Annotated in this window: 48 protein-coding genes, 4 tRNA genes and 2 rRNA genes (1 of these 54 cut by a window edge); 28 read left to right on the forward strand and 26 right to left on the reverse strand. The window is 38.7% G+C overall.

The window, feature by feature from the left end; all coding sequences use genetic code 11:
* The 3 genes from D9V35_RS00850 to D9V35_RS00860 form a co-directional block, all read left to right on the forward strand.
* Window positions 1-1,785 (forward strand): 23S ribosomal RNA (locus D9V35_RS00850); it begins 955 nt to the left of the window's first position.
* A 120-nt stretch (window positions 1,786-1,905) separates the two neighbouring features.
* Window positions 1,906-2,021: ribosomal RNA gene (rrf, locus tag D9V35_RS00855) — 5S ribosomal RNA — on the forward strand.
* A gap of 185 nt (window positions 2,022-2,206) precedes the next feature.
* Window positions 2,207-2,283 (forward strand) — tRNA-Met (locus D9V35_RS00860).
* Between the two features lie 218 nt (window positions 2,284-2,501).
* Here D9V35_RS00860 and D9V35_RS09230 read toward each other — a convergent pair.
* Together D9V35_RS09230 and D9V35_RS00865 are read right to left on the reverse strand one after the other, a co-directional pair.
* On the reverse strand, window positions 2,502-2,654 hold the full coding sequence (locus D9V35_RS09230; RefSeq protein WP_162988510.1) for a hypothetical protein: 153 nt from the start codon (window positions 2,652-2,654) through the stop codon (window positions 2,502-2,504).
* Window positions 2,655-2,924: 270 nt separating this feature from the next.
* Entirely contained in the window at window positions 2,925-3,593 is a 669-nt protein-coding gene (locus D9V35_RS00865; RefSeq protein WP_122122914.1) for a GntR family transcriptional regulator, read from the reverse strand.
* A 92-nt stretch (window positions 3,594-3,685) separates the two neighbouring features.
* Between D9V35_RS00865 and D9V35_RS00870 the strand changes: the two genes are divergently transcribed.
* The 3 genes from D9V35_RS00870 to D9V35_RS00880 all read left to right on the forward strand — a co-directional run bounded on the left by D9V35_RS00870 (window position 3,686) and on the right by D9V35_RS00880 (window position 8,399).
* On the forward strand, window positions 3,686-4,903 hold the full coding sequence (locus D9V35_RS00870) for an MFS transporter (RefSeq protein WP_122122915.1): 1,218 nt from the start codon (window positions 3,686-3,688) through the stop codon (window positions 4,901-4,903).
* Window positions 4,904-5,569: 666 nt separating this feature from the next.
* A complete protein-coding gene (locus D9V35_RS00875) occupies window positions 5,570-6,946 on the forward strand; it encodes an APC family permease (RefSeq protein ID WP_122122916.1) in 1,377 nt (458 codons plus the stop codon).
* A 16-nt stretch (window positions 6,947-6,962) separates the two neighbouring features.
* Complete coding sequence (locus D9V35_RS00880; RefSeq protein WP_240993385.1) at window positions 6,963-8,399, forward strand: NAD(P)/FAD-dependent oxidoreductase; 1,437 nt, start codon at window positions 6,963-6,965, stop codon at window positions 8,397-8,399.
* A 68-nt stretch (window positions 8,400-8,467) separates the two neighbouring features.
* Here the strand turns inward: D9V35_RS00880 and D9V35_RS00885 are convergent, their stop codons facing one another.
* Entirely contained in the window at window positions 8,468-10,774 is a 2,307-nt protein-coding gene (locus tag D9V35_RS00885) for a nitric-oxide reductase large subunit (RefSeq protein ID WP_122122918.1), read from the reverse strand.
* A 290-nt stretch (window positions 10,775-11,064) separates the two neighbouring features.
* The gene (locus tag D9V35_RS00890) at window positions 11,065-11,601 is read right to left on the reverse strand and encodes a D-glycero-alpha-D-manno-heptose-1,7-bisphosphate 7-phosphatase (protein WP_198185532.1); all 537 of its coding nucleotides are present in this window, start codon (window positions 11,599-11,601) and stop codon (window positions 11,065-11,067) included.
* 271 nt (window positions 11,602-11,872) lie between these two features.
* Here D9V35_RS00890 and ilvD point away from each other — a divergent pair, with 271 nt between their 5' ends.
* Entirely contained in the window at window positions 11,873-13,708 is a 1,836-nt protein-coding gene (gene ilvD, locus D9V35_RS00895) for a dihydroxy-acid dehydratase (protein WP_122122919.1), read from the forward strand.
* Window positions 13,709-13,811: 103 nt separating this feature from the next.
* Here ilvD and D9V35_RS00900 read toward each other — a convergent pair whose 3' ends face one another.
* From D9V35_RS00900 to D9V35_RS00930, 7 genes are all read right to left on the reverse strand, one after another.
* Window positions 13,812-14,702: a glycosyltransferase gene (locus tag D9V35_RS00900; RefSeq protein ID WP_122122920.1), complete on the reverse strand. Its 891-nt coding sequence runs from the start codon at window positions 14,700-14,702 to the stop codon at window positions 13,812-13,814.
* Between the two features lie 140 nt (window positions 14,703-14,842).
* A tRNA-Glu gene (locus D9V35_RS00905) sits at window positions 14,843-14,918 on the reverse strand.
* A 55-nt stretch (window positions 14,919-14,973) separates the two neighbouring features.
* Complete coding sequence (gene recJ / locus D9V35_RS00910; RefSeq protein ID WP_122122921.1) at window positions 14,974-16,779, reverse strand: single-stranded-DNA-specific exonuclease RecJ; 1,806 nt, start codon at window positions 16,777-16,779, stop codon at window positions 14,974-14,976.
* 15 nt (window positions 16,780-16,794) lie between these two features.
* Window positions 16,795-17,790 (reverse strand): class II fructose-bisphosphatase, encoded by a 996-nt coding sequence (gene glpX, locus D9V35_RS00915; RefSeq protein ID WP_110439552.1) that lies wholly within the window; start codon window positions 17,788-17,790, stop codon window positions 16,795-16,797.
* A 27-nt stretch (window positions 17,791-17,817) separates the two neighbouring features.
* A complete protein-coding gene (locus tag D9V35_RS00920; RefSeq protein ID WP_122122922.1) occupies window positions 17,818-19,140 on the reverse strand; it encodes a homoserine dehydrogenase in 1,323 nt (440 codons plus the stop codon).
* Window positions 19,141-19,191: 51 nt separating this feature from the next.
* Window positions 19,192-20,376: an LL-diaminopimelate aminotransferase gene (locus D9V35_RS00925; protein ID WP_122122923.1), complete on the reverse strand. Its 1,185-nt coding sequence runs from the start codon at window positions 20,374-20,376 to the stop codon at window positions 19,192-19,194.
* A 48-nt stretch (window positions 20,377-20,424) separates the two neighbouring features.
* Window positions 20,425-21,438, reverse strand: a complete 1,014-nt coding sequence (locus tag D9V35_RS00930; RefSeq protein ID WP_122122924.1) for an OmpA family protein — start codon at window positions 21,436-21,438, stop codon at window positions 20,425-20,427.
* Window positions 21,439-21,754: 316 nt separating this feature from the next.
* On the opposite strand from D9V35_RS00930, the gene D9V35_RS00935 reads away from it, so the two are divergent.
* Window positions 21,755-22,399, forward strand: coding sequence for an ATP-dependent Clp protease proteolytic subunit (locus tag D9V35_RS00935; RefSeq protein WP_110439590.1), 645 nt, complete (start codon window positions 21,755-21,757; stop codon window positions 22,397-22,399).
* Window positions 22,400-22,442: 43 nt separating this feature from the next.
* On the forward strand, window positions 22,443-23,435 hold the full coding sequence (locus D9V35_RS00940; protein WP_122122925.1) for a ferritin-like domain-containing protein: 993 nt from the start codon (window positions 22,443-22,445) through the stop codon (window positions 23,433-23,435).
* A 40-nt stretch (window positions 23,436-23,475) separates the two neighbouring features.
* Here D9V35_RS00940 and D9V35_RS00945 read toward each other — a convergent pair whose 3' ends face one another.
* Window positions 23,476-24,519 (reverse strand): ABC transporter substrate-binding protein, encoded by a 1,044-nt coding sequence (locus tag D9V35_RS00945; RefSeq protein ID WP_122122926.1) that lies wholly within the window; start codon window positions 24,517-24,519, stop codon window positions 23,476-23,478.
* A gap of 94 nt (window positions 24,520-24,613) precedes the next feature.
* On the opposite strand from D9V35_RS00945, the gene D9V35_RS00950 reads away from it, so the two are divergent.
* Window positions 24,614-24,689: transfer RNA gene (locus D9V35_RS00950), tRNA-Asn, on the forward strand.
* A 288-nt stretch (window positions 24,690-24,977) separates the two neighbouring features.
* On the opposite strand, the gene D9V35_RS00955 is transcribed toward D9V35_RS00950, so the two are convergent.
* Entirely contained in the window at window positions 24,978-25,877 is a 900-nt protein-coding gene (locus D9V35_RS00955) for a D-hexose-6-phosphate mutarotase (RefSeq protein ID WP_122122927.1), read from the reverse strand.
* 149 nt (window positions 25,878-26,026) lie between these two features.
* Between D9V35_RS00955 and D9V35_RS00960 the strand changes: the two genes are divergently transcribed.
* Entirely contained in the window at window positions 26,027-26,584 is a 558-nt protein-coding gene (locus D9V35_RS00960) for a DUF4385 domain-containing protein (protein WP_122122928.1), read from the forward strand.
* Between the two features lie 94 nt (window positions 26,585-26,678).
* Here the strand turns inward: D9V35_RS00960 and D9V35_RS09530 are convergent, their stop codons facing one another.
* The 8 genes from D9V35_RS09530 to D9V35_RS01005 form a co-directional block, all read right to left on the reverse strand.
* Entirely contained in the window at window positions 26,679-26,798 is a 120-nt protein-coding gene (locus D9V35_RS09530; RefSeq protein ID WP_205910311.1) for a M48 metallopeptidase family protein, read from the reverse strand.
* A gap of 579 nt (window positions 26,799-27,377) precedes the next feature.
* Window positions 27,378-27,452, reverse strand: a tRNA-Gln gene (locus D9V35_RS00975).
* Between the two features lie 72 nt (window positions 27,453-27,524).
* Window positions 27,525-28,169 (reverse strand): TetR/AcrR family transcriptional regulator, encoded by a 645-nt coding sequence (locus D9V35_RS00980; RefSeq protein ID WP_155566284.1) that lies wholly within the window; start codon window positions 28,167-28,169, stop codon window positions 27,525-27,527.
* Between the two features lie 26 nt (window positions 28,170-28,195).
* On the reverse strand, window positions 28,196-28,993 hold the full coding sequence (gene proC, locus D9V35_RS00985; RefSeq protein WP_122122932.1) for a pyrroline-5-carboxylate reductase: 798 nt from the start codon (window positions 28,991-28,993) through the stop codon (window positions 28,196-28,198).
* 166 nt (window positions 28,994-29,159) lie between these two features.
* The gene (locus D9V35_RS00990; RefSeq protein WP_122122933.1) at window positions 29,160-29,513 is read right to left on the reverse strand and encodes an arginase family protein; all 354 of its coding nucleotides are present in this window, start codon (window positions 29,511-29,513) and stop codon (window positions 29,160-29,162) included.
* Entirely contained in the window at window positions 29,494-30,054 is a 561-nt protein-coding gene (locus tag D9V35_RS00995; protein WP_162988517.1) for an arginase family protein, read from the reverse strand. The genes D9V35_RS00990 and D9V35_RS00995 overlap by 20 nt, the downstream gene beginning before the upstream one ends.
* Before the next feature lie 82 nt (window positions 30,055-30,136).
* Window positions 30,137-30,469 carry a tRNA-binding protein gene (locus D9V35_RS01000; RefSeq protein WP_122122935.1) on the reverse strand — a complete coding sequence of 111 codons (333 nt, stop codon included), beginning with the start codon at window positions 30,467-30,469 and terminating at the stop codon, window positions 30,137-30,139.
* A gap of 69 nt (window positions 30,470-30,538) precedes the next feature.
* The gene (locus D9V35_RS01005) at window positions 30,539-30,808 is read right to left on the reverse strand and encodes an accessory factor UbiK family protein (protein WP_122122936.1); all 270 of its coding nucleotides are present in this window, start codon (window positions 30,806-30,808) and stop codon (window positions 30,539-30,541) included.
* Between the two features lie 118 nt (window positions 30,809-30,926).
* On the opposite strand from D9V35_RS01005, the gene rfaD reads away from it, so the two are divergent.
* From rfaD to D9V35_RS01040, 7 genes are all read left to right on the forward strand, one after another.
* The gene (gene rfaD / locus D9V35_RS01010) at window positions 30,927-31,910 is read left to right on the forward strand and encodes an ADP-glyceromanno-heptose 6-epimerase (protein ID WP_122122937.1); all 984 of its coding nucleotides are present in this window, start codon (window positions 30,927-30,929) and stop codon (window positions 31,908-31,910) included.
* Window positions 31,911-31,940: 30 nt separating this feature from the next.
* Window positions 31,941-32,768, forward strand: coding sequence for a prolipoprotein diacylglyceryl transferase (lgt, locus tag D9V35_RS01015; RefSeq protein ID WP_122122938.1), 828 nt, complete (start codon window positions 31,941-31,943; stop codon window positions 32,766-32,768).
* Between the two features lie 8 nt (window positions 32,769-32,776).
* Window positions 32,777-33,790 (forward strand): class I SAM-dependent methyltransferase, encoded by a 1,014-nt coding sequence (locus tag D9V35_RS01020; protein ID WP_122122939.1) that lies wholly within the window; start codon window positions 32,777-32,779, stop codon window positions 33,788-33,790.
* A 63-nt stretch (window positions 33,791-33,853) separates the two neighbouring features.
* Window positions 33,854-34,621 carry a peptidoglycan editing factor PgeF gene (gene pgeF / locus D9V35_RS01025; protein ID WP_122122940.1) on the forward strand — a complete coding sequence of 256 codons (768 nt, stop codon included), beginning with the start codon at window positions 33,854-33,856 and terminating at the stop codon, window positions 34,619-34,621.
* A gap of 23 nt (window positions 34,622-34,644) precedes the next feature.
* Entirely contained in the window at window positions 34,645-35,619 is a 975-nt protein-coding gene (locus tag D9V35_RS01030) for a hypothetical protein (RefSeq protein WP_122122941.1), read from the forward strand.
* A 55-nt stretch (window positions 35,620-35,674) separates the two neighbouring features.
* The gene (locus D9V35_RS01035; protein WP_110439573.1) at window positions 35,675-36,610 is read left to right on the forward strand and encodes a ribose-phosphate pyrophosphokinase; all 936 of its coding nucleotides are present in this window, start codon (window positions 35,675-35,677) and stop codon (window positions 36,608-36,610) included.
* Between the two features lie 21 nt (window positions 36,611-36,631).
* Window positions 36,632-37,246 (forward strand): histidine phosphatase family protein, encoded by a 615-nt coding sequence (locus tag D9V35_RS01040; protein WP_122122942.1) that lies wholly within the window; start codon window positions 36,632-36,634, stop codon window positions 37,244-37,246.
* 52 nt (window positions 37,247-37,298) lie between these two features.
* On the opposite strand, the gene D9V35_RS01045 is transcribed toward D9V35_RS01040, so the two are convergent.
* Together D9V35_RS01045 and D9V35_RS01050 are read right to left on the reverse strand one after the other, a co-directional pair.
* Window positions 37,299-38,243 carry an alpha/beta hydrolase gene (locus tag D9V35_RS01045; protein WP_122122943.1) on the reverse strand — a complete coding sequence of 315 codons (945 nt, stop codon included), beginning with the start codon at window positions 38,241-38,243 and terminating at the stop codon, window positions 37,299-37,301.
* Between the two features lie 42 nt (window positions 38,244-38,285).
* On the reverse strand, window positions 38,286-40,433 hold the full coding sequence (locus tag D9V35_RS01050) for a TonB-dependent siderophore receptor (protein WP_122122944.1): 2,148 nt from the start codon (window positions 40,431-40,433) through the stop codon (window positions 38,286-38,288).
* Between the two features lie 237 nt (window positions 40,434-40,670).
* Between D9V35_RS01050 and D9V35_RS01060 the strand changes: the two genes are divergently transcribed.
* From D9V35_RS01060 to D9V35_RS01090, 7 genes are read left to right on the forward strand one after another with little or no spacing between them, the layout of a single operon-like run.
* A complete protein-coding gene (locus D9V35_RS01060) occupies window positions 40,671-41,285 on the forward strand; it encodes a 50S ribosomal protein L25/general stress protein Ctc (RefSeq protein WP_110439591.1) in 615 nt (204 codons plus the stop codon).
* Between the two features lie 19 nt (window positions 41,286-41,304).
* Complete coding sequence (pth, locus tag D9V35_RS01065; RefSeq protein ID WP_122122945.1) at window positions 41,305-41,877, forward strand: aminoacyl-tRNA hydrolase; 573 nt, start codon at window positions 41,305-41,307, stop codon at window positions 41,875-41,877.
* 8 nt (window positions 41,878-41,885) lie between these two features.
* Window positions 41,886-42,980, forward strand: coding sequence for a redox-regulated ATPase YchF (ychF, locus tag D9V35_RS01070; RefSeq protein WP_110439579.1), 1,095 nt, complete (start codon window positions 41,886-41,888; stop codon window positions 42,978-42,980).
* A gap of 44 nt (window positions 42,981-43,024) precedes the next feature.
* Entirely contained in the window at window positions 43,025-44,293 is a 1,269-nt protein-coding gene (locus tag D9V35_RS01075; protein ID WP_122122946.1) for a glutamate-5-semialdehyde dehydrogenase, read from the forward strand.
* Window positions 44,290-44,898, forward strand: coding sequence for a nicotinate-nucleotide adenylyltransferase (locus tag D9V35_RS01080; RefSeq protein ID WP_122122947.1), 609 nt, complete (start codon window positions 44,290-44,292; stop codon window positions 44,896-44,898). The genes D9V35_RS01075 and D9V35_RS01080 overlap by 4 nt, the downstream gene beginning before the upstream one ends.
* 41 nt (window positions 44,899-44,939) lie before the next feature.
* Entirely contained in the window at window positions 44,940-45,368 is a 429-nt protein-coding gene (gene rsfS / locus D9V35_RS01085) for a ribosome silencing factor (RefSeq protein ID WP_110439582.1), read from the forward strand.
* Window positions 45,369-45,375: 7 nt separating this feature from the next.
* Entirely contained in the window at window positions 45,376-45,834 is a 459-nt protein-coding gene (locus D9V35_RS01090) for a 23S rRNA (pseudouridine(1915)-N(3))-methyltransferase RlmH (RefSeq protein ID WP_122122948.1), read from the forward strand.
* Window position 45,835: 1 nt separating this feature from the next.
* On the opposite strand, the gene D9V35_RS01095 is transcribed toward D9V35_RS01090, so the two are convergent.
* Window positions 45,836-46,597, reverse strand: coding sequence for a CHAP domain-containing protein (locus D9V35_RS01095; protein ID WP_122122949.1), 762 nt, complete (start codon window positions 46,595-46,597; stop codon window positions 45,836-45,838).
* Window positions 46,598-46,860: 263 nt separating this feature from the next.
* On the opposite strand from D9V35_RS01095, the gene D9V35_RS01100 reads away from it, so the two are divergent.
* The gene (locus tag D9V35_RS01100; RefSeq protein ID WP_122122950.1) at window positions 46,861-47,523 is read left to right on the forward strand and encodes an MBL fold metallo-hydrolase; all 663 of its coding nucleotides are present in this window, start codon (window positions 46,861-46,863) and stop codon (window positions 47,521-47,523) included.
* Between the two features lie 81 nt (window positions 47,524-47,604).
* Window positions 47,605-48,084 carry a DUF192 domain-containing protein gene (locus tag D9V35_RS01105; protein ID WP_122124230.1) on the forward strand — a complete coding sequence of 160 codons (480 nt, stop codon included), beginning with the start codon at window positions 47,605-47,607 and terminating at the stop codon, window positions 48,082-48,084.
* Between the two features lie 88 nt (window positions 48,085-48,172).
* Here D9V35_RS01105 and dps read toward each other — a convergent pair whose 3' ends face one another.
* Complete coding sequence (gene dps, locus D9V35_RS01110) at window positions 48,173-48,691, reverse strand: DNA starvation/stationary phase protection protein Dps (protein WP_110439586.1); 519 nt, start codon at window positions 48,689-48,691, stop codon at window positions 48,173-48,175.
* Window positions 48,692-48,925: 234 nt separating this feature from the next.
* On the opposite strand from dps, the gene D9V35_RS01115 reads away from it, so the two are divergent.
* A complete protein-coding gene (locus D9V35_RS01115; protein WP_122122951.1) occupies window positions 48,926-49,885 on the forward strand; it encodes an SDR family NAD(P)-dependent oxidoreductase in 960 nt (319 codons plus the stop codon).
* Window positions 49,886-49,937: 52 nt separating this feature from the next.
* Here D9V35_RS01115 and D9V35_RS01120 read toward each other — a convergent pair whose 3' ends face one another.
* Window positions 49,938-52,214: a Hint domain-containing protein gene (locus D9V35_RS01120; protein WP_122122952.1), complete on the reverse strand. Its 2,277-nt coding sequence runs from the start codon at window positions 52,212-52,214 to the stop codon at window positions 49,938-49,940.
* Window positions 52,215-52,500 lie beyond the last annotated feature (286 nt).

A 52,500-nucleotide genomic window follows, 5' to 3' on the forward strand; every position in this document is an offset into this window, starting at 1 on the left:
GGAAACAGCCCAGACCACCAGCTAAGGCCCCCAAATGATAACTAAGTGGGAAAGGATGTGGGGATTCCAAAACAACCAGGAGGTTGGCTTAGAAGCAGCCATCCTTTAAAGAAAGCGTAATAGCTCACTGGTCTAAACAAGAAACCCTGCGCCGAAGATGTAACGGGGCTCAAGTTATCTGCCGAAGCTGTGGATGTATATCACATGATATATGTGGTAGCGGAGCGTTCTGTAGGTCTGTGAAGGAGACGGGGCGACCCTCTCTGGAGATATCAGAAGTGCGAATGCTGACATGAGTAGCGACAAACAGTGCGAGAAACACTGTCGCCGAAAGTCCAAGGGTTCCTGCGCCAGGTTAATCCACGCAGGGTTAGTCGGCCCCTAAGGCGAGGGCGAAAGCCGTAGTCGATGGAAATCAGGTTAATATTCCTGAACCTGCTAGAAGTGACGAATATGATATGTTGTCAGGTCTTATTGGATTGGCCTGGCTTTTGGAGTATTCCGGGAAATAGCTCTAGCGAATAGACCGTACCCGAAACCGACACAGGTGGACTGGTAGAGAATACCAAGGCGCTTGAGAGAACGATGCTGAAGGAACTAGGCAAAATGCTTGCGTAACTTCGGAAGAAGCAAGACCGGATTTTGGGCAACCATGATCAGGTGGCACAGAGCAGGGGGTAGCGACTGTTTAGTAAAAACACAGGGCTCTGCAAAGTCGAAAGACGACGTATAGGGTCTGACGCCTGCCCGGTGCCGGAAGGTTAAGAGGAGGTGTGCAAGCACTGAATTGAAGCCCCGGTAAACGGCGGCCGTAACTATAACGGTCCTAAGGTAGCGAAATTCCTTGTCGGGTAAGTTCCGACCTGCACGAATGGCGTAACGACTTCCCCGCTGTCTCCAGCATCGGCTCAGCGAAATTGAACTCCCCGTGAAGATGCGGGGTATCCGCGGTCAGACGGAAAGACCCTATGAACCTTTACTGCAACTTTGTAGTGGCATCAGGAAAACGCTGTGTAGGATAGGTGGGAGGCTTTGAAGCATGGGCGCCAGTCTGTGTGGAGCCATCCTTGAAATACCACCCTGAGTTTTTTTGATGTCTAACCAGATCCAGTTAGCCTGGATTGGGACCCTGCATGGTGGGCAGTTTGACTGGGGCGGTCGCCTCCCAAAAAGTAACGGAGGCGCGCGATGGTGGGCTCAAGCCGGTCGGACATCGGCTGTTGAGTGCAATGGCATAAGCCCGCCTGACTGCGAGAGTGACAGCTCGAGCAGAGACGAAAGTCGGCCATAGTGATCCGGTGGTTCCACGTGGAAGGGCCATCGCTCAACGGATAAAAGGTACTCTAGGGATAACAGGCTGATCTCCCCCAAGAGTCCACATCGACGGGGAGGTTTGGCACCTCGATGTCGGCTCATCACATCCTGGGGCTGGAGCAGGTCCCAAGGGTTCGGCTGTTCGCCGATTAAAGTGGTACGTGAGCTGGGTTTAGAACGTCGTGAGACAGTTCGGTCCCTATCTGCCGTGGATGTCGAGACTTGAGAGGATTTGCCCCTAGTACGAGAGGACCGGGGTGAACATACCTCTGGTGTACCAGTTGTTGCGCCAGCAGCACCGCTGGGTAGCTAAGTATGGACAGGATAATCGCTGAAAGCATCTAAGCGAGAAACCCCCCTCAAAACCAGGTCTCATTACGGGCCGTGATAGACCATCACGTCAATAGGTCGGGTGTGGAAGTGCAGAAATGCATGCAGCTAACCGATACTAATAGCCCTTGCACTTACTTGATATAACACACATACACTCATATCGGTCATGTTATGCGATACTGTATGAAACAGGCCGAAATATCCGCTCTTAACCAACCAATCACATACCAATACAACCCTGCAGGGTATATTGGATGACCTGGTGGCAATGGCGGGGTATGAACCACCCGATCCCATCCCGAACTCGGCCGTGAAAAACCCCAGCGCCCATGATACTATGTCTTAAGGCATGGGAAAGTCGGTCGCCGCCAGGTCTTCCAATATACCCCCATGCAATCCCTTGCAATATTCGACAAAAAACTTTCAGTTCCCGCTGAAACATGCACCGCGAGGGAGCGTAGCCTCCAAGTCTGGTCACCACTTGTCATCCTGACATAAGTCCTGGCAGATCACCATACGCCTTGAATACCGTCAGAAAAAGGCATCCTTGTTATACTAGTGCGGGGTGGAGCAGCCCGGTAGCTCGTCAGGCTCATAACCTGAAGGTCAGAGGTTCAAATCCTCTCCCCGCTCCCAATAACTTCCACTCAAAATCGCTATATCATCACGGACAATATCCTGTCGATCCCGTGTTGAGACGCATCATCCTTGTTGCCGATCCTGCTTCCGCAGGCCAGTGGATGAACCCATGTGGTCTGTTGCCTTTGAAAGCAAAAAAAGCCTTTTATCCATGAAACCGTGAAAAAATGCGTCCTGTATGGCAATCTTGGCAAAACATGGCCACTGGGCAGTCTTTATTCCGAGGCTGGCGTATCACTTGAAAATATCATGAATTGTTGCAAACACAAACCTGCAAAACCAACATGAAATCCAGCGCCAAACCCCTCCCATCCCCTCATGCAAAAAATGAATAAACCACTTGTGAATATCGCATGCCCACCTCTCATATACCGTAAAAAACCAAATAAATATCATAACTTAATAAATATAAAAAATTTATACAAAATAATTAATACTGGAAACAAAATATAAGCAATATATTTGGTTCTGTATTTTTTTGTTTTTATATCAAAAATATTTTGTTTATTAAAAATTAAAAAAAAATTATTTAATATCATTTTTTGTAGAACAATTATTTTTTAAGAAATATTCTTATATTCTCACTTTAATATTTAAAGAAATTAGGTTGAATTAATTCTATTATTTGTAAAAGATATTTACTTAGATGTTAAAAAGGCGCCTTGAGCCCTAAGACTTAGCTGTTTTTTTTGAAGTGTACTTAGTAAGCTTTGACGTGTTCTTGAGATATGGTTTTCAATAAGTGATATCGTTTTTTGTATTTTTCCTTTTTTTAAGGCAATCACTATTTGACGATGTTCATCCCATCCCGTGTGATCATATTTATTTTCAAGCCAGCGGGCTCGTCTTAATCTCATCATTGCATTTTCAGTGCCTTGAATAATAAATTCATTTTCTGACAGTTTTGCAATCCATATGTGAAAATCATGGCCAATTTGATCAAGCTGTTCATGAGTTGAGGTTGGTGAAATTGAATTCAGTAGATTTTCAACTTTTGAAATATTTTTATCTATAACTATTTGTGTTGTTTCTTGAATAGCGGCAACTTCAAGTATTTTACGATAAATGCACACTTGAGAAATTTCTTCTAGATTAATCGGGGATACAATCCAACCGGATTTTTTGTGAATAACCAGTCCCTCACTAGCAAGTTTAAATAATGCGGTTCGAATGGAGGTTCTAGAAATCCCAATGAACCCTACAATATCACGTTCTGTTATACGTTCACCCGGTGCTATTTCCATATTCAGAATAAGATTTCTTAATTTTATTTCAGCATGCTGAGCTTGAGTAAGGGTTTTGTTCATAAATTTGTTTCCTATTATTGATTATATGATAGGATCATTTTGGTATACCAAATTGGTATACCAATAAAAGACAATTTTATGGTGGATTTATCATGTCCTCAACAATTGAAACAGATCAAGATGAGTCATATTGGGTTCGCAATCTTTTTGTTTGTTTATTTGGATCATTTACAACCTTTCTTGCAATGACATTAATGTTGCCTTTTTTACCGATCTATGTTCAGCAGTTGGGAGTCAAAGATCATGCAAGTATAGCTCAATGGTCAGGAATAGCCTATAGCGCAACATTTTTTATAGCAGGAATGATTGCGCCATTCTGGGGATATCTGGGGGATCGTTATGGTCGTAAACCAATGCTTCTTAGGGCGAGTCTAGGTATGGCCGTGATAATGGCATTGATGGGATGTGCGACAAATATTTGGCAATTGGTTGGATTACGATTGCTTGCTGGTTTTGCTGGAGGATATTCTTCAGGTGCAACAATCATGATTGCTGCCCAAACCCCCAAGGATCGTTCTGCTTGGGCACTTGGACTGCTTTCATCCGGTATCATGGCAGGAAATCTGATTGGCCCCCTGATTGGGGGGATATTGCCATCTTTAATAGGAATCCGTATTACGTTCATAGGGGCAGGATGTTTAATTTTCATTACGTTTCTTGTTACATTGGGTTTTATTCGAGAATCTTCAAGGTTGGTTATTCATGAAAAAACCGTTAAAGGAAATTGGTCCGATATTCCCAATAAAAGATTGATTTTCATAATGCTGGTTACGGGCATGTTACTAATGATTGCCAATATGTCTATTGAACCAATTATAACCTTATATGTTCATCAACTGGCTGTTGAGCAATCCAGAATAACTTTCTTTGCAGGTTTGATTATGTCGGCTGGTGCTTTTGGGAGTATCTTGTCTGCTTCATGGCTTGGTCATTTAGCGGATAAAATAGGTCATGCACGGATTATTATCTGGACCTTAATTATTGCCGGGATATTGCTTGTTCCTCAAGCCTATGTCACGTCAGTCTGGCAACTTATCGTATTACGTTTTTTTATGGGATTGGCCCTTGGTGGTTTAATGCCCTGCATTATAACAATCATTCGACATCAAGTTCCAAATCATTTAGTGGGAACTGTATTGGGTTATACTATTTCCGTACAATATGTTGGTCAGGTTATCGGTCCATTGGCTGGCGGGTTTGTCAGTGGTTATATGGGTATGTATTTCGTATTTCTCGCAACAAGTGTTCTATTGCTGATTGGTGCCATAGGCAATTGGTTTGTGCTAAAAATATTGGATTATAAATATTAATATTATATTAAAAAGGCTAATTTAATGGTTTATTTAAAAATGAATAAAGAAAAACAGCTTTTCTATTTATGGATTTTCAAGATTTTATATTAAATAATTTTATATCTTTTTCAGTCGCTGGACAGATTACGGCACTGGATTATAAATTAACTGTTTTAAAAGCTGCTTGTGTCAATAGTGATTCTGCAAACACATAATTTTCTGACAGATAATTTTTTTTCAAAAATTTGGTTCTGTTATATATAATGATGAATTACTAAGTCAGCTTTCATAATACTACTGATACGTCTTCCCGATAAATTAAATTAAAACATTTTTCTTTCATGGGTCTAGATAGTAGGTTCTATTTTTATTCATAAAATCTTCTGTTACTTTTGATTCCTTTGCAAAAAACATTCTTATAAACGAAATTCAGGTTTTGATCCTATATCTGTTTTTTTTGCAAATAAAAGGTTGATTAATTCAAAAATATGTCTCATTAACAGTATCCTTTGCATAAGGCAAAGTAAATCTGTTGATAACAATGATATGTGATATTAATTTGTAAAAAATATTTTCTTAATAAAAAAAATAGTTTTTTAATAAAAATGTTTTGTTACTATAAATTTTATAAATAATGTTCTCAAAATTGTTTGTAAAATTTATTTAGATAATAAAGGCAGGCATATGAATGAGTTAGCACCGCACCAAGCTCAGTTATCTCTTTGGCGAGTTATTATCATCGGGATAGCTTACATGACTCCCATGACTGTTTTTGACACATTTGGTATCGTATCAGGTGTAACTAATGGTCGTGTTCCTATGGCTTATTTATTGGCATTGGGTGCCATCATGTTGACTGCTTTTAGTTACAGTCGACTCGCTGTTATTTTTCCTAAATCAGGCTCTGCTTATAGTTATACCAATCAAGTTTGCGGTAAAATTAGTGGTTTTATTGTCGGGTGGGGAACCCTGCTTGATTATCTCTTATTGCCAATGATTAATAGTTTACTTTCAGGAATTTATCTCAAAGCTTTATTCCCTGATATTCCCGCGTGGATGTTAATCATTTTTTATACGGCATTAGTTACGTTTATTAATTGTCGAAATATTAAATTTCTTGCCAATCTTAATGCCTTGTTCGTTGGTATTCCTTTAATTTTGATGGTTTATTTCATCTATTTGGTTATTCATGCTTTGGTCTTTAAATATGATGTATCGCACGTAATGACGTTAAAACCTTTGATGAATGGGGACAATTCTTTTATTCCCTTGGTAAGTGGTGCTGCTATTTTATGTTTTTCTTTTTTGGGATTTGATGCTGTAACCACGCTTGCAAATGAAACTTTTGATGCCAGAAAAAATATACCGCGGGCGATTATTGCTACGGTTTTAACGGGTGGTATTATCTTTTTTGTATCGGCATGGTTTATCCAGCTTTACTATCCGAATAATAGCCCTTTCAAAGATCCTATTGAGGCAATGCCTGAAATTGTTTTGTACGTGGGGGGGAAATTGTTTCAATCGATCTTTTTATTGGCTATCTTGATTAATACTTTCGCTTCGGCTCTGGCATCGCATGCCAGTGCAGCACGCTTAATTTATATTATGGGGATTGATGGGGTTATTCCATGGAAAAAATTGCAATATATTCATCCTCACTATCGCTCTCCTATTGTTTGTGTGCTGTTGGTGGGAATTCTTTCTTTAAATGCTATTTTCTTTCGGTTAGATACAGCCGTCTCATTAATTAGTTTTGGTGCGATGGTAGCTTTTAGTGCGGTTAATATTTCTGTGTTTATATGGTTTGTATGTTATAAAAAAGAGTTTTCAACGCTTAAACAAATTTTAAAAAATATTATCTGTCCTTCTTTGGGAATGTTCTCCGTAATTGTGATGTGGACTAATTTAAAAGAAGACGCACTTTTATTGGGAGGCTTTTGGACCGCTTTAGGAATAACCTATATTTTATACTGTAAAGTTCGTAAACGGCCTTTATTTAAAAGGCATGATTTGTCGTTAACGTCTGGAGCAGATATTCATGTAGCTAAATCAACATTATAAGTGTGGTCGGATGAGAATGATGAATACAGAACAAAAACTTGAAAAACCTATTTTAACAGAAGATGTTACCTTTAGAAAAACGGATGAAGGTCCTAAACAGGAAGAATGGAATTGGGTTGATTCGCGACAAGTACAAGATGAGGATGTATTAGCTAGACCCGCCAATTATTATGAGGCGACTTTATCTCCATGGAAAACATTTCCAGCCTTAGAACATGATTGTGAATGTGATGTGGTAGTGGTTGGTGGCGGATTGCTTGGGGCTTCTACGGCTTTACATTTGTCAGAATCTGGGGTTGAAACAATCCTTCTTGAAAAAAATAAGGTGGGGTCAGCTGCTTCGGGAAGAAATGGCGGACAATTGACGCCTGGATTGGCACGATGGGAAGCAGAATCTATTATTGAGAATTTCGATTATGACGAAGCTTGTCGTTTGTGGAAATTTACATCCATTGAATCGTTTGATCTTATTCAAGAAATAACAGAACATTATGCCTTGGATTTAGATATGCGTCGTGGGCATTTAACCGCGGCGATTCACCCTGGTCATATCAATGCTTTGACGGTTGGGGCAGATGCACGTCGATATTTAGGTGATGATAGTGTTCGCATTTTAGGGCCTTATGAAATTCGTGATCATATCAATTCAGAACTTTATTATGGTGGTGCTTTGGATAAGATTGGAGGGCAAATTCATTCTTTAGGTTTAACGCGTGGTTTGATTTATGGTTTTGTTAAAAATGGTGGGCATGTTTATGAGGATAGTGAAGTTCTAAAAATAGAAACTGTATCAGAAGGGGTATCTATTGAAACGGCACAGGGTAAAATTCTTGCTAAAAAAGGCGTGGTATTAGCCGTTCACCATACGACCTTTCAATTATTATCAGATGTTAATTCAACCATTCCTTTTTATACTTATGTTGGTGTTACTAATCCGATTGAGGGGGGGAGTAAAACATTACTTTCGACACAAATGGCTGTTTATGATACGCAGCTACAAATAGATTATTATCGCCCGGTCCGTAAAGAGCGTATCTTATTTGGAGGGCAAGGAACAGGAATGCGATGGAATTCTGATAAAGTTGTTGATTATTTAATGTCACGAATTAAGACTATTTTTCCTCAACGTGATGATATTCATTTAGAATTAGCGTGGAGTGGAACAACTGATTTAACCCTAAATGGGGCGGTAGATTGTCGTAAATTAGGAGAAAAAGCGCCTATTTATGCGGTTCATGGATGGAGTGGTCATGGGATTGCCCAAACGGTCCGTATAGGCAAAGCGATACGAGATGATTTCTTAAAATTAAATGATGATTTTGAAATGCTGGCCTCTATCGAGCACCGTTCAATTTTAATGGGGAGACAACTTGCACCTGTTGCAATTCCTTTAGCCAAGTCGCTGTTGGGACTTGGAAATAAAATTACACCCGGTAAAATGATTTCTTTCTGATAAAATTGCTCGTCATTATTATTTATTTATTGAATTTTGACGAGCTTTTTATAAAAGAAATAGAAATGTTATTTTTTAAAAATAGGTTTGAGTTTTACGATAAAATCCCAGCACATAATTAAAGCGCCTATAGAAAAGAAAATATCCCCGATTATACGTAACCATTGCCAAAATGTTTTGGTGTCATAAAAGCTTAAGCTTCTGGCGTAAGTTAATCCGTGTTCGTAAACAGCGTTGAGTTGGGGCCAGCCGACAGGGAAAAAGGTTAATGTAGTCCATAGGACAAGTGTGATATTATAGAGGAATAAGGCAATATATCCCCATTTTTCTATAAATGGATATTTGTCACTAGCAATATATCTTAAACAGAAATAAATCATTCCCAGTCCTAAAAGACCAAAGGCTCCAAAAAGAGAGGTGTGGGCATGATTCAAGGTTAAAAACGTCCCATGTTCATAATAATTAACAAGTGGTGCATTTAATACACCCCCACCAAAGACACCCGCACCAATAAAATTCCATACTGCAGCAGCAATAATATACATATATCCCAATTTATATTGGAAAGTCTGATGGGCTGTAATGATTTTATATTCGTCAATAGATTCGATAACCAATAGAATTAGGGGTAAAACCTCGATAAATGAGAACATGCTTCCCATGGGGATCCAAATGGATGGTTCACCGGCCCAATACATATGGTGACCTGTGCCAATGACCCCACCAATAAAGATTAGGATAAGTTCAAAATAAACTGTCCGCTCAGCAAAACAACGGGAAATCAATCCTATCCCCATCAAAAGATAGGCGGTAACACATGCCGTGAAGAATTCAAATGATTCCTCAACCCAAAGATGAACGACCCACCATCTCCAGAAGTCGTCCATGGTATAGGACTTGCCTATTTCAAACATAGGGATCATGCCAAATACGTATAAAACGGCAATATTTAGAGTCGATAACCAGAATAAATGTTCAAGACGTATATTTCCAATACGGAATGATTTAAAGGCTCTTTGCCAGTGACGTTTATCGGGCCAGAAGGAGCGGAATACTAAATAACTCCAAAACAAAAGAGCGGCAAAAAAAGCATATTGCCAACCTCTGCCTAATTCCAGATAGGAATTGCCCTGGTTGCCGAACCAAAACCATAAATGAGGCAGGTAACCCATGATGCCCAGATAGTTGCCAATGACAATACCCGCAATAACTATCACTGATGCATAAAATAAAAGATCAACAAGTATATTCTGATATTTTGCTTCTTTTCCACTGATAATTGGCCCTAAAAACAGAGCTGAACCAATCCAGGAAAATGCAATCCATACAATCGGGGTTTGCAAATGAATACTTCGTAGAAAATTAAAAGGTAAATATTTTCCTATTTCAAATCCGTAAAAACTTGTCCGTTCAGAATAATAATGGGCCATTAATCCACCCATTAGAAGCTGGACGAGGAAAATAGTGGCAACCAATAAAAAATATTTACCGATTTTTTTCTGGCTTGGGGTCAGATTCTTAAATCCGTCGATAACCTGGTCCATCGCCTCCCTATCTTCACCAGATAGCCAGATACGATTGATCATGATCACGGCACCAAAGCCTGCAAAGGCAAAACAGAACCCAGCCCATGTCCAGGTAAAGGTTTGGCTGGTAGGTTGGTTTCCTGCAATGGGTTCATAAGGCCAATTTTGTGTCCAGGATATGGTGCTGTTGGGGCGATGGCCTACGGATGTGAGGGCTGTATAGATAATAAATTCAGAAGTGCTTTTGGCATCCGCCTGATTTAATGCATGAGCCCGCGAGTAACCGGCCTTGAAATTATCCTGTACTAATTCTTGAGATAAATTTTTTCTGACATCGACGATTGCCTGACTAAACGCAGTAGGAAAACGTAAAGATTTCTGTGTAAGATCAACGTTATGTAACATTATTTGCATTTTCCTTTGAATAAGGAATTGTTGATCTGAAGTTAATAAATGAAAAGACTGATGAAATTTTTCTTGGGCTAGATATTCTCGAATTGCTTTGGCAAGATCCACGAGAGTTTTGGCAGTATAATCGGGTCCAAACATGGATCCCATACCGTATAATCCACCGTAATCAATCAGATCGGCTTTTTGAAATCCCTGTTTTCCAAGAAAAACATCTTTGTCTGTGAATAAAACCTGGTCTTGTGATGAAATGAATTGAACTGGAATAGGTGGGCTTTGCTGATAGGTGAATAATGTTGCCCATCCCATAAATAAAAAACATAGAAAGGCTGAAATTAAAAGTAGCCATTTCAATTTTCTGTTAACAGGGTTCCTGTTAAGCTTTGTAAGTATTTCTGATGTTAGAGTACTGATAACACCATCTTGATAATTACTTTTCATAGACTTATCGATTCAGTATTTTTAAATATATTTATTTGAAATAAAAGGATTCTTAATATTTAAGTAAAAGATTTATTTCAAATACATCTTATATAACGTTTAATATGAAAAGGCAATAAAGATGTATTTTAATTACATCTTTTTAATTTTTACGAATTAATAATAAAAATGACGAATAAGTTTGATTGTAATTGAAAAAATGTTAAAAGATATTAATTGATTAGTAATAATGTTAATATATATAGAAAATTGATTTTCAATTATAAAAAAGAATTTATAACGAACTTAAATTAATATTTTAATTGTTTTTTAATTATTTTATTCAAAAAAGATGCAAGATTTTTCTCTTTAAAAAGATATCCTGCAATATTTGCATTTTCTGCAGCCTGTAAATCAGTCGATTTATCACCAATCAAAAAAGAATGCTGACGATCAATGAATAAATCATGAATTGCATGTTCAATCATTCCTGGATGCGGTTTACGATCAGGGTGATCCTGTCGATACTTTTTAATCTTGGCTTCTGGATGGTAGGGACAATAATAAAAGGCATCAATAGCGGTATTATATTTTTTTAGTTTTTCTTGAATATAGCGATGAAAGTTCTGGACATCCCGTTCTGTGAAAAAACCGCGTGCAACCCCGGATTGATTGGTTACTACGACGGTAAGGAAACCGAGTTTCTTGGCTTGACAAATAGCTTCTTCAACCCCTTCAACCAAAATTAAATCTTCCAGGCGATAAGGATAATTCGTATCGATATTGATAACACCATCCCGGTCAAAAAAGATTGCAGGTTTTATAAATTTTGATAAAAAACGGGACATTCGAGAATATTTTCTATTTCATTGATGATTGTTAAATAAAATAATTAATTCGTTTTGACCGGTTATGAAATAGAAATCAATTTAAAAGTTTTCTTATCACGTTTAAAGATTTATGATGATTTCAAATAAAGAAAGCGGTTGATTGTAAGATATAATAATAATTTATTAAAAAAATCATGTATAAAATCGCTTTTACAGAATAGTGAACTAATTCAATAGGAATTAATTTTAATCATAATTTATTTTAATTTTTTCATGCAAGGGTTAACGGATGCCTCAATATCGTTCATACATTTCTACTCATGGTCGTAATATGGCTGGTGCACGTGCTTTATGGCGTGCAACTGGAATGAAAGATGATGATTTTCATAAACCAATTATTGCTGTGGTTAATTCTTTTACCCAATTTGTTCCCGGCCATGTTCATTTAAAGGATTTGGGCCAGATGGTTGCAAAAGAAATTGAAAATGCCGGTGGCGTGGCAAAGGAATTTAACACAATTGCGATTGATGACGGAATTGCGATGGGGCATGATGGAATGCTATATTCCTTACCGAGTCGAGAGATTATTGCTGATTCAGTTGAATATATGGTGAATGCGCATTGTGCAGATGCAATGGTTTGTATTTCGAATTGTGATAAGATAACTCCTGGGATGCTAATGGCTGCAATGCGTTTGAACATCCCTGCTGTTTTTGTGTCCGGTGGTCCAATGGAAGCGGGTAAAAGTCATCTGGCTAATCATAAACTGGATCTGATTGATGCGATGATTGCCGCCGGTGATGATAATGTTCAAGATAGTCAGGTAACGGAATATGAGCGAAACGCCTGCCCAACCTGTGGTTCCTGTTCTGGTATGTTTACGGCAAATTCCATGAATTGTCTAACCGAGGTTTTGGGTTTTTCCTTTCCTGGTAATGGCACTTTGTTGGCTACGCACAAAGATCGCCAGTTTTTATTCAGAAGGGCGGGCAAAAGAATTGTTGAACTTTGTAATTCTTATTATAGGGATGGTAATGATAAAATATTGCCACGTTCCATTGCAACGAAAGAGGCCTTTGAAAATGCGATGGCCCTAGATATTGCTATGGGGGGGTCAACGAATACGATTTTACATCTTTTGGCCATAGCACAAGAAGGGGAAGTTCCTTTTACATTACAGGATATTGACCGTCTATCTCGTAAAATACCACAATTATGTAAAGTGGCCCCGAATACTCAGCTCTACCATATTGAGGATGTGCATCGGGCTGGTGGTGTTTACGGAATTCTGGGTGAACTGGCTAAAGCGAATTTATTGCATCTCAACACGATCACGGTCCATTCAGATAGTTTAAAGGATGCTATTCTTCATTGGGATATTATTTCAACACATGAAAAATCTGTTTTGGATTTTTTTAAAGCCGCTCCCGGTGGTATCCCTTCTCAACAGGCCTTTAGTCAAAATCAGCGTTGGAAAACGTTGGATCAGGATCGTGTTGGCGGCTGTATCCGTGCTATTGAACATGCATATTCCAAAGATGGTGGACTGGCTGTTTTGTATGGTAATTTAGCTGAAGATGGGTGTGTTGTAAAAACAGCCGGTGTTGATCAATCAATTTTGGTATTTGAAGGCAAGGCACGTGTTTTTGAAAGCCAGGATAGTGCAGTTGAAAGCATTTTATCAGACCAAATTGAACCCGGGGATATTGTTGTTATTCGTTATGAAGGACCTAAGGGAGGTCCGGGAATGCAGGAAATGCTTTATCCAACCAGTTATTTGAAATCAAAAAATCTTGGGAAACTTTGTGCGTTATTGACAGATGGACGCTTTTCAGGTGGAACATCCGGTTTATCAATTGGGCATGTATCTCCAGAGGCTGCTGACAAAGGAACAATTGGCTTGGTTAAAGACGGGGATACAATTAAGATTGATATTCCTAATCGCTCCATTCATTTGCAGGTATCGGATGATATCCTGAAACAGCGCCGAAATGAGCAGGATCAAAAGGGCTGGAAACCTGTCAGGGCAAGAGCACGTAAAGTTAGTATGGCCTTGAAATCCTATGCGATGATGGCAACCAGTGCGGACAAGGGGGCTGTTAGAAATAGAAAATTATTTGATTAATTAAAACAACTACGCTTTTAGTGGGATAATTGTTTCATTATTTTATTGAAAGCGTATTATTTCGTAAAAAAATGTGTTTTGAAAATGCAATATAGGATTTTATTTAAAAAAGAATATTTTTAACTTTATAATTAAATCCATCTTTTATTCCATTAAATAAATATCTTAAGGATTGGACTCTATTTTTTTGAATCACGCATAAAAGGAAACATGTCATAATTCTGCATAAAGTTGAAGGAAAAGTAAAAAAAGGTTTGTTCCTGTAAATTTTATGGGTAATGATCAGGTTACGTACAAGATAATATAATTTCTTATTTGAAAAAATTTGGGAATGTAAAATAACATCATGTACAAAAATAAAATCTGGAACATACAGAATTTTATTATTTTTTTGTGATAAGTAATATGAAAAAGCCAAATCGTCAAAATAAATAAACAGATCATCTATTATTATATGGGCGTATTTTTTTAAAATGTTTTTATGAATAATGGTTCCTACAAACGAAAAGGTTTGTACTTCACAGATTGCATCAGACTGCGGTAAAAACTGTTTTGGGTTTATTTTATAATGTATTGTGGCCAGTAAAGTTGAGGGTATTTTTTTAAAGGGTATGTTCATGGAACATATTTTATAATCAGGGGTTAATACCCTGCAGCAAAAAATTTGATAATTGTCTTTTTTGAACTGGATAAAATTATCAAGCAAATTCTCAGCTGGATAGGCATCATCATCAAAGAAAAAAATCCAGTCTATGTCTAAAGACGCAATATATTGGGCACCGTATTTAAATCCACCCGCACCCCCAATATTATTTTTCATGCGCAAGATTTGTAGGCGGGATTCTTTTAGAGAGGATAGCCATTGTTCTGTACCATCTGTGGATGCATTGTCAATGACTATTATTGTATCAAATTTAAGGGCAAAAGTTGCGCGTAAACATAATTGTAATTTATTCAGCCGATTGTAAGTTACAATGAGAGCAGCACATTTCATTTATGGGAGAGCCATTTAAAAGAATACATATTTCTTTATATAGCATAAAACAATAGAATAAGTTAAAATAACAAATGGTTATTTAACTTCAGACTAGATATGAATAATATTCGATGCAAATAATTTATGCAATAAATTATTGGCGTCCCGTACGGGAGTCGAACCCGTGTTGCCGCCGTGAAAGGGCGATGTCCTAGGCCTCTAGACGAACGGGACAGAGGCAATGAAGGTTTTAATACATGGGTGTGATCTCTTGGTCAAGTAAAAAATATTAATTTTTTATAAAACTTGCATCTTTTATAAAAAAAGTTGTATTTTCCTTTCCATTCCATTGATTGTTACGTAACCATCCTGCCAAATGAACAGGTCGCCGGTTTTGAGAATCTTCTAAGAATACAGTTATCGGATTCTGATCTGCACGGAAGAGAAGGGCTTTTAAGGATTGTCTTTCTTCTCCCTGAATGATTAACCGTAAGGTATTCCCATCTTTGCCTATCCTGTCCGTACGGATAATGTGTACATAAGACAGGACAATGAGGGGTTCTTCATTTCCATTTCCAAAGGGAGCCAGATTTTCAATCTGTTTGGCCAGTTCAACTGAGGCTCCTGCTGGAGTGATGACGGTTTCAATTTCTAAATCTGCGACAGTCGGATAATGAATGGCCTGGTTTAAATAATGATTAAGAAAATCGTGTAATTTCTGGCCTTTGTCTTTATGATAGCAATAACCGGCTGCCATTGTATGACCTCCTCCCTGGATTAATAAATCAGCCTGTTTTGCTGCGATAATAGCGGCTCCCAAATCTAGGCCAGGAACAGACCGGCCAGAGCCTTTGACGGTGCCATCCTGTAGTTCTGTCCCGATTAAAATTGGACGGTTGATTTGTTCCTTGATGCGGCCTGCAACAATGCCAACGATACCGGAATGCCATTTTGGATTGCTAAGCATAATGACGGCATTACCTTGTCTATATTGTTCCATTGCTTGTTCGGTGGCCTGATCCAATACATCTTTTTCAATATTCTGCCGTTGTTTATTGATGGTATCAAGACGCTCGGCAATCAGTCTTGCATCAAAGGGGTTAGAGTTCGTTAAAAGCTGTAATCCAAGACTTGCTTCGGAAATACGTCCACCAGCATTAATTCTCGGACCTAATGCGAATCCGCAACTAAAGGCGTTGGGTACTTGCGTAATTCCAGCAACATCCAATAAGGCAGCCAACCCTATACGTTCACGTTTTGCTAGGATTTTCAAGCCTTGCGTGACAAAGGCTCTATTTAAGCCTGTCAAAGGCATAACGTCACAAATTGTCGATAAAGCGACGAGATCCATTAATTTAAAAAGATTAGGTTCAGGGTTGGTTTGAAAATAATTTTTTTCCCGCAGATTTCGGGTAATTGCAATGGATGCAATAAAGCTTACTCCACCGGCACAAAGATTGCCTAGTCTGGATGTGCAGTCTAAACGATTAGGATTGACGGTTGCATAAATATTGGGAACGGTCTCTGATTTATGGTGGTCAAAAACGATAAGGTCTGTTTTTTCCTGATTAATCTGATCAAAAACGGAATGAGCTGCGGTTCCACAATCGACACAGATGATAAGGGTTGCCCCTTGTTGAATAAGCTGTTCCAGCGCTTGCACATTTGGACCATAACCTTCCTTGAAGCGATCTGGAATGTATGAAATGGCTTGATTTCCCAGCATGGAAAAAAAGTCGCTAAACAGGGCTGTGGCACAGCCACCATCTACATCGTAATCGCCAAATATGGCAATTTTCTCATGGTTAATTATGGCATCGGCAATACGTGCTGCCGCTTTGTCCATATCTTTTAAACAAGAGGGATTGGGGAGTAATGCTTTAAGGGTTGGGGATAAAAAAAAAGGCAAATTTTCCGTGGAAACCCCTCTTAATGCCATCATGCGACCAACAACCTCGAAAAGGGAAGCTTTTTGAGCAATCGCTTGTGCCTGACGATCTAGAAAATGTTGGTCCAGAGAAGAATGACGCCATATCCACTGGCGTCCTGAAAGACTTTGACTGACATTAAGGACTAGAGAAGAGGTTTCCGACATGGAGATTTGAGGAATTTAAATAGTTGTTTGAGGTTTGTTACGCGGGTCGTGGCAAGCGTTAATGAAACGGATGGTTTTTGATACTGATCTCGTAACTATTGAATTTGTCCATACATGATTTCCTTTCCAGCGTACACCTTTAAGGATATCACCATTTGTAACCCCTGTTGCCGAAAATAAGACATTTCCATTGGCCATGTCATGAAGGGAAAGTTTGCGTTGCGGATCAAGGGGATTCATCTTTCTGGCACGATCAATCTGCTCTTTATTTTCAAAAAGTAGTCTGCCCTGCATTTGCCCATCAAAACAACGTAATGCCGCAGCAGCAAGAACGCCTTCTGGGGCACCACCTGATCCTATGACAATATCAACATTACTTTTTGGGAGACAGGTTGAGATAATGCTGGCAACATCGCCATCAGACACTAGTTTGACATGAGCGCCGGCTTCACGGGCTTTGGCAATAATTTCCTCATGACGCTCTCTTTCCAAAATGCTGAGAGTTAAATCAGAAACATCAACTTTTTTCGCTTTTGCAAGGTTCATTAAATTAGTTTTAACATTATTATCTATGTCAATGACACCTTCGGGGTAGCCCGGACCAATGGCAATTTTGTCCATGTAGATATCAGGGGCATGAAGAAAGTTCCCCTTTTCCGCCAATGCAACGACAGTGATCGCATTGGGCAGATTCTTGGCAACGAGATTTGTTCCTTCCAATGGATCGACAGCAATATCCATTTCGGGTCCGCCAGCCCCAACTTTTTCACCAATATAAAGCATGGGAGCCTCATCCATTTCACCTTCACCGATTACGACGGTGCCTGAAATGGCAACAGTATCAAAAGCTTGCCGCATGCCTTGAACGGCTGCTGCATCAGCTTCGTTTTTCTTGCCAAGTCCAACCCAGTGAAAGGACTTAAGTGCTGCAGCTTCCGTCACGCGTACAAGTTCAAGCGCCAAGTTTCGATCAGAGACGGTATAACCAGATTGAAAAGGAGGCTTATTCATGATTTAAAATTTCCTTGTATGTAATGATTATGGCTCTTCAATGCGGATCATGATGGGTTTTTCCAGAATTGCAGGAAGGTCATAAATTGCTTTTAATGACTTTAATAAAGAACTTTCCTTGTTTTTATGAGTCACAAGTACGATAGGAACTGTATTTTCAGAATCAGTAGTCATATGATTTTTATGTTGCAACAGGCTTCGTAGGGAAACATTGTTTTCTTTGAAAATGGTTGCAATATCAGCCACAACACCTGGTTTATCCTCAACAATAAGACGTATATAATAGGCTTTGTTAAAATCCGAGTTGGGGACAAGTGTTGCGGGACGGAGTTCATTCCAGTCCGTTCCCCACATCGGTATTGTATTGCCTCTGGCGATATCGATGATATCAGCGCAAACAGCCGTGGCGGTTGGGCCTTCGCCAGCTCCGGCACCTTCAAGCATCAGATAACCTGAAAATTCGCCTTTTGTTCTGATGGCATTAATTACGCCATTAACACGGGCCAAGGGAGAGGACTGAGGCAAAAGTGCGGGATGAACACGTAATTCCAGTTTGTTTTCTGAATGATATTGTGCCATACCCACCAATTTAATCGTGTAACCCAATTCTTGGGCATAATGGATATCATGTGGAGAGATGTTTCGAATTCCTTCAACAAAAATATCTTTGAAATTGAAAGTATACCCAAAACCAAGGCTTGCCAGAATGGCAAGTTTATGAGCGGCATCAAGTCCATCAATATCGGTGGATGGATCAGCTTCGGCATATCCAAGTTGCTGAGTTTCCTTTAGGATGTCTTCAAAACCCTGTCCAGTTCTTGTCATGGTGGTCAACATGTAGTTACAGGTTCCGTTTAAGATTCCGCCAATTTCAATCAGGCGATCTGCCGCCAAGGCTTCTTTGATGGTTTTAATAATGGGAATTCCACCTGCAACGGCAGCTTCAAAAAGTAATGGAACATTTTGACTGGCAGCCATTTTGGCAAGTTCGTTACCGTGCAGAGCAATCAGAGCCTTATTTGCTGTAACAACAGCTTTTTTATTTTTTATTGCTTCACAGACAAGTTCATAAGCCGCTCCATTTGCACCGCCGATCAATTCAACAACAACATCTATATCAGGATCAGTTGCAAGATCTAACGGATCTTCGTACCATTTAAATGTTGTTAAATCAATATTTCGATTTTTATAACGGTTTTTGGCATTCACGGCATGGATGCGGATCGGGCGTCCAGCACGGTTCGTTATAGTTTTTTGATTATTTTGCAATAATCGTAACACGCCAATTCCTACGGTTCCAAGACCAGCGATTCCAAGGTTTAAGGGTTTATTAACCGAAGGATTATCCATAAAATTTCTCCGAGCAAGATATATATTTTTTCTTAAATAAAGATAGTTGGGCTATTTAGAATAAGCCTGCATGAAATGTTTTATTGAACGGCAGGCTTGTCTCAATCTTTGGGTATTTTCCACCAGACCAATTCGAACATGATCGTCACCATACTCACCAAAACCAAGACCAGGGGCGACAGCAACCTGGGCTTCCTTGAGAAGGAGTTTGGAAAATTCAACACTTCCCATTGATTTAAATTGTTCAGGAATGGGGGCCCATGCAAACATGGAGGCTTCAGGGGAAGGAACATTCCATCCAGCTGAATGCAACCCTTTGATTATGGTATCCCTTCTTTCTTTATATAGGGTCCGAATTTTTTCTATATAATCCTGGGGATTGTTCAGGGCTGCCGTTGCGGCAACTTGAACTGGTGTGAAGGCCCCATAATCTAAATACGATTTGATTCGGGTTAGTGCAGCAATCAGTTTTCTGTTACCGGCGGCAAAACCGATACGCCAGCCAGCCATTGAGTAGGTTTTAGACATGGAAGTAAATTCGACAGCGATATCTTTTGCTCCTGGTATTTCCAAAATGGAGGGTGGAATTTTCTCACCAAAATAAATTTCAGCATAAGCCAAATCAGAGAGAATCCAGATTGATTCTTTTTTTGCAAACTGAACGAGATCACGATAAAAATCCAGTTCTGCCAAATAGGCGGTGGGATTTGAAGGAAAATTGACGATAAGGGCGGTGGGTTTCGGAATGGAATGTTTAACAGCACGATGCAGTGCTTCCAGCATATGTTCATCTGGTTTTGCAGGAATTGAGCGAATTGCAGCACCAGCGATAATAAATCCAAATTGATGAATGGGATAGGAAGGATTGGGAACAAGAATAGTATCGCCAGGACTGGTGATTGCAGAAGCCAGGTTTGCCAATCCTTCCTTTGATCCCAAAGTCACGATTGTTTCATGTTCAGGATCAAGGGTGACATTAAAACGTCTTTGATAATAATTTGCGAGGGCTTTGCGTAGGCCGGCAATTCCACGACTGACGGAATAACCGTGGACACGGGGGGCAGAGGTTGTTTCAATTAATTTTTGGATAACATGTTCAGGGGGACGGCTATCTGGATTTCCCATACCCAGATCTATAATATCTTCTCCACGTGCTCGTGCGGCCTTTTTAGCGGCATTTACTTCAGCAAATACATAAGGTGGCAAGCGACGAATACGATGGAATTCTTCTGTCATGACATAGACTCGTTTGAATAGAATAAATTGAAATTAAAAAAGAAAATACTAATTGTCCATACGAATCCGAACGCCGTGTCCAAACGCATAGGCCCGGATTACAATAGCGGATTCTGGTACATTATGGGCGATTAATAATTTTGCAACTGTTTTTGCACGTAGCAAGGCAAGTGAAACCGCCGCAGTTTGTGTATCGGGGTCAAGAGAGGTTGTGTCACCATATCCGTGAACAAAAACGGTTCTGCCTTTTCTTTGCCAGGCAATATTATTTATTATATCTTCTTGTTTGGCATAAGGCGTGTCGGAATCAATCGGAAAACGTATAAGCGTTCCTGTTGGTTCCTTAAAGGATAAACCTGAAGGATGGGATGGAGGGGGAAGGTTGATGTCCGGTGGGACATCAAAATCAGGGAAGTGGGATGGAGGGGGAGGATTGACGGGAATAGAGGGAATTACAACATTTTGTTCATCAATTTTTGCCCTAAGTTCTGGCATAAGCACGGGTTCGGTTTTATGGGATTCGACAGTCTCGACTGGTTTAACCGATTTTTCTTTTTGATTGATCGTGTTGTGAATATTCGAGTTCTGGTTTGGTTGAGGTGGCTCTCCTGCCGCATCAAAATTCGCAGAGGATGCGAGATTTTCCGCAGGTTGCATGTTGGTGTTCTGACCAGGTTGATTATTGACAGGTTTGGTTTGAACGGACGATTTTGCAGGTGGGTTATTCTGCTGTGCAGGTAATGGAGGAATATCAGGAATAATAATTGGGTTTTTTACATTCTGCCACTGTGTCTCATTTCTATCCTGTGAGAGAGAATCTGTGATTGCATTACGTAAATCTTGGGAGGGCAGAGGAGGGGAGGCTGTTGGTGTCAACCCTACATAGGGATATTTCTGATCATTTCCCGGAACAGGCAGCCTAGGTTGAGATACAATGCCGCCTTCTATATCATGATATGCGTTTACGGGGGCTTTAATAAACACAGATTGGGAGCATCCCCCCAGACAGAAGAGATTGAAAAATAAGATATATCGTAAAATTGGCTGCTGGATGGAAGACACTCTCTCTATACCCTTAATTTATAAAATAAAAACATATTTGATGAATTTTATAGTGTTTATAGGTTTTTTCTTAATACGCTATTTTGTTTCCATAATATAGATAAATAATCTTTTCCCCCTGATTTATAAGATAAATTGCAGATCATAATACGTGTTGTTGTTGTAAAAATAATAATTTTACAGGCATATATAAAAAACTGGCCAGTGAATAAAAAAAATTTTCATTTATCAATGTAGGGTGTATAAAAAATAGAGTAAATAAAATAAAAATTGTTTTTTTGAAAAGATAATTTAAAGGAAGATATTGGTGAAGCTTATGCAGCTTTCAGATGGTGGACAAAAACATTTCAGTGACAGTGATCCAGATGATGAAGAGAAAAAGGAGGATAAAAATTTCCCTGAGGCTGGTGCAAATAATGAATTGGAAAATAAACTTTTCAAAGAACGTACAATTCTAATTTTTGGTGAAGTGAATGACAAGCTTGCAAGGGAAATAAGCGGGCGTTTGTTGGCCTTGGCTTATGAGTCGTCTAAGCCGATCAATATTTATGTCAATTCACCTGGCGGTCATGTGGAAAGTGGTGATACAATTCATGATATGATCCGTTTTGTGGACAGCCATGCACCGATTAACATGATTGGTACAGGATGGGTCGCATCGGCAGGGGCCCTGATTTATGCCGCAGGACGTAAAGAACGACGTTTCTGTTTAGCCAATACACGTTTCTTATTGCATCAGCCAATGGGTGGGGTCAGAGGACCGGCGACGGACATTGATATCGAGGCCAGGGAAATTATAAAAATGCGTGAACGTTTGAATGCAATTTTTGCAAAAGAGACTGGACATTCTTATGATAAAATTGCCAAAGATACCGATAGAAATTATTGGATGTCTGCCCAGGAAGCCATCAAATATGGGCTTGTTAACCGTATCATCCATAAATTATCAGAACTGAAATGATTTAAAAAATTAATGATTTTAAAAGTAAGGAGTCGATTTGGAAATGTCTGACTTGGAAGCAATTTATACGCAATTACCTGAAGATTTACATACCTTGCCTCAGCCAAAATCAGATAAAGAGCTCGAGGAGATGAATTATCGAGTGCGCCATTGGATGAGTAATATTCCAGGCTCGATTAAAATCGGTAGTAAAGAGCATAGGCAAATGGTATGTCAGATGTTCCGTGAGACTTTTAATCCTTACAGACCAACTTTTATGGACTGGCCAAAGCTTACCGATCAGGAAATTGATCGTTTAAAATCGTTGCCTATTTGGGATATCGCTGTGCAGACAGAGGGCAAGGCCCGTTTGAGGATGGCTGCCTATGTCAAAGAAATTATGGATCCAGAATGGGCTGATGCCATTGCACGAAATGCGTGGGAGGAAAATCGTCATAAGGAAGTTCTTTCTGATTTGGTCAGGTTTTATGGTATCCCCCTTGCATCAGAGTCCCCTTATTCGGTCCCAAAAGATCCGGAATGGGCCTATTTGGTAACAGGATTTAGTGAATGTTGGGATAGTTTTTATGCCTTCGGTTTGTTTGCAATCGCAGAAAAGTCTGGATTTTTCACGAAAGAACTGATTGAAACCTTTGAGCCTGTTATGCAGGAAGAATGTCGCCATATCCTTCTATTTGCAAACTGGTTGGCTTGGCATCGTGCGAATTTGCCCTGGATAAAACGTATCTTGTTTGAACTAAAAGTTATCGCTGTTCATGCATTTTTGGTTTACGAACGGATCGGTTTGATTAAAACGATGGATGCAGAGGGAGAGGAGCATTTCCAAGATAATAATTTCACGATTAACGGAGTTGCTGAGCTGGGTAATGAAAAAACGACCCTTGCTGATTTTCTTCGCTTATGTCTTTCAGAAGATGATCGTCGTTTTTCTGGTTATGACCGTCGTTTATTACGTCCAGAAACAGCACCCTTTTTGACAAAAATGGCTCTTTGGCTTCTTCCTAAAAAGCTGCTTAATAAACAATTGGTTGGCTGAACGTTGGTCTGGGTTAATGCCTCATTATTTTAAGGAGGCATTAAAGTGTTACACAAAACTGCTTGGCGATACGACCCGATTTCAGGCTGTTGGGGACTTGACCCAAAAGTTTGAATTCATCGATATATTGGGCAACCTGCTCCCACAAGTTATCATTTATTATGGCCATATTTCTGTTTTCATTCAAAAACATTTTTAATATTTCTTCAGGTCTCATTTTCTGCCATTCATCAGTTAGGATTTGACTGGCTTCCTGAATATGCTGTGATTGCCATACGGAGGCATTTCGAATTGCTGTTGCAAGATATTTGAGTGCAAGTGGATTGGATTGTTGAAAATGATTTGAGATTCCCAAAACATAATTGATTCTTTGACTCCAGCTACCTGTCTGGCTCCCGGCAAGTTGGAACAATTTTTTATTGTTATGATGAAGAATTCGCCAGATAAAAGGGTCAGAACCTATTAATGCCTGTATTTGACCTGATAAAAGAGCAGGAAGTAATTCATCTTTTTCCAGTTCAACCCATTTAACATTCAAATCCGGATTTATGCCTTTACGTCTTAGAAGAATAGAAAAGAATAGTTTTTCTTTTTCGGAATGAGGTTGAATTCCAATGGATAGATTTGCCAAATCCATCAATCTTTGGATTTTTTGTTTATGTGTAACCAATAACCGAAAATCCCCACCATTTAAACCAATCATTAATTTTCCACCTTCAGAGCGGGATTTAAGAAGTTGTGGCAGCCAGTCCAGAATGGATAAAATAGCCGCATCACACTGATTGGTCTTGAGTAGATCGAAAATCTGGGTTTTATTTTTAATGTTGGCAATGGGATCAAGGTTTATTTTGTAATGTTTCAGAAAACCTTTTGTCTGGGCAATGGTGAGAAGCTGGTTTTCTTCATTCTTTAGGTATGCAATACGAATCATTTGTGGTGAGATATCCTGAGGCATTATCTCGGGATCATGTTTATTAATGGAATGATATAATCCCATTCCTGTTAAAGAGCCTATTGCCCCTAGTCCAACCAGTAAATTACGGCGATTAAAAGATTTTTTTGTTTTATTTGAAAAAGGGGTCATAGAGCAAATTCTAGAAAATGAAAAAAATTGGATTTTATACAAAAAAACACTTTACCATTAATTTTAAATTAGGTATACAAAGTCTACCAAATGATCCCGAATAGCTCAGTTGGTAGAGCAAGCGACTGTTAATCGCTCGGTCGTAGGTTCGAGTCCTACTTCGGGAGCCATCTAATTTAAAAGATGTGCAAAAAATAAGTTGATAAATTATATCACCTAATAAATATCATTCCTGTAAAATTGGCTATTATTCTTGACGTTGATAATTTGGAGCAGAGTCAATTGTCAAATCTGTTTAAAAGTTAGCCGATAATTAATAATGATACTATTATTAAATAGTATCATGGGTTATTGAATGCAGTGGGCATGAATATGTATTATTCATTAATGGATATATATGGATATTAAATGAAGACCATAAATTTAAAATATATACCCATTTATTGAATCATTGAAAGTTATTGGCGCTCTGTAACATGTATAGACATTTCTATCATGTCTTTTGTCTTGGGTTTAATAATTTGCATTTGATTCAATAGTGTTCCAACTTCAAGGCACATCACTTGATTCCATAATGATGCAGGAAATTGATCTAAGGTTTTGGCTTGTTCTTTCCAAGGTGTCCATAACACGGCAGAATGTGAGAAAGGAGCTCGGATGATAATGTTTCTTTTCCATATAGGATCAATAATAGTTATTTCAGAGGGAACATCACTGTAAATTCGATCAACGGGACCAGTTAAATGGTGAAAGAATTTTTGTATGCCTGATTTCTGCTGACCCAATGCATTTTGTTCTGTATAGGTTAGATTTTCCAATCCATGAATATGGATATTACGGATATCACTGACATGGAAATAGTTATGTAAAGCCTGAGTTATGGCAATATCCTGGTTACTCTTGTTTTCAATATGAAGTTGTATGCTTAAAATCTCATTAAAACATATAATGAATTTCAATTCCGTTTCATGTGGCCATTCCGGAGTTAATGTTGGTGAGGTTTGTAGACTATTAATGATAATGATCCCTGATTTTGATGCATCAAGCTGATGATTTTTCCATTCAATGCAACGTGCAAAGCCATGCGATAATGCGGGATGAGTTATGCTATGCATATTTTGGACTATTGAAGGATTGGCTTTAAGATGACCGAACCAGGGCCAGCATAACGGGATGCCACTTCTTATGGCTTTGCCATCCTGATAGGTAGCCTTTGAATTTCCCCATAAAATATCCGGCTTTTTAAGAGATTCATAACGTATGATCTGAGCTCTTTTAGGAATATAATCGAGAAATCTGTCTAAAAAATGTAAACGTAAGGCTTCATAGGGACCATATTGAATTTTTTCAATTTTCATTTTCTTCCATTGAAATAATATTGATGATTAAAATGACCTACTTGCTATAAAAAAACAAATAAGACAATTTAGGTTTATAGTCCTAATAAATCTATAAGCCAAAACATATAATGGTTGTTTTTTAATGATGCAGAATTTGGGTGGAATAAATGAACAAAAGAAGTGATTTGATTCCATATTGTAAAAATCGTGTCGTTTCGTCCAGTTTTGATTATTCCTTGAATTTTGGAAAAATAGATTTTCGCAAACATCCTGAATATTATCGCATTGGCAATGGAGAACAAGGAGTATTGCTGGTCGAGCCATACAAGTCAGAAATATTGCCTTATTGGCAATTTGCGACTGTTGAAAAGGCAAGGGAAAGCAGTGAAAAGATATATCAATTATTTTTGCAGTATTTGAAACAAGAAGATTTTGTTGGGGCTGATATGGCGCGTAAATTTCTGCAGATGGGTTATACGCGTGCCCGACGTTATGCTAATCATAAAGGTGGCAAAAAATATAATGGATTTGTTCCCAAAGATAAAAAGGGTTTGAGTGGATCTCATGGTCGTCAGGAGTTACCCAAAGGTTTTGAGGATCCGATTAAGGCAAAAGCGGCATCAGTTTTTAAACAGAAATGGAAACAGGCAAGAGAACATTCAAAATATAAAAGTTTGAAAGAGAATTTTGTAAAAAAAGTTTCAAAAACAGCGGTCAATAATTAAGGTACTATAAAGGTTTTTGCTCTTTTCCAAGAATATAACCATTTTGTTTTAAGTGGGTATGCCAATATTTTTCAATTTGGCATAATCATGGTAATTATTTGGTAAATTTTTTACTGTGGTTAAATTCAGCTGCATGGCACAGCTCATGGAGGATAACATAATCAATGGCGGCGGGATTTGCCTTGATTAGATGTTGAGTTAAGGTAATGATCACATTATTTTTTTGATTATAACTACCCCATTGATTTTTCAATTCGTAACAAAGGTGGTTTATTTTGCCAATCAATTTAACAAATTCTTGATTTTAAAAGAGAAAGACGTTCAGAAAAAACCTTTAAAGCCTCAAATTTATATTAGTTTTGAAGCATGCTATAGATTCTTGACGGAAAATTCTCTCGAACTGTTATTGCAATATGATGATCAATTAACTGGATAGTTTGTGCCTGATTGGTTATTTTAAGAATTTTTAAAGGATAAAGGTGTCCTAAATAAAGATGTTTTTCATGATTGATATACTGGTAATGGGATTCTTGAAATATAGGATTGGTGTAAATTCAGTTCTTATGATAATCCAGAATTTCAAGAACACGCTGATGGGAAACAGATGGATGAGCCTTTATTTTGATAATTTTATCTGTAGTGATTTCAAGGGTAATTCTGTTCCTATTATGATTATGAGTTAGATGAAGCTGACAGTTGAATTTTTGATTATTACAAGAAAAATCAAAATGTTTGACAGGATAATCCAAAATAAAACAGATTTTGAAGGGGACAATTATATCATAATACAAGATGGCTGGGGTGGGAGGATTCGAACCTCCGCATGGCGGAATCAAAATCCGCTGCCTTACCGCTTGGCTACACCCCAAGGTTTGTTAAAGCATCTTTTAAAGGAGTTATTAGGTTTCGTAAAGAGGAAAAATAAAAAATTTTTTAAAATTTATTGTTGGTTTCCATCTTTATCTGAATAATAGGAATTATCCACTTGATTCTTCTTTTTTCCATTTTGATCTGTTACAGTTCTTTGAACACAATAACGAGCAAATTTTCCAGCTTTTTTAAAGCTTTTATCTAATGAAGCCATGGTTTGGGATAAATCTGAGCTTTCATCTTTTAACCAGATACGCATATTTAGCGCCCAAATGGCTGTCAGTCCCTTTATACAAGCAATTCCACGTAGGCCGCTTGTGTTGATTTCCGCTGCTTCAGCTAGCCATTTCATACTGTTTTGAATGGCTATCTGTAGAAGAAATGCTAATGGAGGGTTAAGGGGTAAGGAATGAATTGCAGAAATCAAACCTTGTCGATATTGTTGGAACGTATCAAACCGTTCCATAAAAAGATCGAATAAATATTCAGGAACGGGTTGATGCTGGTAGGATTGTTTCAATGCAGCCTGATCGGCGAGACGGTTCAGATAAAGTAAAAGGGAGGATTTGCAAGGGAATAATTTTCGTGCCATATCAAGCGAAACATTACAGCGTCGTGCCGCGTCACTTAATGACATGGCGTTCCATCCTTGTTCTGCTGCCAGATCCATGGAATTTTTTAAAATACGGTGGCGTATTTCTTCATCAGACATCATCAATCTCCTATATTGCTTTTGTTATTTTATGAAGATAAAGCCTTGGAACGATCTGCAGCTGCCTGCAGGGCCTTAGAAAGAATATGGGGCCATGCATCGGGTTGAATTAGAACATTAACAGCTTGTTCTGTTATCCCGTTAGGGGTCGCAACATTTTTTCTTAGTGTTTCCGCCTCTTCCCGGGAATGATTCAATAATGCGGCAGAGCCAATTACGGTTTGTCTGGCTAAAAGACGTGCCAGGTCTTCTGACAATCCTTTCTCTTGTCCTATCTTTTGTAACAATTCCGCTAATAGGAATATATAGGCGGGCCCACATCCAGCAATTGCTGTGGCGATGTCAATTTCCTGTTCTGTATCAAGCCATGCGATTTTACCAATGGCATTAAATAATCGTTCTGCAATTTGTTTTTGATCCGATTGCGTTTGGGAGTTGGCAATCATGCTGGTCATACCTAATCCTAATTCCGAAGGGGTATTAGGCATAACTCTGATAATAGACTGATGATCTCCGAATTGTTGTTGTAACCAAGCAAGCGTTTTCCCGCCAAGAACGGAAATAACAGGTATATTTTTACACCATGGTTTTAAATGGGGGATAAGTTCGGCAGCTTGATCCGGTTTGACGGCAAGTACAACAGCTTCTGGTTGAAACGTTTTTGGAACATCCTGAATAGTATGTGCCAATTGATGTGGAGTAACTAGATCGAAATCATGTCGATTAACAATGAAAGAATGATTCAAGCCTTTTTTTATCCAGCCTTTTAACATGGCTTTCCCCATATGCCCGCAGCCAATCATTAAAAGGGAGGGAAGTGATGACATAATGAATTCCTCGATCAATAGTGAATAAAATAGGATTGTTTCTTTGTATATGGTTGTAAGAATTCTAACATAAAAACGTTCAAATAAAAATATTTGTACATTGTCAGAAAAACCATATGTATTTAACAAAAATTAGTATTAAATAATTAGTATAAACTTTAATATTTTATTTCATGAAAGAAAATTGTTCCATCATTTTTTTTAAGTTAAGTGCGTCCCGAGGCATGTGTTTTGCAAAAGTTATTCCGGCTATATCCGTTACGAGGGAAACATCCTGGATGATTTTGCTCAATTGGGGAATGGTCATTTCCCCTTTTACGTTATTAAAGGCTTGTGGTGAGATGGGATTATTTGAAAATTGCGAATAAAAAGATCGGGGATTAAGGACATCAACGTCCACATGTATTGCAAGATGCTCAAAATTGTTTTTTCTAATCCATGCCAAAATGGCTTGATTATCTGGGGTAAGATCAGGACTGGCAATGGTTTGCAATCCTAAATCATGTACAATTTTTTTCATAGGCATTGTTATAATTATGAATGCCAATGATTAAAACCTGGTTGGCTTTAAAAGTTAATCTGACTTCATTTGCAAGATATGGATCACCTTTTCCCAATAAATTTCCCAAAACCATTGCATGTTCTCGATCAAAATGTTTGGGGGTGGAAATATCGGGATGGGAATCAATCCATAACAACCCTATTTTTCTGTTATAATGTCTATTGAGATAGGCAAAAGGCGCCTGGCTAACAATACAAGTACCGCCGAATGTAATAATCCGATCAGGTTCGTGTTCATCTATAATTTTTTGCGTTGCTTTTAATTGATGAATAATGACATCTTGCCAAACAACACCATTTTCCCTGGTTCTTTGTTGTTGATGATAAGGTTCAATGGGAACTTCAACAATCGGGGATGTATTATTTTGGGGAGCTAAGAAAGCTAACAGACGAGCTCCCAGGGGATAGATCTCGCCGGAGGGTTGACTGTCATAATCTCCACTTTGCCATTCTGGAATTAGAAGTCTTAGGGTTTTGCAACGTTCAGTTTTATAAATCATAATTATTTTTCTTGTCTGAAAATTCAATGGAATTAAATTATTGGGCAAAAAGGAATTATGGATCAACAAGATGAGGTAGAATTCAAGATATTTTTGTACCGTTAGGCACGGGGCGTTCCACGGTTGTAATAACGATTCCATCTTCTGTTTCAAAACCTGTTAGTAAGAATTGCGAACGAAAAGGACCAATTTGTTTTTCAGGAAAATTAATAATTCCTATAATTTGTTTATGAATCAAATCTTCGGGCTGGTAGAGTTTAACCAGTTGAGCGCTTGTTTTAAGCTTGCCATAGTGTCCAAAATCAACCCATATTTTATAGGTGGGTTTACGGGCTTCAGGAAATTTTTCTATTTTTATAATGGTTCCAGTTACCATTAAAATTTTTTCAAAATCTTTCCATTCTATTAAATCCATCAATAAAATTTCCCTGGATTGATCAATATAAAAGGGGTTTTAAATATCCCCCTGTTAAAATATTTACGATTAAATATTTGCTTTTTTTTCTAATTCTGCGATTTTTTCCTCAAGTTTTTTGACATGTTCTTCTAACTTTTCTTGAGCGGCACGGGTACGGCTGGCAATTTCTGTAACAATTTCAAATTCATCACGTCTGACCAGTTGAAGGGTTGACAAAACCTCATCAACCCGTCCCTTGACAATGGCAGCAATCTCTTCCTTGATACCACTGAAAACAGAAAATACACTGCCAGAAGCATGAGAGGCATCGTCAAATATTTTTTTTGGATTAGGCATGATTTTTCCTTATTATTATTTCAAAATTAGTAAATTAGTATAAGTTAATCTAATACGTTATCAAAGTTATAATATAGCATGTTTTTTTTAATTTATAATTTATGTGTATGAAAACAATATGATTATTATCACTGGTGCAACAGGGTTTATCGGTTCTTGTTTACAGGCCAGACTCTATGATTTGAAAGAGAAGACGGTTGTAATTGACTGGTTGGGGGATGAGGGAAAATGGCGCAATATTGCAAATCATGTGCCAACAGATTTAATTTTTCCTGAATATATTGATGATTTTCTGGTGCAGCATTGCAAAGTAATAAGGGCTGTCATTCATTTGGGTGCAATTAGTGAAACAACGGCCCGTGATGGGGATCTGGTTTGGAAAACCAATGTCAATTTGTCAAAAAAATTATGGCATTGGTGCGCTTTGAATCAGGTAAGATTTATTTATGCTTCATCTGCCGCAACCTATGGGGGAGCCAATCAGCTGGAGGAATTTACAGATGAACCCAACCATATTGCAGATTTAAAACCCTTGAATTTGTATGGGTGGTCCAAACAGGTTTTTGATCGATTTGTATTGGAACAGGTTAGGAATCATCAACCTGTCCCCCCGCAATGGACCGGATTAAAATTTTTTAATGTATATGGACCAAATGAATATCACAAGGGCAAGATGATTTCAGTTGTAAAGGTCAAATTTGATGATATTCAGAAAGGAGGTGTTCCCCGTTTATTCAAGTCTGATCGCGATGGTTTGACAGACGGTGCCCAGGCCCGTGATTTTATTTGGGTTGGGGATGTTATTGAAATTATTTTATGGCTTTTAAACAATCCCGATGTAAATGGAATATATAATTGTGGTACCGGACAAGCTAGAACCTATCTTGATTTGGCATATGCCGTCTGTGATGCGGTTGGCTGTAAAAGAGAGGTTGAATTTATAGATATGCCCCAGAGTTTGCAGGGACAATATCAATATTTTACCCAAGCTGACATGACACGTTTGAAAGTTGCCGGATATCAACGGGCATTTACTTCATTGGAAGAAGGTATTTCAAAATATATTCAGGGTTATCTTTTACGGCCAGACCCTTATTTATAAGGTCATATTTTTTAATGAAAGACAGGTTTTATGTCATCTCCCTTGTATTATCCTAATTTTGATCCTGTTATGTTGCATATCGGCTCCTTATCGATACGTTGGTACGCTATGGCCTATATAGCAGCATTGCTTGCCGGTTGGTTTTTGGTAAGACGATTGGTTCAAAGGGAACCCGTGGTTGCAACTGTTACACAAGTTGATGATTTTTTAACTTGGGCGACGTTGGGCGTTATTTTGGGGGGACGTTTGGGATATGTTTGCTTTTATCAGCCTGCTTATTATTTAACGCATCCATTACAGATCATTCAGGTATGGCATGGAGGAATGTCCTTTCATGGTGGTGCTTTGGGGGTTATATTCGCCTTAATAATATTCACCCGTTATAACCGTTTAAGTTTTCTTGGTTTTTCTGATCGTGTCACAACCGTAGTGCCTATGGGACTAGGATTTGGAAGATTGGCAAATTTTATTAATGGGGAGCTAGTGGGTCGTGAAGCTCCGGACTGGCTACCCTGGCGTATGATTTATCCCGGTGTTGAAGGTGCAAGACATCCATCTGAATTATATGAATGTTTTTCAGAAGGTGTGTTGCTATTTTTTATCATGCTTTGCTTGATTCAATGTAAAGCCATTCGAGAGCGGCCAGGATTTCTTTCCGGTGCGTTTCTATTGGGGTATGCCATGGCACGAAGTGTTTGTGAGTTGTTTCGTGAGCCAGATGCTTTTTTGGGTTACTTTGCTTTTGGTTTGACGATGGGGCAAATTTTATGTATCCCAATGGCGATTGCCGGGATATATTTCATTTGGCAGTCTTATCAATTGCCGAAATTGCAAAATTTGACAGTTTCTGAAAAGTAAAGGCAGAAATGAAGAATTGTTCAGAAATGCGATTGGATCAATTTATGGAAAAGGCAAATGCCGCCTATTATGAAAAAAGGGATCCATTTTCTGATTTTATTACTGCACCTGAAATTTCACAGATTTTTGGTGAATTGATCGCGGTTTGGATCATTACGGTTATTCGGTCTATGCCCAAACCAGACAAATTGGCAATCGTGGAGGCCGGGCCGGGCCGGGGGACGCTCATGATGGATATTTTAAGAGTTCTATTCCGTTCGGCCCCTGATATCTGCCAATATTGTACGGTTTTTCTGATTGAAACCTCGTCGCGTTTACGTCAAATTCAAGAAAATACATTGAAAAATTATGAAATTGAAATTCAATGGCTTGATTCTGTTTATGATATCCCGACTTTACCCCTGATTATGGTGGCGAATGAATTTCTTGACGCTTTACCCATTCGTCAGTTTATTTACAGGGGCGGAAAAAAATGGGATGAGAATTATGTTTCCCAAGGAAATATGTTTCATAAGTCTATATCCCAACTGCCTTTTTCACCTGTATTCCAGCGCCATATAAAGGTTGGTGACACTGTAGAGGTAAATGAAGCCGGACAGGATATTGTACAATATGTTTCAGCACATATCTGTCATTATGGGGGGGCGGCTTTATTTATTGATTATGGGTATTCTTCCCAGGTTTGGGGAGACAGTTTACAGGCAATTGCAAACCGAAAAAAAGTCTCTCCTTTTGTTCCGCCCGGAGAGGCTGATCTAACCGCTCATATAGATTTTCCTTCCTTGAAAGAAATTGCAGAAAAACAGAATGTGACTGTTTACGGGATACAAACACAAGGTGCTTTTTTAAAGCAGCTTGGCATACTGATACGGGAAAAAATCTTATTGGATCATGCACCGATAGAACAACGAAATGAAATTCGGTCTTCTGTACAACGTTTGATTGACCCTACAGAAATGGGGGATTTATTTAAAGTTATGGCAATTTGTAACGCTGAGTTATGTGCTCCACCGGGTTTTTAGGAAAACAAACTATACTTCTTTATATTTCAAAAACAAGGCTAATTTAAAAGGGTTATAAATTTCATGAACTGTAAACCATTGGCCATTCAGCATTCCTTATTGTCGAATATTGTTCGGCATGGTTTTTTTACAAGAATAGGTGGGGTTTCTCAAGGAGAATATACTTCGTTAAATTGTGGTTTGAAATCAGGTGATAACCCTCATTTAATTATGGAGAACCGTAAAATTGTTGCTGAGTATATGAAGGTATCCCCGAATTATTTGTGGGGAGGGTTACAGATTCACAGCAATAAAGTTTTATGGATTACAAAATCCAATTGTATACCTGTTGAGGGGGATGGAGCCGTGACGACCGATCCTGATATTGCTATTAGTGTTGTTACAGCTGACTGTGCCCCTGTATTATTTAGTACAAAAACTGGTGATATTGTTGGGGCAGCTCATGCAGGCTGGCGGGGCGCAGCATGTGGAATTTTAGAAAATGTCGTGGATCAAATGGAGGCTTTGGGTGCGGATAGACAGGATATCATTGCTGTTGTAGGACCCTGTATTGCCGTGACACATTATGAAGTGCGGGAAGACATGCGTAATGAGGTTTTGAGACAGGATCCAGATGGAAGAGTTTTTTTTACCCCCGTTCGTGAAGGATATTATTTGTTTGATTTGGGTCGTTATTGTATTGATCGGTTAAGACGTAAACATGTGGGTATTGCGGCTATAACAGGAAGGGATACATTTATGGATACCACTCATTTTTTTAGTAATCGTAGACGTGTCATGGAACGGAAAGCGGTGTTTGGACATCAAATTTCAACAATTGCCTGTCGTTAATATTCGTAAGGGAAATCATAAAGATGCAATTTGAAAATTTAAAGTCTTTTAAGATTGGATTCAGTTTTTTAGGTGTTTTATCTTTAATAGGTTGCATCCAGGTTCCACATCCATTTGAAAAAAACAAAACCACATCATTGACGACACCTCCTCCGTCAAGGTTAATTGTTCCACCACCTTCTAATTCAATGTTAAATGATAAAAACGCCCAGGGATTTGCCGAGGAAATGGCAAAGGCAATGTTGGAACAGACGGTTCCCGCAGTTGCACGACCCGCTCAAAAGGGGGACTGGATTTTATTGACCAAGGTGAGATCAGAAGAAGATATGATTATTCCTTCTTTTACAATTATTGCCCCTAATGGAAAAGTCGAAGCTGTGAGAAAAGGAATGCCCGTTTCAAAAAAGGATTGGATAAGTGGACAGCAAAGCATTTTTCATGATGTTTCAGAACAATCTGCGCCAATAATCAATCAGGTATTAACAGGATTACAAGCTCGGCAGATGGCGGCTGATCCACATAGTTTAAAACATCGGGCAGCCAAAATTTATTTCAAGGGTGTTTTTGGGGCTCCTGGAGACGGAAATAAAATTATTGCTCAGCAATTTGCTATTTCGTTTGCAGATAAGGCAAATGCTATTCAATATAAACCTGACCAGGCAGATTATACTGTGGATTGTCATGTCAGTGTAACAGATGGTGCGCAGGGGACACGTGGTAATCCGGTACAACATGTTGAAATTATTTGGCGGGTGACCGATAATAAGGGAAAAGAGGCGGGTAAAGTTTCACAAATCAATGATGTTCCTGCGCATCGTCTTGATCACTATTGGGGTGATATTGGCTCTGCGGTTGGAGAAGAGGCTGCTGGTGGGGTTAGGCAGGTCATCACTAATTATTCTGGTCGTGATAATCAGCCTTTGCCCGCAAATAATGCAAAAGAGTCCGCTTCTTCTAATGCACCAGAATTGAAAAATATTCAGATGCAACATAAATAATATGTTTTTTATGGTATAGATCGTTTTAACTGGTTCTGTGTGTTGGAGTTCGTTGATGAAAATTATTGCAGGGAATAGTAACCGTCCATTGGCAGAGGCGATTGCGGCAGAGTTGAAAATGCCTTTATGTGATGCGTCCGTACAACGTTTTTCGGACAAGGAAGTTTTTGTGGAAATCTACGAAAATGTAAGGGGTGAAGATATCTTTGCTGTACAAAGCACGAGTTATCCAACCAATGATAATCTTATGGAATTATTGATTATGTTGGATGCCTTGCGTAGAGGGTCTGCACGACGAATTACAGCTGTTATGCCCTATTTTGGCTATGCCCGGCAAGATCGTAAATCAGGTCCAAGAACGCCCATAAGCGCGAAGCTTGTTGCCAATCTTTTGGTTGAAGCAGGAGCGAATCGTATTTTAACACTCGATTTGCATGCAGGACAGATTCAGGGTTTTTTTGATATTCCTGTAGATAATTTATATGCGGCACCTCTATTCACACGTGATATTAAACACAAACATGCTGGTAAATCGAATTTAATGGTTGTTTCTCCTGACGTTGGCGGAGTTGTAAGAGCGCGTCAATTGGCAAAAAGACTTGATGTTGATTTGGCAATTATTGATAAGAGACGTGAGCGTGCCGGTGTTTCCGAGGTTATGAATGTTATTGGTCGCGTTAAGGGACGTCACTGTCTATTGGTCGATGACATTATCGATAGTGGCGGTTCACTTTGTAATGCGGCACAAGCTTTGATGGATGCGGGGGCAACTGGAATTGACGCATATGTGACCCATGGGGTTTTATCCGGCAGTGCCGCACAACGTGTTGAAGATTCGGTTATTGGAGAGTTAGTCATCACCGACAGTATTAAAATGACAGATGCAGTGCGTTCCGTTCGTAAAATTCGTCAGATTAGTTTGAATAATTTGATTGGTCGGGCCATTCGTGCCGTAGCGGATGAAAGCTCCGTTTCTTCTTTATTTGATTAATTATTTGAAAGGTATATCGTTATGTCTCCTTTACTGCATCGGCCCTACTGGTATCTTCGTCATGGGCAAACAGATTGGAATGTATTAAATCTGTCTCAGGGTAGAACAGATATACCTTTGAATAATACCGGCATTAAACAGGCCATAACCGCAGGGAATGCGTTGGCTAGAAACTGGAACAATTTAGAATTATCCATTACTCAGATTATAAGTTCACCTCTTGGAAGGGCAAGACGTACAGCAGATATTGTGAAATCAATCATTCATGACAAAGTTGGTGTCCAATTACCATTGGAATTGGATGATGGGCTCAAGGAGGTGTGTTTTGGTGAAGAGGAGCAAAAACCTATGGGAACATGGTATGACAAATGGATTTCAGGTGAATTTACGCCAAAAGGTGCCGAGCCTTTTTATGTTTTATGTAAAAGGATTAGCGACGCTGTAAACCGTTCTATACTGAAAGCTGGTGATGGTCATGTTTTGATTATTGCGCATGGAGGTGTTTTCCGTTCCTTGCGTTATATGATGGGATTAAAACCTAATGTAAGATTGGCCAATGCACAACCTTTATGTGCTTGTCCTCCCTTTCAGGGAGGTAAGTCCTGGTCTTTGGATCCTGTTTCTCTGGAAGCCTAATAGAGTTGGACTGGAAAGGGTGATACAATTTTTTCTTTCCTAGATAGGGTATTTATTGTGCAAATGATCGAAAGATGATTGCAACGGCTCGCCCGATTGATGCGGGAATTACACTTTGATGATCTTCATTTTCAAATTTTGTGCATGTTGTTGAAAGATCATCTATTTTTTTAAATGTTTCACAAGTTGCCAGAATACGAGAAACTTGCTGTTTTCTAAGAAGCTGTTGTTTTATTTTTGCGACTTGAGGAATTGATTGCCAATAATCAGGAAATTTCTGTTCATACTCTCCAACGGATAGGGATAGGGTTGGATGTAGTTTATGAACGTCAAGACTGGATTTAAAAGATTGGGTATGCTTGTCAATAATGCTTGGATCAAGCCATAAAGAAGGACTTGCGGCTATATAAATCTGATAGGAATCTGGATGATAGATAAGATTATATATTGTAAATAATCCACCAAAAGAGTGACCGAAGATGGCTTGTTTATGGTGATTAATTTTAAGATGTTTATCCAGTAGGGGTTTCAGATCATCTTGGATGAAATGATAAAAATAATCAGCCCCTCCAGTTTTGTATAAAATGGGGATCAAGGTATTTTGCGGTGGTGTTAAATCATAAGTTCGCAATTTAAGAATATTTTGATCTGGAGGATAGCCAATTCCAACAAGAACAGCATGATTTTTATGGATGTTATCCGGACGCTTTTCATAGGATCTTATTGTTTCCCGAACCGTGTCAAAAATACTGTTGGCATCTGTGATATAAATGATTGGATAACCATCTTCTGGGGGTGGTTCTTTTGGAATAGAGGCAAAAATCTTATAAATTTGTGATGTCTTTTTATTTTGCAGGTTAAAAGTGATAGTATCGTTGATTGTTAAGGGTTCGGTGGAAAGGCCAGCAAGGGGAGAATTACTGTTAATTGCCTTTACCGGACTGAATAACAGGAAATTCAGACAGACTAGTGTCAGATAGAACCAGAGGCGTATCATAAGATTATATCCATTATATTATTTGATAATGAAAAGAGCATATTACCATTGTGCTCTTACCTGTCCCATTATAACGCGACGTGTTCCATAAAAACAGTTAACTTTTGATGCGCAAGCAACAACATATTTTTTATCAGCAACATTGGTTACATTCAGCTGTAATAAGGTGCTGTTAATTGTGGGAAAGCTGTTTTTAAGGTCATAATGTACCTGCATATCACCAATGACAAAGCTTGGGACCTTAAAACTGTTGGCATTATCCCCGAATGTATAACCATTGTAACGAATGCCACCGCCAATTCCAACACCCTTGAACATCCCCTGTTGCAGATCATATGTTATCCATCCAGAAACCAGATTGGCAGGAGCTCCCAAGGGGCGGTTACCGATATTGTTTTTATTTGTGTCAGCACGGATCTGGATATCATTATAGGCATAGCTGGCGATAAGATTCAGTCCCGGCAATAATATTGCACGAGCTTCCAATTCAAAGCCGCGGGATCGTGTTCTGCCTGTCTGAATATTGTAGGTTGTATGTTCCGGATCGGTTGTGGTTACATTCTCTTGTGAAATGGTATAGGCAGAACCTGTCACCATGATATTGTTATTAGGCTGGTATTTGATCCCGACTTCATATTGATCTCCCTTAGTAGGTTTAAAAGCCTTACCTGCAAAGGTTGTCCCGGGTGTAGGCATGAAAGAGGTGGAATAGGAGAAATAGGGTGAAATTCCATTTTGAAAATTGTAAACGATACCGCCGCGATAGGTTACAGCTCGATCAAAATTAGAGGATGATTTTCCGCCATATTTGAAATTGGTCGAGGTGCCGACCCAGTCATATCGCCCACCCATAATAAACGACCAGTTTTTGTAATTTGCTTGATCTTGAATGTAAACACCCAACTGGTTCTGGGATTGTGTTCCGTATGAAGTGATTAGGGGTGTAAAACGTGCGCCATAAACAGGATTGAACAAATCAAGGCTTGGAATGGCCGTATTGCCCAAGGCACGTTTGGAATCTGCAAGCAGATAATCAATTCCTGTAATCAGTATATGTTTTACATTCCCTGTATCAACATGAAACTGAAGGTTACTGTCGATATTATAACTGTTCAAATGTTCATTTGATATTGTCGCCATTCTTGATACAGTTGCCTGATCACTGGCAAGTCCCTTGATAGAAATGGATCGGAAATCTGAATCAAGATGCAGGTATCTGAATTTCTGATTGAATTGAATAAAATCCGTAAAATCATGGGTTAGATTGTATTCAAACATATATTGAGAACGATGATACTGATCAAAACCAGGTTCACTGGTGTTAAGATGTGTTGAAATCTTTCCATGTCGATTTGGCAGAACTGTACCTGACGCGGGAAGTGCAATACCATAAAGGCTATTTGGATCATACTGATATAAGAAACGCATGGATACAGAAGTATCATCAGTGGCTTGCCAACTGATCTGGGGCATAATGGCGATATGGCGTTCCTTGGCAAAATCAACCTGTGTATCTCCATACCGTCCCACAGCTGTTACCCTATAGGAAAGTGTCTTGTCTTTGTTTAAAGAACCGCCAGCATCACCCATAATGTCTCCATAATTAAAGGAGGCACCACTTGCCCTCATTTCATAAGAGTCTACGGGACGTGCTTGTTTCATGGTCATATTTACAAAACCGCCTGGGCTAGCCTGTCCATAAAGTACGGAGGCGGGTCCGCGCAGGACTTCAACGCTTTGCATTAAATATTCATCAAAGGAAGGAACGGCATATGACATGCCACGTAAAAGACGAAGACCATCAAGGAACTGGACATAATTGGCATTTCCCCCAAATCCTCCAAACCCTCTTAAATAGATACTATCAAACCGTCCGCCTGGCCGACTTCCTGCAGAAATACCCGCACTATATGCAAGTGCATCTGAAACGGTCCTGGCATTTTGGTCATCCATCTGTTTGCGGGTGATGACGGTAATGGATTGGGGAACTTTTCTTAATGGACTGTTTGTCTTGGTAGCAACATCAGAATTGGTTTCAACGAATGGATTGTAATTGCGTTTGCCAACGACGGTTATTTTTTCATTATCCTTGTTTTCTTGATCTTCCTTGGAATAGGCTATTGGGTCTGCAAAAATTGTTGTAGAAACGATTAATAAAGAGAATGTTACGGTAAAATGATTAAATCGCATAGATCAGATTTTCTTGCATAATTTGAGAATGATTGTAATTATTATTTTCAACAAGAAAGAAAATCAATTTGTATTTTACTTAAAATCTTCAATTAATTTAGAAAGATATTTGCACTTTTCAAGTTTATTAGGTAAAGAGGATAGTGCATCAACACCCCTGGAGGTTGATGTTTCAGTTTTGCCTTATTTACTAGGAGTTATAACGTGGCAAGAAATTTTGTTGAATTAAAAGTATCGATGCGTGCGAAGGCTGGTAAGGGGGCAGCGCGCGCAACCCGTCGTGAGGGACTGGTTCCTGCTGTTGTATATGGTGGCAAATCAGAACCAGCCATGATTGCCCTTGATCCGCGTCTTGTTATGCGTGAATTGGGAAAATCAGGATGGCGCTCTCAACTGTATCAATTGATGGTTGATGATAAGAGAACAGTTGCCTTGATGCGTGCCGTGCAATTACATCCCGTAACCGATCGACCATTACATGTGGATTTCCAACGTATGGTTGCTGGTCAGCATATTCGCGTTGAAATACCGGTCACTTTTGAAGGTGAAGAAATCGCCCCTGGTGTAAAACGTGGTGGTGTTGTAAATATCGTTCAACATTCTGTTGAAGTAAACTGTGACGTTGAACATATTCCAGAAGCCTTTATTGCTGATCTTTCCAAATTGGATATTCACGATAATATTCGTTGGTCTGATTTAAAAGGTGCGGATAAAGTTACGCATACAAATCAGCATGAAGAAGATTTTGTAATTGCAACTATTGCGCCGCCAACCGTTGCAGTTGAAACAAGTGAAGAAACTTCGGAAGAAACATCTGAAGAAAAAACGGCCGAAGTTTCTACTGAAGAATAATTTAATGAAAGAATAGATCATGTTACTGTGGGCTGGGCTTGGAAATCCCGAGCCTGGGATGCAGGCAAATCGTCATAATATCGGTTTTATGGCGATAGATCGAATTGCTGAACGTCATGGATTTTCTCCATGGCGTAAGCGGTTTAAGGGCGAAATTGCCGAAGGTGTTATAAAGGGTGAAAAAATCCTTTTACTAAAACCTATGACCTATATGAATCTTTCTGGTGAAAGTATTCAGCCTTGTATCGCTTTTTATAAAATTCCACTTGATAACCTTTTTGTATTTCATGATGAAATGGATTTGGTCCCTGCCAAGATACGGATTAAAAAAGGGGGAGGGGCGGCTGGTCATAATGGTTTGCGTTCTACGGATAAAATGCTTGGCAGTCAGGACTATTGGCGTGTGCGTTTGGGGATAGGGCATCCAGAAGACAGATCTCAAGTTGTACGTTATGTCTTGGGAGATTTTTCAAAACAGGATAGGGAATGGCTTGATCCATTTATTGATGCAGTTGCGGAAAAGGCATCATTGTTAATTGAACGAAAAATGGACGCTTATCTATCCAAAGTGGCTTTATTGTTAAAAGGATAAAAAAAGATATGGGGTTTAATTGCGGTATTGTTGGATTGCCTAATGTTGGAAAATCAACATTATTTAATGCGTTAACGGCAACGGTTGCCGCTCAATCGGCGAATTATCCATTTTGCACCATTGAACCTAATGTTGGACGGGTTGCTGTCCCCGACCCGCGTTTGACTATTTTATCAGAAATTACGCATTCTCAAAAAATTATTCCCACAAGCTTGGAATTTGTTGATATTGCAGGTCTGGTTAAGGGAGCTTCACGTGGAGAAGGGCTCGGAAACCAGTTTTTGGCGAATATCCGAGAGGTTGATGCAATTATCCATGTTCTGCGTTGTTTTGAAAACGATGATATCACGCATGTTGAAGGGTCTGTGAATCCTATTCGGGATGCTGAAATTATCGAGACAGAGTTGATGATTGCAGATTTGGAAAGTTTAGAAAAAAGAACGGTTGCTTTACAGAAAAAAGCCAGAGGAAATGATAAAGAGGCTCAGGCCACTCTTGAATTAATTGAACCTTTGATCAAGGCCCTGCAGGATGGTAAGCCGGTTAGGGATGTCATTCCTGTTGGCGAGGAGAAGGCCATCGCCCGATTACAGCTTCTAACGAGCAAACCTGTTTTATATGTGTGTAATGTTAACGAAGAAGCCGCCGCAACTGGAAATGGGTATTCTCGGCAGGTTATTGAAATGGCAAGAAAACAGGGGGCTGAAGTCGTTATTGTTTCTGCTGATATCGAGGCAGAGGTCAGTCAGTTGGGTAAAGAGGATCAGACAGAATTTTTATCGGGTCTGGGCTTGGAAAATAGTGGTCTCGATCGTGTTATTGCTGCAGGATACAGATTGTTAAATCTGATTACCTATTTTACATGTGGTCCAAAAGAAACCCGTGCTTGGACAATTTCAGAAGGAACCAAGGCCCCGCAAGCGGCGGCAGTTATTCACAATGACTTTGAACGGGGATTTATTGCCTGTGAAACGATCGCTTATGATGATTATGTTAAATATAAGGGGGAAGTTGGAGCAAAAGAGGCCGGTAAAGTTCGAATTGAAGGAAAAGACTATATCGTTCATGATGGAGATATTTTATTGTTCAGATTTAATGTATAATCTGCAATAATTTATTTGTTTAAAATTATTAAGGAGTGGGTGGAGTGAATCGTAATTCTGCCTTATCTCAATCGAACTCGATCCAACAATTGGCTAGAAAGGTTAAAAAAGCTTCTTATTCATTGGCTCACAGCTCACTTCAACAGCGTAACAAAGCTTTGCTTTGTGCAGCAGAAGCGCTGCGTGCTTCAATGAATGCCATCCTGTCTGTTAATTCCGAGGAAGTGGAGAAAACAGAAGTTGGTGAAGCCTTTAAGGATCGTATGACATTGAATGAAAACCGGTTGGAGGCAATGGCGCATGGCTTGGAGGCGATTGCGATGTTACCTGATCCTTTAGGAAAAGAGCAGGCTTGCTGGACAAGACCAAATGGACTGGAAATTAGACGAGTTACTGTCCCTGTGGGTGTTATTGGCATGATTTATGAAAGCCGTCCGAATGTTGGTGCTGATGCGGCAGGTATTTGTATCAAATCTGGTAATGGTGTTATATTACGAGGTGGTTCCGAATGCTATCAAACGGCAATTCTAATCCATCAGGCCATGCAAAAGGGTGTTCAGGAGGCCGGCCTTGATCCTGATATAATAGCCATGGCACCGGATAATAATCGTCAACATGTGAAAGACATGTTGCAGGCCGTTGGATTAATTGATGTTTTAATCCCTCGTGGGGGACGATCCCTTGTTGAATTCATTCAGAAAGAGGCCCGTATACCTGTTTTGGCTCATGCAGCTGGATTATGTCACACCTATATACATGGGTTGGCGGATTTCGAGAAATCACGTGCTGTTTTAATAAATGCAAAAATGCGTCGAACAGGGATTTGTGGTGCCACTGAAACTTTATTGATTGATCAAGCGGTAGCCAGACAATATTTACCCAAATTAGCCGATGATTTAATTGAGTTGGGATGCCGTCTGGTCGGAGACACTATGGCAGTGAAAATTGATTCCCGTATCGGTGTGGCAAAGGAAAATGATTTTGCCACAGAATGGCTGGATTCGGTGTTATCAGTTAAGGTAGTTAAAAATATTTATCAGGCAATTCAGCATATATTAAAATATGGTAGTGGACATACCGAGGCTATTTTAACCGAGGATAAAGAGGTTGCCCGTTATTTTATGGATCATGTTGAGAGTGCTGTTGTTATGTGGAATGCCTCCACGCAATTTTGTGATGGAGGTGAATTTGGGTTTGGAGCCGAAATTGGCATTGCTACAGGTCGTTTACATGCACGAGGACCTGTTGGAGTTGAACAATTAACAAGTTATCGTTATGAAGTTATTGGAAATGGACAGGTGAGACCTGTATGATATCAATACCGACATGGGGTGATCAGAGAAATATAAAGGTTGGATTATTAGGCGGATCCTTTAATCCTGTTCATAGTGGTCATTTACAACTGGCTCGTCGGGCTTTTACCATTTTACAATTGGATCAGGTATGGTTGATGGTATCTCCGGGAAATCCTTTGAAAACCGGAAAAGAAATGGCTTCTTTTTCGGAACGTTTTCAAGGGGTGCAAAAATGCGTTGATGGTCGGCATATCATTGCGACAGATATAGAAAGTCGGTTACATACACGGTATAGTTACGATACGTTGAAAAAATTATATCAGCGCTTCCCAAATTGTAAATTTGTTTGGCTGATGGGTGCTGATGGATTGTCACAAATGGCATTCTGGTCAAGATGGCAAAAAATTTTGCGGCTCGTGCCTATAGCAATTTTTCCACGCCCTCCTTATATTTATAAGGCTTTAAACGGAAAGGCTGCACAATGGGCCCGCTCATATCGATTGCCCTCACAGAAAGCTTCGGTTTTGGCCAGTTATAAGCCGCCAGCTTGGGTATTTGTTCCATCTCCAGAAAACAAAATTTCAGCCACAGCTTTAAGGGCTCAAGGAAGATCAGGTTTATAACGGTTACATGTAAATATTAAACAATAGAAATAGGGTTATTAATGAATCAAAATAATTTATCGGAAACATTACAACAAAACAGACAACAACATAATATCAATGACAAAACGATTATAGATATCGAAAAATTGCAGAAATGCGTCAATTTGATTATTGAATCTTTGGAAGGAGATAAGGCGGAGAATATTGTTGTCATTGATTTGGTGGGAAAAGCTTCATTTGCAGATCGTATGGTTATTGCAACAGGTATGGTGGATCGTCAGATCATGGCGATGGCTGAACATCTTGACAAGATTTTGTATGAACAGGGAATAAGAAAGATCGCAATAGAAAAAAGCAGTGATTGGGTTTTATTAGATACAGGAGATATTATAGTTCATTTGTTTCGAGCAGAGGCAAGAGAATATTATAATATTGAACGTATTTGGGGGGTTGAAATTCCTGAATTTTCTGAACCTGATCAAGTTTAATTTTTCTATGTTTTCAATTATTGCCATTGGCAAAATGCGGGATAGGGCAGAACTGGATTTATTTAATCGTTATGCCAAACGTATTCGTCCCAGTTTGGAATTAATCGAAATTAATGAAAGCAAAGGTCAGCCTATTGAGACCAAGATAAAGGACGCTCAAAATCTTTTGAAAGCAGTTCCAGAAAAATCCTTGATCATTAGTTTGGATGAGGGTGGAAAAAGTTATAATAGTTTTGATTTTGCAATGCATATGCAAAAGTGTTTGGAATTATCTAAATCAATTTCATTTTTAATTGGCGGGGCAGAGGGATTGCACGCTTCTGCAATCAAGACCTCTCACTCTGTTATTTCATTGGGAAAGTTAACCTGGCCTCATATGATCGCCAGAATCTTGTTAATTGAACAAATTTACAGGGCTCAAATGATCTTGTCGGGGCACCCCTATCACCGACAGGGTCGTCCGTAGACTATTTTAAAGAGCGGTTAGGGGCGTCAGATCCAAAGAGATCACTGTCAGAAATGTTTGGCGCCAATGCAACTTCAGTTGTTGTTTTTGCTGTAGCGGCGTCAGCTGTCCACGTCCGTATATTTCCTTTTGTATTTTCACGAATAATAGGACGGGTTGTTTCCTGAGTGGATGGATATATAAATCCATGAGTAGGATAGATACTGCCAAAGGCATTTTTATTGCCATTTAAAGCCACACGAACGGCTGACCAGTCATTGTTTGCGGAAACGTCTATGACAGGTGTATTATGACTGATGCCTCTTTGCGCCCAATGAGATTGGTCGATTATGATTGTTCGCGAATCAACCACTTGTTTTACGACGGCAACATGTCCCAGGGGCATTCTTCTGGTTGGACGAAAACTCAAAACACTATTTGCTTCCGGAGTGTTTCCACGTTTATAGACGCCTTCCGCATTATTCCACCAGTCCCTTGCATTTCCCTTCAGTTGAATGTCAGATGCGGATCGGGCAAAAGCGACACACTGAATGACATGACCATAAGATTTATGTTTGAATTTATAGGTTCGGGTTCTGAAATGTGAATTTCTCGTATGATGAGTGGCAGAAACCTTGTGAACATTTGCTTTTTTATGGATTCTTTTATGTGTATGATAAACAGGGGAACGTGCCTCTACATTTGTTGACACAGTGTAAAAAGATACAAGGGAAAAAAGTAGAATTTTAATTCTTCTGGGAATAACTGGTTGAATCTTTTCCATTGGAATCCTGGTAGGTTAGGGCTTGGATTTTACGACGAATAAAATTTACTTATACTGATCTGTATATCAAGGGCAATATTAATTTGGGAGTTTTTTATTTTTTTAGAAAAATTTCTCCGAATGTGTTCTGTTATGGTGCAAAATAGCAACGATCGTATGGTTAAGGTTATTATTTGAATATTTATTTATATTTGTATAAAGAATGAATATTATTGAAGTAACAAGCTATAAATATTGAGGGTGAACACGCTTTGTTTTTAGAAATGTCCAGTTTGAAAATAGAAATTATTCCGGTTACACCCATCTATCAAAATTGTACACTAGTCTGGAACAAGGATAATAATATCGGAGTTGTAATAGACCCGGGTGCATATGTTGATACGATTCTTTCTGCAATTCAAACCAATCATATAGATATACAGGCTATTTTGTTAACGCATGGTCATTTTGATCATGTTGGTGGGGCTATGTTGTTACAGGAAAAACTTGTGCAAATATATAATAGAGCGGTTCCTCTTCTTGGTCCATTAAAAGAGGATTTGTTTTTGTTAAGTAAAGTTGTTGAAAACTGTAACCATTTTGGTTTTCCCACTTCAGAGATTCGAGATGTTAAACCATCGCGTTTTTTAAAGGATAAAGAGCGTTTGACATTTGATGGAATAAATTTTGAAGTTATTCATATTCCTGGTCATACGCCAGGTCATATAGTTTATTTTGAACCTTCTGCACGTTTGTTAATTACCGGAGATACTCTTTTCAAGGGCACGATAGGACGTTCTGATTGGGAATATGGTAATGGAGCTCTGCTGATCAAAAGCATCAAAGAGCGTTTATTAACATTGGGAGATGATATTTACTTTATACCCGGGCATGGAATGGGTAGCACCATTGGTGTTGAAAAAAAGACTAATCCATTATTAACTTAAAAATTCAGGATGTCTAAAATGAAAAATTTTTTTTTCCGCTATAGTTCAGTATTAGTAGGAATTGTAGGATTATTTACAGGAATGAGCCGGGAGGTTGTTGCAGAAAATCCCGATCATGTAATAAATAAAGCGCAGGCTGAATTGGCAAAAGAACCTCTGACAATTTCCTCTAAAGATGGAAGAAAGCATAGTTTTATAATAGAAGTTGCGAAAACCCCTAAAGAGCAAGAGGTAGGGGAGATGTTTAGAACTTCAATTCCTGAAAATGGCGGAATGTTGTTTATGTGGCCAGCCCCGCAACGTAGCATGATGTGGATGAAAAATACACTTGTTTCCCTGGATATGGTTTTTATTGGTGTAGATCATCATATTCAAGCAATTGCTGAAAATACGGTTCCATATAGTTTGGCTCCTGTCAGTAGCCTGGGTCCGGTCATCGCCACCTTGGAGTTGAAAGGTGGGATAACAGAAAAATTGGGGATCAAGGTAGGGGATGTGGTTGATAGTGCAATTTTTGATAATTCCATATCAAATGAAAAAAAATCTGTACAAAATCAATAATAACAGTTTTAGAAAATAAAAAAATCTGCTGGAAAAAATACCAGCAGATTATAAAACAAATTATGTAAAACAAAATTTCAGATAAAAGCTACTTGGCGTGTAACTTGGATGGATAGGGTTTATGTGCCTCCAGGAACCATAGTTGTTGATCCATTGCACGGGACACCTCAGTAAACAAGTCAGAAGTATCCGCATCACCAGCCTCATCAGCTTCATCAATAGCTTTGCGAAGGGCATTGGCATAGATTGCAAATCGTTCAGAAAGTGCGGTCAGATGGTCATCGACACTGATGATATCTGTTGGATATTCAGCAATGCTTGAATTCTTGGCGATTTCCTGAGTTGTTCCCAAGGCTGTTCCACCGATGGCGGCAATTCTTTCAGCCATTTTATCATTCAGCTCGTTTTGTTCATTGCGGAAATCATCCATCATTTTGTGAACACCTATAAAATTGTGCCCTTTCATATTCCAGTGGGCCTGTTTGGTAATAAGCGCGATATCAAGACCATCCGCAAGACGGGCATTTAATAGTTGGATAACAACGGTTTTAGTATTGGAATGCAAATTATTACGAGTAGGATGTAGCGGGTATTTTGTTTTGGTCATTAGACTATCTCCTAAAATAATTATTTGTAAGAATTATAAAATATTTTAAGTAATGATACAATAATAGTTTATTTTTAATTATGAGTTATCGATTATATTTAATAATTAATTAATATTTATTTATGGTAAAGTTAAGTGTTCAGAAAATAATTAAGCAGGGCTTCAGGCTTGAAGATCTGGGAAAATTCTGATTATAATCCGTTTTTTATAATTTTAAGTGACAAGAGCTCAAAAGTGATTTTTTTGATTACGGGTGCGGCAGGATTTATCGGTTTTCATATTTCAAAAAAATTGTTAGAACGTGGTGAAACGGTTATTGGTTTGGATAATCTTAATGATTACTATTCCATCGGTTTAAAAAATGCTCGATGTGACAGATTAAAAGAATATAAAAATTTTATTTTCCATCAAGTTGATATTTCTGATCAAGAGGCGATAACCTCATTATTCGACAAATATAAAGATATTAATTATATAGTTCATTTAGCTGCGCAAGCGGGGGTAAGATATTCCCTGAAAAATCCTTTTACCTATATCCAGACCAATGTTACAGGACAGTTGGTTATATTAGAGGAAGCACGTAGATTGGAAAAACTGGAGCGTATTTTTTACGCTTCATCTTCTTCTGTTTATGGGTTGAATAAAAAGATTCCTTTCAGTGAAAAAGATCGCGTCGATAAACCGGGTTCGGTTTACGCGGCTTCCAAAAGGTCTGCCGAATTATTGTCCTATAGTTACAGTCATGTTTATGGCCTGAAACAAACGGGATTACGGTTTTTTACAGTATATGGTCCATGGGGTAGACCTGATATGGCATACTATATATTTGCAAGGGCAATTGAACATCAACAGCCAATCACATTATATACAGGGGATAATCTTTCACGTGATTTTACCTACATTGATGATGTAGTGGGTGCATTAACAAGTCTATTTGATTGTTCTACCCTGGAGGATTATGACGTATATAATATCGGGAATAATTGTCAGGAACGGGTTGAAAAACTTATTGTATATTTGGAAAATTATCTCGGTAAGAAAGCATTGATCAATTATGTAACTCGCCCTAATACGGATATTGAGGCGACACTTTCAGATATTAGCAAAATCAAACAAAAAACGGGCTGGTTACCCAAAACAAACCTAAAAAACGGTGTCGAACATTTTGTCAGATGGTTCAAGGAGTGTATTTAATATCGATTAAGATTTGGACTGATTATTGTCCAAATCTTAAACTCTAGATAAATCAAGCTATATGTAATTGTTGTTGATACTCTGATTTTTCATTAATATAATAATCATGGGATAGTACTTGGATTATCAATATGCCGGGTTTGTCAGCTTTGCCATTGTCAATATTTATTACAGCATTACCATTAGTCCAGCGAGCATTGGTATTTTCCCGTGTATGCCAGCCATCCAAGGTATGAGAGGAGAGGTGCTCTGTTAGGGAGAATGCTTGGTTTTTACGCAAAAGCGTCACATTTCCAATTAAAACACCGAGTATGCGACGGTCATCAATGTAAGGACCGATAACCCGGTTTGGGCAGCTCGCACGAGAAACTAAACGTACATATACGGTGTCTGGTGGAATCTTAAAAGCAACATATCCTTCTTTTTGATATAGTTTGGTCAAAGTTATTCCAGTATTGGTTACCAGGCGCAATGCACTGTCATTGGTGATGCTTTTTTCAGGCAGTTCAATTTTATAACCTAAATCTTTAGCCCTATCCATTAAGTGATTGAAAATAGGCTCAACCAATTCCTTTGTTGTTCCCAAGGGAGCTGCTGAATCAATATTCCAGCTTTTTCCCCGATTGATAATGCTGACCACTTTTTGGTCGTGATTGAATACGGAGCGATGTCCTGTATCCAGATAGCTTTCAGTCAGAGCGCCATTAGCTTTGATGATTGCGTGTTCTTCAGTTTCAATGTGATAATAGGTATATTCTTTAATTGAACGATCATAAAAGATGGTGGATCCATTAACCAGCATGCGAACCGGAATGAAATGATTCTTAAAGAACATGCAATGTTCGGCTGTAATCAACATATCCTTAAAAGGAACACCATCAGCGATTGCATTTTTGATAATACGTACAGGATATCCGGCATTCTCGTCATTAAGGGTTGTTTTGACTTTGATTGTACGATGACCTACCCAAATAACAGGAGACGGTTTTTCTTTACCGTCAAGATAGGTGATTATCTGGTCCCCCTCTTTAATATGTTCAACGGCTATTAAACCTTTAGGGCTGGCTATCATTGTGCCTTCTAAGAAACAAGGATCGGAATTGTCCTGGTTGTTGATTATACCACCGTTTACCAATACTTGGTATGTTCCGGCATTCTTGTCAACACCAACATAAGATCCATCAAAAACACCCCCTTGTGTTAAATCGACAACTCGGTTCTGACCGTTCGAATCTGATGCGCAAAAAGGAGCGGTGGCAGATTGATAGAAAAAATCATGCTTAGTAACAGAGCCTTTTGCGCCATTGTAATTTATGGAATAAAAGGTGTTATTTTCTGTTACTGCGCCAACGTGATTATTAATGGTGCTGTTTGATAATATGGAATCTTTAAGAGTCCCATAATTATTAATGGTGGAATCAGCTGATCTTGTATTTATTGTTACCCTGAGATGTTCAACAACAGCTCCTTTATTGATGGTCAAGGAATTAATGTCCACAAGATTGATAGGGCCTTCAACGATAATTTTCGTGATATTATTTGTATAAACTGTTCTACCAGTATCCGGATCCAGGCTTGCAACCCAGTCTCCACCGATAAAAACAGGATTTTCATTCGATCTTACCAATGTTTGGTTTATATTATTTATATAATTATTTTTTACATCTATGTTACCAAATTCTGTACCGCCATTTAATGTGAAATTACCAACCGTTGGTTCACCTTTGATAATAGGGTTTATTATTTTGGCATTATTCAGTAAATTGAAGCCACTGACAATGCCATTGTCAGGTGTAAAATGATAGGCACCATTAGCAGAGATAAGATGTGAATCATAAATCTGCCCGTTATTATATCCACCAAAAGTATCATTTTTTGAAATGCCTTGGATACCCTTGCATATGTCTGCCATATTTATTGATGTATATGTGTTGTTTTGAGATAAACCACCATCTTCAATATTTAACCAGGCGTTATAAACATTTGAATTTTGAAGTATTCCACCATTTTGAATGTCAACGGTTGGCCATTGTCCATCACTGGTAATTACTATCAAATCAGTGGCAACCGCACCATTCTCTACAATTAATTTACCTCCAGATATATTGATGGGTCCTTCATAAATACCATCAGGTGCACCAAAACAAGTATCAGCACCGGTGACTTTGTACATTGTTTTGCCGGTTGCCTGGTCATAATAAGCATGAATTGTCGCATTGACGAAGGTGGTATTCTGGTTATGAATGGTTACCATTCTGCGAGTAATATGATAATTTCTATCTTGTATAATTTCTTCCTCTATTTTTGAGGATTTATTATTGTCTGCCATTATATATTAATTCTTTCTAAAATGTTTTGAAACAATTTCTGCAATATCGTTGCAGTTTATTTAATATTTATAATTCTTTATAAGTAATATTTACGTATTTATAACATTTTGTAAACAGAATAATAATTATTAAAGGCATATATATTAAAAAAAACATGGTTACTTTAATAAAAGGCTTTGGCATTTATTTGATTCTATAGGTGTAGTTTCTTATAATCTTATGAATATTAATAAAATTTTTAAAAAAAATAATTTAACAAAATTAAAAATGATGGAATCGGAGATT

The sequence above is a fragment of the Commensalibacter melissae genome (assembly GCF_003691365.1).
Taxonomy (GTDB): domain Bacteria; phylum Pseudomonadota; class Alphaproteobacteria; order Acetobacterales; family Acetobacteraceae; genus Commensalibacter; species Commensalibacter melissae.

What these genes read in the sequence shown, in the direction of transcription:
- recJ (WP_122122921.1), bottom strand. Translation starts at nt 16,779, where the DNA reads ATGTCGGAAACCTCTTCTCTAGTCCTTAATGTCAGTCAAAGTCTTTCA.
- D9V35_RS00960 (WP_122122928.1), top strand. Translation starts at nt 26,027, where the DNA reads ATGAACAAAAGAAGTGATTTGATTCCATATTGTAAAAATCGTGTCGTT.
- rfaD (WP_122122937.1), top strand. Translation starts at nt 30,927, where the DNA reads ATGATTATTATCACTGGTGCAACAGGGTTTATCGGTTCTTGTTTACAG.
- D9V35_RS00940 (WP_122122925.1), top strand. Translation starts at nt 22,443, where the DNA reads ATGTCTGACTTGGAAGCAATTTATACGCAATTACCTGAAGATTTACAT.
- D9V35_RS00945 (WP_122122926.1), bottom strand. Translation starts at nt 24,519, where the DNA reads ATGACCCCTTTTTCAAATAAAACAAAAAAATCTTTTAATCGCCGTAAT.
- rsfS (WP_110439582.1), top strand. Translation starts at nt 44,940, where the DNA reads ATGAATCAAAATAATTTATCGGAAACATTACAACAAAACAGACAACAA.
- D9V35_RS01105 (WP_122124230.1), top strand. Translation starts at nt 47,605, where the DNA reads ATGAGCCGGGAGGTTGTTGCAGAAAATCCCGATCATGTAATAAATAAA.
- D9V35_RS09230 (WP_162988510.1), bottom strand. Translation starts at nt 2,654, where the DNA reads ATGAGAGGTGGGCATGCGATATTCACAAGTGGTTTATTCATTTTTTGC.
- D9V35_RS00980 (WP_155566284.1), bottom strand. Translation starts at nt 28,169, where the DNA reads ATGATGTCTGATGAAGAAATACGCCACCGTATTTTAAAAAATTCCATG.
- D9V35_RS01080 (WP_122122947.1), top strand. Translation starts at nt 44,290, where the DNA reads ATGATATCAATACCGACATGGGGTGATCAGAGAAATATAAAGGTTGGA.
- pgeF (WP_122122940.1), top strand. Translation starts at nt 33,854, where the DNA reads ATGAACTGTAAACCATTGGCCATTCAGCATTCCTTATTGTCGAATATT.
- ilvD (WP_122122919.1), top strand. Translation starts at nt 11,873, where the DNA reads ATGCCTCAATATCGTTCATACATTTCTACTCATGGTCGTAATATGGCT.
- glpX (WP_110439552.1), bottom strand. Translation starts at nt 17,790, where the DNA reads ATGAATAAGCCTCCTTTTCAATCTGGTTATACCGTCTCTGATCGAAAC.
- D9V35_RS01000 (WP_122122935.1), bottom strand. Translation starts at nt 30,469, where the DNA reads ATGGATTTAATAGAATGGAAAGATTTTGAAAAAATTTTAATGGTAACT.
- D9V35_RS01050 (WP_122122944.1), bottom strand. Translation starts at nt 40,433, where the DNA reads ATGCGATTTAATCATTTTACCGTAACATTCTCTTTATTAATCGTTTCT.
- D9V35_RS00885 (WP_122122918.1), bottom strand. Translation starts at nt 10,774, where the DNA reads ATGAAAAGTAATTATCAAGATGGTGTTATCAGTACTCTAACATCAGAA.
- D9V35_RS00990 (WP_122122933.1), bottom strand. Translation starts at nt 29,513, where the DNA reads ATGAAAAAAATTGTACATGATTTAGGATTGCAAACCATTGCCAGTCCT.
- D9V35_RS01020 (WP_122122939.1), top strand. Translation starts at nt 32,777, where the DNA reads ATGAAGAATTGTTCAGAAATGCGATTGGATCAATTTATGGAAAAGGCA.
- D9V35_RS01040 (WP_122122942.1), top strand. Translation starts at nt 36,632, where the DNA reads ATGTCTCCTTTACTGCATCGGCCCTACTGGTATCTTCGTCATGGGCAA.
- D9V35_RS01120 (WP_122122952.1), bottom strand. Translation starts at nt 52,214, where the DNA reads ATGGCAGACAATAATAAATCCTCAAAAATAGAGGAAGAAATTATACAA.
- ychF (WP_110439579.1), top strand. Translation starts at nt 41,886, where the DNA reads ATGGGGTTTAATTGCGGTATTGTTGGATTGCCTAATGTTGGAAAATCA.
- D9V35_RS01060 (WP_110439591.1), top strand. Translation starts at nt 40,671, where the DNA reads ATGCGTGCGAAGGCTGGTAAGGGGGCAGCGCGCGCAACCCGTCGTGAG.
- D9V35_RS00935 (WP_110439590.1), top strand. Translation starts at nt 21,755, where the DNA reads ATGCAGCTTTCAGATGGTGGACAAAAACATTTCAGTGACAGTGATCCA.
- D9V35_RS00880 (WP_240993385.1), top strand. Translation starts at nt 6,963, where the DNA reads ATGATGAATACAGAACAAAAACTTGAAAAACCTATTTTAACAGAAGAT.
- D9V35_RS01095 (WP_122122949.1), bottom strand. Translation starts at nt 46,597, where the DNA reads ATGGAAAAGATTCAACCAGTTATTCCCAGAAGAATTAAAATTCTACTT.
- D9V35_RS01030 (WP_122122941.1), top strand. Translation starts at nt 34,645, where the DNA reads ATGCAATTTGAAAATTTAAAGTCTTTTAAGATTGGATTCAGTTTTTTA.
- D9V35_RS00920 (WP_122122922.1), bottom strand. Translation starts at nt 19,140, where the DNA reads ATGGATAATCCTTCGGTTAATAAACCCTTAAACCTTGGAATCGCTGGT.
- D9V35_RS00995 (WP_162988517.1), bottom strand. Translation starts at nt 30,054, where the DNA reads ATGATTTATAAAACTGAACGTTGCAAAACCCTAAGACTTCTAATTCCA.
- pth (WP_122122945.1), top strand. Translation starts at nt 41,305, where the DNA reads ATGTTACTGTGGGCTGGGCTTGGAAATCCCGAGCCTGGGATGCAGGCA.
- D9V35_RS00875 (WP_122122916.1), top strand. Translation starts at nt 5,570, where the DNA reads ATGAATGAGTTAGCACCGCACCAAGCTCAGTTATCTCTTTGGCGAGTT.
- dps (WP_110439586.1), bottom strand. Translation starts at nt 48,691, where the DNA reads ATGACCAAAACAAAATACCCGCTACATCCTACTCGTAATAATTTGCAT.
- proC (WP_122122932.1), bottom strand. Translation starts at nt 28,993, where the DNA reads ATGTCATCACTTCCCTCCCTTTTAATGATTGGCTGCGGGCATATGGGG.
- D9V35_RS01100 (WP_122122950.1), top strand. Translation starts at nt 46,861, where the DNA reads ATGTCCAGTTTGAAAATAGAAATTATTCCGGTTACACCCATCTATCAA.
- D9V35_RS01045 (WP_122122943.1), bottom strand. Translation starts at nt 38,243, where the DNA reads ATGATACGCCTCTGGTTCTATCTGACACTAGTCTGTCTGAATTTCCTG.
- lgt (WP_122122938.1), top strand. Translation starts at nt 31,941, where the DNA reads ATGTCATCTCCCTTGTATTATCCTAATTTTGATCCTGTTATGTTGCAT.
- D9V35_RS01090 (WP_122122948.1), top strand. Translation starts at nt 45,376, where the DNA reads ATGTTTTCAATTATTGCCATTGGCAAAATGCGGGATAGGGCAGAACTG.
- D9V35_RS00870 (WP_122122915.1), top strand. Translation starts at nt 3,686, where the DNA reads ATGTCCTCAACAATTGAAACAGATCAAGATGAGTCATATTGGGTTCGC.
- D9V35_RS00890 (WP_198185532.1), bottom strand. Translation starts at nt 11,601, where the DNA reads ATGTCCCGTTTTTTATCAAAATTTATAAAACCTGCAATCTTTTTTGAC.
- D9V35_RS01035 (WP_110439573.1), top strand. Translation starts at nt 35,675, where the DNA reads ATGAAAATTATTGCAGGGAATAGTAACCGTCCATTGGCAGAGGCGATT.
- D9V35_RS00955 (WP_122122927.1), bottom strand. Translation starts at nt 25,877, where the DNA reads ATGAAAATTGAAAAAATTCAATATGGTCCCTATGAAGCCTTACGTTTA.
- D9V35_RS01005 (WP_122122936.1), bottom strand. Translation starts at nt 30,808, where the DNA reads ATGCCTAATCCAAAAAAAATATTTGACGATGCCTCTCATGCTTCTGGC.
- D9V35_RS00925 (WP_122122923.1), bottom strand. Translation starts at nt 20,376, where the DNA reads ATGACAGAAGAATTCCATCGTATTCGTCGCTTGCCACCTTATGTATTT.
- D9V35_RS00865 (WP_122122914.1), bottom strand. Translation starts at nt 3,593, where the DNA reads ATGAACAAAACCCTTACTCAAGCTCAGCATGCTGAAATAAAATTAAGA.
- D9V35_RS00900 (WP_122122920.1), bottom strand. Translation starts at nt 14,702, where the DNA reads ATGAAATGTGCTGCTCTCATTGTAACTTACAATCGGCTGAATAAATTA.